Raw genomic sequence first — 57,671 nt, 5'->3', positions numbered from 1 at the left:
AGGAAGCGAAGGCATTACTTCAATTCACAAATTGGAATATTTCAGAAATTGCTTATAGTTTAGGTTTTGAATATCCAGCATATTTTACCAATTTTTTTAAAAAGCTTACAGGTCAATCACCTAAAATATTTCGAGAGTCTGTTATAAAAACTGAAAGTTCATCTGTTTAACGATGTTTGAATTTTATAAGTAATGGTTTGATTGTTATACGTGATATTTTCATCAACGCTTTATATTGAATAGACCAGTATGATTTATTCACAAAGAGGCGATAACAATGAAATATAGAGAACTCGCAAAAACAGGTGAGCAACTTTCAGCAATTGGCTTGGGTTGCATGGGAATGAGTTTTGCCTATGGCGCTAGCGATGATCAGCAAAGTATAAAGACTTTATATGAAGCACTGGAACTCGGAATTAATTTCTGGGATACAGCGGATATGTATGGCAATGGTGCAAATGAAGAACTTTTAGCAAAAGTTTTGAAATCACGGCGTGATCAGGTCTTTATCGCTACAAAATTTGGCTTTCGTTATCCTGAAAATTCAGGAAAAGTTGAAAATTCACTAAACAGTTATATTGATGGCTCTCCGGAGTGGATTCGGATTGCTGTAGAAAACAGTTTGAAGCGTTTAAACACAGATGTGATTGATTTGTATTATGCACATCGCATTGATCCACAAGTTCCGCTTGAAGATACGATTGGGGCAATGGCTGATTTAGTTCAAGCAGGGAAAGTGAAATATCTTGGCTTGAGTGAGGCTTCTGCTGAATCAATTCGTAAAGCACATGCGATTCATCCAGTTTCAGCATTGCAATATGAATATTCCGTATTAACGCGAGATGTAGAGGAAAGTATTTTGCCTTTGAGTCGTGAGTTAGGTATTTCTTTTGTGCCTTATTCCCCGTTATCACGTGGGCTGATGACCAATCATCTTGATCCAGATCAATTGGATGTTCATGATTTTAGAAAACATTTACCTCGTTATCAGGGAGAAAATCTTGCTAATAATCAAGCACTGGCGCAAGCATTTTCAGATTTTGCAGCATCTAAACAATTAACTGCTGCACAACTTGCTTTGGCGTGGGTATTGAATCGTGGTGAAAACATTATTCCAATCCCAGGAACTCGAAAAGTTGAGCGTCTGATTGAAAATGCAAAAGCGGTTGATGTGAAATTGACTCAGCAGGATTTAACTGAGATTGAACAAATTATTCATCAATATCCAAATATTGGGGCACGGTATAATCCAGAGCAACTTGCGACAGTAAATCATTAACTGGAATAGAAAAACCAGAGCCTCGGCTCTGGTTTTTCTATGGAGAAGTCAAATGTACTTATTTCTGATCAGGTAAAGCATAGGCAATAATATAATCACCGACATCTTTAGAATGGCTTGCACCACCCGCAGAGATCACGACATACTGTTTACCTGTTTTTGGTGATTTATAAATCAATGGTGCAGCAACAGCAGCAACAGGAAGTTCAGCTTTCCAGACTTCTTTACCTGTTTTAGAGTCTAAAGCACGAAGATAATAATCTTGCGTACCTGCGAAGAATACTAAACCAGAAGCTGTTGAAGTAGGACCACCTAAAGTTGGCATACCTAAAGGCATAGGCATGTGTGATTTAACACCTAAAGGTCCAAGTTGTTCAGCAGTCCCCATAGGCACTTCCCAAACCACTTTTTTAGATTTTAAATCAATCGCTGTCATGGTGCCGAAAGGTGGGCGGTTACATGGTACACCCAATGCAGATTGCATGATGTCAATTTTCACACCTGCATAAGGGCCTGCAAATTGTGGACGTACAGTACCCATAAATCCAGGCACTTCATCAGTTGAAATTTTGTATTTGCCCATGTCTTCTTTACGGACTAAAGACATACGAAGCGGCATACGCATATCGTTGACGAACATTAAACCAGTCGATTCATCAATTGAAATACCACCCCAGTTCATACCACCCAATAAACTTGGCCATTCGATATAGGGTTTTTCACCTGGTGGAGTATAAAGACCTTGATAGACTGAATCTTTATAGTCAATACGGCAGTTCAACTGGTCAAATGTAGAAATCCCCCACATGTCTTTTTCACGTAGAGTGTCATTACCAATTTGTGGCATATCTACAGAATAAGGTTGAGTTGGAGAAAGTTTTTCACCTTCGGCAGCTCCTGAAGTTGGTACTGCTTTTTCAACAACTTTAGACACAGGTTGTCCTGTACGACGGTCTAAAACAAAGATTTGTCCCATTTTTGTGGTTTGAATCAACGCCGGTACTTTTTGACCTTGCTCATTGGTCATGTCGTATAAAACAGGTTGTGACGGTAAATCATAATCCCAAACGTCATGATGCACGATTTGATAAGACCAAACAGTTTTACCCGTAGTGGCATTGACAGCAACAACAGCAGAACCAAATTTTTCTTTTGCACCGTTACGGTCACCACCCCAGTAATCTGGAGGACCATTACCTGTAGGTAAATAAACCAGATTTAAATCTTTGTCATAAGTTGGAATGGTCCACATATTCGGTGTTTCAAGGGTGAAACCTTTTCCGTTTGTAGGCTCACCAGAAAGTTCAGGATTACCGACATCCCAAGCCCAAGCGAGTTTACCTGTACGCACATCATAAGCACGGACTACACCAGAAGGTTCGCCGTGAACAATATCACGTACCCAACCACCAAGAATTGCCACATGACCTGCAATTAAAGGCGTAGAAGTAGGGTGATAACGTTTACTTTGTTCAGTTGGTCCCATGTCATGTAAAACATCGACTTGACCATTGACACCGAACTCAGGACACAAAGCACCAGTTTTGGCATTTAAAGCAATTAAACGACCATCTACAGTCGAAGTTAAAATACGTTGCGGACAAGCTTTGATACCATTCGATGCTAAATCAGTAGGAGTGAGTGAAGCATCTTTGCTTGCATCATAATAACCGACACCACGACAAGTAATATGTTCTGCAGTTTTTGCTTTAGGATCATATTTCCAGATGGCTTTACCACTATCACCATCAATTGCAGTAATAATATTGGTCGGTGTACATGAATAAAGCGTACTGCCAATTTGAATTGGTGTATTTTCATCCACACCTGCTTTTAAATCACGACCTGTGTGATACGTCCAGGCAACTTTTAAATCTTTGACATTTTCAGGGCTAATATCGGTATAAGGCGCAAAACGTGTACCATTGCCATTACGACCAAAATATTCCCAGTTATCTGAGTTTTCAGCATTTGGTTTTGCAAGGTTTGGATCCTGAACCAAATCGACTGGATTTAAAACTTTACCGTGTGGGTAAAATGCTGCAATCAGTGCAACAACACAGGCTGCAAAACCCACAAATCCAACTTGATTTGCAGCTTTCACTTTTTCAGTGGTTAATGCAGGCAGACTGTGACTTGCCCATAAACTCAAAACAAATAAAACAGTCGGAATCACCAGACGTGGAATATATTGCCAGAAATCTAAACCTTGAACTTCTGCAATCGCCCAGATCACAGTTGCAATAAATGTGATGATAGACAACCACAAACCTGCGGCTTTTTTTAACGCATATAGAATCGCAATGATGATGTACGCAACACCAGCCATAACGTAATAACGTGAACCACCTAAGCTCAATAATTTTGAACCCTGGATGATGAGATATAGGGCAATGAGTGCAGTCAATACGATAAAGAAGTATCGATAGACTTTGGACCCAGTTGCCTCTACGGGAGAGTTTTGCTCTGTGCTCATACCTTGCCTCTTGGTAAATTCGGCTTGGTTGCATAGTTCAGAAAAGAATAACGGGCATGTTATAGGAGCTGTTGAGATTTCATCAATGATTTACGTTATGTCGAGAAATGAATGAGTTCATCATTTTGAATAATGAAACTCATATTTCACGTCACATATCATTGGAAAATACATATTGTCGCAAACATAGACGAATGCTCAACAGACTCAAATCTTATCGAATTCAATAGCTATGTAACAAAGTCATCAGGAATCAATCGCTGGGTAAGCAATTGATTCAATGAAGGGGAGAGATTTTGTGTTAATTATTGTAGCATTTTATCTTAATGAGATAAAGTTTAAGGGTTAATATGGATTTTATTAATACTTAATGCTGGTTTTTATTGGGTTTTAGAGTAATTAGCTTAATGTGAGTCGTATTTTATTTGTTGTGCTTCGCCATGAAAAAGCCCAACAGAGAACTTCGTCTATGTTGAGCTAGGTGGAACAGGATTAGTAGATGGTAAGTACTAGGTAGAAAAACGAAAATTAAGTAGAAAAGAAAAATCAATCAAAAATTTTGTGAATGGCTTGGAAGGGTAAGGTCACCACATCAAAAGCCACAGCAAAAGGGAATAAGACTAATTTATCAGCAGTTTTACTGCTTACTTTAGAGTAGTCTTTCACTTCCTCAGACGTATAAATACTGATTTGATAAGGCTTACTCAGTGCTTTAAATGAATCTCGGTTGGTTGCTGCTGGGTAAACGACACCTCCAAGTTTAATATTGAAACAGAAGCGTTGTGCATTCAAACGTTTATCACTTGAGTTGGTACATTCTTCAGCACTATTTTCAATGAAAAATGCACGATCAGCCTTGGTCACATCTTCTGCAAGTTTAACGTAGGATAGCTCCAAAGCTCCTGAAAAGTTGCCATCATTTTTAGCAGAGTAAAAGTCGAGTGAACGTGTCACTTGAATATTTTTCGGATCAAGTGTTGAAATAACTTTGGCAAATTTTGCCCCGCCTTGTGTCAGTACATAACTATATTGTTGTCCAACGATCACAATACTGTCTTGTGGTAAGTTTGGCATGACTTGCGCAGGTTTGCCAAAAGCAATCACGTTGTCATTAATTAGGACGTTTTTAACAGTTTTAGTGCGGACACCATCATCTTTATCCAGTAGGGTTGCAGTTGCACAGCCTGTTAAAATCGTTGCACTACCCAATATCGTCGCAAGCAGAGAACTTTTTAGTATCTTAGTCATTTATTGTGCTCATCGGTTTATTTTCAAATTATTTATAGCAGTTCATTGTGCATGCGGTAAGTTTGAAAGATGCCAAAATTCTCTATAAAAATTGTGTTTTAGCGCATTTTTGATCAATTCATTGGCAAAATATGACCATTGGGTTGGTTTGTTTTTGTTCGATAATGAATTTAAAGGTGAATAAATGAAAATAAACGAAAATTAAATTCTCAAATTAAGTTTGAAAAATGTTCGGAAAGAATGATTATTTTTGATGATATAAAATGTAATTTGATTCATAAATATTGTGTAATGATGATATGCCACAGTAATAATGAGACCAACCAACAAACAACCAGCAAAATCAGTTCAACAAAACAAAAATATTCATTGTATTTTGAAGCCAAGATTCATATCATTGCTCGCTTGTTTGCACGATCAGCGGAACTGAACCTTGAGTAATTTTCTAACCGAGCACCTGATACATCGTGAAGATGATTTTATGGTGATTCATAAGCCAGCAGGTATACTCACAGTTCCCGGAAAAACAGAAGACCTGCAAGATTGTGTCATTAGCAGATTACTAAAAATTGAACCTAAAACATTACTGATTCACCGTTTAGACCGTGATACTTCAGGCATCCTTGTATTTGGGTTAAGTAAATGGGGACAAAAATCCATTTCTCGACAGTTCCAAGAACGTCAAACCTCTAAAACATATCAAGCAGTCGTCGCAGGAACTTTACACGGTGAAGGAACTGTTGATGTACCTGTCATTTATGATCCTGAACATCCTCCTTTACATATTGCTGCACCAGAATATAACAAACCAGCATTAACACATTGGAAAGCAGTCGAACATTTTCAAATTCAAGGACAAGCTGTCACACGCGTAGAACTTACGCCAATTACAGGACGTTCACATCAGTTACGTGTACATATGCAATATTTAGGTCATCCGATCGTCGGAGATACTTTATATGCAACAACTGAACAACAGCAGTTAATGCCACGTTTATGTTTACATGCACAGCAACTGAGCTTTTATCATCCTAAAACAGAGGAGCTTGTACAATTTGATTGTCCAGTTCCGTTTTAGTCAAATTTTTTAAATAGTAATCCCATAAGCTCAAATTATTTAATGAGCTTTATGTCAAAAAGTATTGCGTAAAGGGCGTAAACTTTGTTCAAATATTCTCCTAATTTGAGCAAACGTGTTTTAGCCTCGAACATGAGATAAAGGTGGAAAAATTGCAACAATTTGCTATAGGTCAACGTTGGTTATCAGACACAGAAACTGAATTAGGTTTAGGTGTATTGATTGATGTCGATGAACGTTCAATCAGTATTCTTTTCCCAAAAAGTGATGAAACTCGTGTCTATGCACGTAACAATGCACCTTTATCTCGTATTGTTTTCAATGTAAATGATGAAGTTCAAGATCAAGAAGGTCAAAAGTGGATTGTAGAATCATTTGATGATCGCAATGGTGTGATTCGTTATAACGTGATTCGCACACTTGAAAATGGCGAGCAAGAACGTAAAGCACTCAACGAAACCCGTATTGGTGCAACTATTCAATTGTCTAAGCCTTTAGAGCGCCTATTAGCGAGTCAAATTGATTATAAAGAATGGTATGACTTACGTATTGAAGCCTTGCAAATGCAAGCCAATATGCAAACGTCTCCATTACGTGGTCTAGTTGGCGCACGTGTAGGCTTGATTCCACACCAACTTTATATTGCACATGAAGTCGGGAAGCGTTTTGCACCACGTGTTTTACTTGCCGATGAAGTTGGTTTAGGTAAAACCATTGAAGCAGGCTTGATCATTCATCAACAATTGAAAACTGGGCGTTCTGAACGTATTTTGATTCTCGTTCCAGATTCACTGCAATATCAGTGGATGATTGAAATGCGCCGTCGTTTCAATTTGAACTTTTCTTTATTCGATTTAACACGTACTGCTTCGATCAAAGAGCATGATCCAGAACTCAATCCATTCTTGACTGAACAATGTATTATCGCATCAGTTGATTTGATGATTGACCATGATGATTTACGTGAACAAGCGCTTGAAGCTGGTTTTGATCTACTCGTGGTCGATGAAGCGCATCATTTGATGTGGAGTGAAGAAGAAGGAGGTAACGATCGTTACGACCTTGTTGAAGAACTCGCTGAAAAAACTGAAGGTGTTTTATTGCTGACTGCGACACCTGAACAACTGGGTGTAGAAAGCCATTTTGCCCGTTTACGTTTACTTGATCCGCAACGTTTTAGTTCTCTAGATCGCTTCTTGGATGAAGAAGAGCAATATCATCACACTGCAAAAATTGCAGAAGTGTTGATGTCAGATCTTCCACTTGAAGCAGAACATTTAGAAGCAGTTGAAAAATTGCTGGGTCATGCAATTGAAGATCAACCAGAACACCGCTTCCGTGCAATTCATGAATTGTTAGATCGTCATGGCACAGGTCGTATCTTGTTCCGTAATACCCGTGAAGCGATTCAAGGTTTCCCAGGACGTGATTGTCAGCCAGCACCTTTACCAGCGCCAGAAAATTGGTCGAAAGATGGTAAGTTACGTGAGCAAATGTGGCCAGAAGAAGCACAACTCGATGGCGCGTGGATGGAAACAGACCCACGTGTGATGTGGTTGATGGAGCGTTTGCGTTCAGATTTAAAACATAAGAAAGTGTTATTAATCGCACGTAGTGGCCCAGTGGTTGAAGCTTTGGAAAATGCATTGCGTATTCATGCAGGCGTGCGTACAGCTATGTTCCATGAAGGCATGAGCTTGTTGGAACGTGACCAAGCTGCGGCTTACTTTGCTGAAGATTCTTATGGTGCGCAGATTTTATTGTGTTCGGAAATCGGTTCAGAAGGTCGTAATTTCCAGTTTGCATCGGATCTTGTGTTATTCGACTTACCCGCGAACCCTGACGTACTTGAACAACGTATTGGTCGTTTAGACCGTATTGGTCAAGAAAATCGTATTCAAATTCATGTGCCTTATTTATTAGGCACAGCTCAAGAGCGTATGTTCCGTTGGTATAACGAAGCACTCAATATTTTTAGTAATATTTCTCCAACAGCGCAAACACTTCAAGAAAACTTTATTGTTGATCTGAAAGATTGTTTATTGGCAGATAAAGGTCAAGAATTTGAAGAATTGCTTGAAGCTGTCAATGTTCAACGTCAAGCTTTGGAAGCAGAATTACAAGATGGTCGTGATCGTCTACTCGAGTACAACTCATGTCGTCCAATAGTGGCACAAGAGATTGTGACTGCGCTTGAAGATTATGATGACAATACATTATTGCCAATGTTCATGAAGCGTTTTATGGCTTCAACCAATATTGATTTTGATGAACAAAGCAATGGTACAGTGATCATCAAACCAACTGATCAAATGCAAGTTCAAGGCTTGGATATTGATGAAGAAGGGATGACTGCGACCTTCTATCGTGATCAGGCTCAGATTCGTGAAGATGCACAATATTTAACACTTGAGCATCCGTTTACTGAAAGTGTGATGGAAATTATCCGTACTCAATCTTTCGGTAGTACCAATGTCGCGATTCTGAAAACCAATGCTTTAAAACAAGGTTCGATCTTATTAGAAGTATGGTTTAAAGTTGATGTGGTTGCGCCTAAAGCATTAAATCTACCTTCAAGCTTACCAACTCAGTTGATTCGTGTGCTATTGACGGAAAATGGTCAAGATATTACCGCGAAACTTGATCCTGAAATTATTAAGCCATATTTGCATCATTTAGACAGTAATAGTTGTCGTCAAGTGGTGAAAGCGCGCCGTGAAGTTGTTGAACAACGTTATGCACAAGCTTTAGATATTGCCAAAGGTGCTTTACCTCAACTGATTGAGCAAGCTAAAAATATTTATGGTAGTAAATGGCAATACGAGATTGACCGCTTAACTTACTTAAAACAGTTCAATCCAAGTATTCGTGAAGATGAAATTTCTCGTTTGCAGAAATTCCAAAAAGAAGGTTTGGGTTTGCTGGATGGTTTATCTGTTACACCTGAAGCGATTCAAGTGTTGGTGGTAGTTAAACCTTAAATGTTTCAAATTATTTAAATCCAAGAAAGCTCCTACGGGAGCTTTTTTTTATGACTTTGTATTTTAATTTTGAATATCTGTGATTTATTTTGGATCGTAGTGCTGCAATTTATACATGATATAAAATATTGCAAGATAATTTTTTATTGTTGGGGAATAAGCCGAATTACTTATTTGGAATAGTTTAAATTAAAAAATAATACAGTGTTAAACACTGTATACAAAACAGACAATTTTATGCTATTGATGATGCAATGCTTTCAGTTTGGGAAAGCAATTATTTTGCTTCGTTATCGTGTTGTTTGTGCTGCATTTGATCTGAAACTTGGATATGCATTGTGAAATGATAATGAAGAAAACTGAACAATAAAAATTTAAAAGGGATGAAATAATATGGGAAATACGGAAGTGGTTGAGTTTTACGATACGCATTTACATTATTTATTGCATTGGGAAAAACAAATTCCAGATAAAGATTATTGTGTACAACCTACGGCAAATGGCGAAGTCATCCATTACACTTGGGTGGAGGTTGGACAACAAGTACGGAGTATGGCAAGTTATTTACTGTCTTTAAACTTGCCAAGTAAAAGTTCAATCGCAATCTATGGGAAAAATAGTGCCCATTGGCTTATGGCGGATTTGGCGATCTGGATGGCAGGGCATATTTCCGTACCGTTATATCCCACTTTAAATGCTGAAGGCGCAAGCTATGTACTGGAGCACAGTGAAGCAAAGTTACTTTTCATCGGAAAGTTAGATGGGAAGGCTGATAGTTGGAATGATGTAAAAAAAATAATTCCAGAAAATTTTCCATGTATCTGTTTGCCTTTAGCTCCTGAATATGATGCACCAAAGTGGAATGATATCATTCAAAATATTCAACCTTTGGTGAATCCAACATTACCAAACAAAGATGATTTAGCAACGATTGTCTATACCTCTGGCAGTACTGGTTTACCCAAAGGTGTGATGCAAACATTTTCCACACTCTTAGCTGGTGCAAATGAGATGAGGAATACATTCGGTGTAACTTCTTCAGATCGGGCACTGTCATATTTACCGCTTGCGCATGTGGCGGAGCGGATCTTTATTCAGTCATCCTCGATGGTTTGTGGTTATACAGTGTATTTTGCCAATTCATTAGAGACATTTATTGAGGATTTAAACCGAGCCAAGCCTACAGTGTTTTTCTCGGTACCAAGATTATGGACAAAATTCTATTTAGGAATTAATGAAAAAATTCCACCGCATGTACAAAAAATTCTCTTTAAAATACCTGTGCTTGGTAAAGTGATTAAGGAAAAATTATTAGCTAAGTTAGGTTTAAATAACGTCCGTTATGCATTTACTGCATCCGCACCATTACCGATTGATATTATTTTATGGTACCGAAATTTAGGTTTGGAATTGCTCGAAATTTACGGAATGACGGAAAATTGTGGTTATTCACACGCCACTAAAGTTGGGCAGTTTGCTGAAGGTTATGTCGGGCATGCACAACCTAAAGTAGAGTGCAAAATTGATGAAAATGGTGAAATCCTTGTCAAAAGTCCAGGTACGATGTTGGGGTATTATAAAAATCCTGAAAAGACAGCAGAAGATATAACAGCTGATGGATTTTTACGTACGGGAGATATGGGGGAAATTGATGCAGTTGGGAGACTTAAAATTACAGGGCGGATTAAAGACATCTTTAAAACCTCAAAAGGGAAATACGTCATGCCTGTGCCGACAGAGCAAAAGATTGGTAATAATGAATTGGTTGAATCAGTCTGTGTAGGTGGTTCAAGTTTACCGCAACCAGTTGCTTTCATTATGTTGGCTGAAGATGTACGCAATCATTTAAAGCAAAATGGTAAACGTGATGAAGTGGAAGCAACATTAAAATCATTGAGATTGAAGATAAATGAAGCATTAGAATCACATGAGAAATTGAGTTTTATGGTTGTCATCAATGAACCTTGGACAATGGAAAATGATTTATTGACACCAACCATGAAGATTAAGCGTAATAAAATAGAAAGTCGTTATGAACCTTCTTTAGAAAAATGGGCTTCGTTAAAACAAGAAGTCGTGTGGGAATAAAAGGGCATAATTCAAAAATAAAAAAACTCTCGTTTTGAGAGTTTTTTATTTTTAACTGATCTATAGATTGTTAAATCATCTCAGCTTTTTTTAATTCCAATTTGATATAGGCGTAAAAAATTGGTGCAACGATTAATCCAGCTAAGCCAAAAATTGCTTCAAATACGAGCATCGCCAATAAGACTTCCCACGATGCTGCATGAATTTTTGTACCAATAATTTTTGCATTGATAAAATATTCAAGTTTGTGAATCAAAATTAAATAAATCAAAGCTACACCAGCAGTTGTCACAGAAATTGTAAGCCCTGTGATTACGATGATGGTATTGGAAATTAAATTCCCAACGATGGGAATTAAGCCAAAAATAAAAGTCAGTATGACAAGCGTGTTGGCAAAGGGTAATTGCACACCAAAGATTGGTAATAAAATATGTGAAAAAACAAAGAATAGCGCAGTATTAATTAATGAAATTTTAAATTGTGCAAAGACTACATTTTTAAACGCTGTAGATAAATTTTCAATCCGTTTGATCATGGCGCGTTTAAAAACAGGCTGTTCAGGTTGAGGATGTAAACGATTAAGTGATACCAAAATTCCAACAATAGAAGCGATCAGCATTGTCGCAAGATTATGAATGAAATCAGTCCCTGTGTGTTTTAGCGTACTCAGATTATCTTTGAGTAAATCCATGGATTGATCTTTCAGCTCTGGAAGCGTATAGGGAATAAAGCCTGGAATATACTGAGCGATTTCGAGTTGTAGTTTTTGCAGTGTTTGGTCAATCTGATCGCTTAAGGCACTCACTCCAGACCCTTGTACATCATGTTGCATGAAACTGACTAAACTGGTAATTCCAAGTGTAATTAACGTCACAATGATGATGCCGAGAATGACGCTAATGGTAATTCTTGCGCGCTGACCATCAATATATTTCTCTGTGATATTTCCTAAGCTATTAATAATTTCAAATATTACAAAGCCTGCAAAAAAACTGGCAAGAAGATGTAAGGGAATCAATAAAGCTAAGAAAATCGCCATCAATAGATAACTTGTCATTATGCTTTGATGGTCAGTGAGTATTTTCATATAAATTAAGCCTAAAAGTCGTGCAGCATTGTTGGGCAATGCATTTGTGTTTAGGCGCGAAGGTAGATGAAAAGTCTATCTAGGGTCTAAGCGATGAAGTTTGTAATATTTATCTTAAGTTTAAGTTAATTTGTTTGCACTAATTTTTTATAACATCATTCATATCATATAGACCGCAGGGTTGATTACTCACCCAAGTGGCTGCACGGACGGCGCCAACAGCAAAGTTCATGCGATTATTTGCGACATGTTTAATTTCAATTTGTTCATCATTACCGAAGAAGAATACACTGTGTTCACCAACGATATCCCCACCTCGAATGGCTTGTAAGCCTATACTTTGATGATGTCTTTCGCCTACAGCACCGTGACGTTGATAAATAGCAATATCAGCGAGTTGTTGCTGTCTTGCTTGTGCAATCGCATCTGCGTACATCAAAGCTGTACCTGAGGGTGCATCAATTTTATGACGATGATGGGCTTCAATAATTTCTGCTTCAAAAGCTTGAGCATATTCATTTTGGCTCAGTAGTTGAGCTGCTACACGAACTAAATCGACACTCAGATTCACCCCAATGGAATAATTTCTAGAATGTACAATGGCTATTTCTTGGGCGGCTATTTTAATTTTTTCAGTAAGTTGTTCAGATAAACCCGTAATTCCAATAATGATCGGCTTCTTAGCCTGATGACAAATATCAAGGTGCGTGGCGAGCGCTTCTGCGGTGGTAAAATCAATCACAACATCACAATTTTGAATCACTGAACTTAGATCATCGCTGATCATGACATTTAATAGGTGATGATCGGTGCTTTCTAGGTTTAAAAAATCTGCAAGACTTTTTCCAATACAAGCACTGCCTACACGTCCTGTTGCAACTGTAATATTGCGTCCCGCATGGATGCAGGCTTGAATGAGTATTCTGCCCATGCGCCCATTGACACCTAAAATACCGATTCGGATGTTTTTTTTATTTTTATTCATCATGATCCAAATGTTTAGAATGTAGTAGGGCTCAGTTATTAAACTTAGTTATTTAACTTGAGCTTCATCCAAGTGACGAGAGCCTTCCAAAATCATACGAATCATGATCATGGTTTGTTCAGCGACTTCCTTCCGTTCATTGGTCGGTAAATCAATGACTTTAGCCCCCATGTTAAATACAAGCTGGGTAATGGCTTTGGCAACCAAATCTGGATGAGCCAATTTACTATGATTGATGCGTTCAATGCGAATCAGATCATCTTGTAATTCTTGTTGGAAATAGTTTAATTGCTTATCAACCGCCAATTTATACTGGGTTGAGCCTGTATAACCTTCACGGAGTAACAGACTGAGGTTACCTTCATCCGCATCCAATTGTTCAATAAAAACTTCTACTGAACTACGGATAATACTACTTTGTCTGGCTGCTTTAATGCGTGCTTCATGCAAAATATGACGCAGAACCACACCAGAACGATCAATCAGTTCAATCGCAAGTTCATCAATATCTTTAAAATGTCGATAAAAACTATTTGGTGCAATGCCAGCTTCACGTGCAACTTCACGCAAACTGAGTGAAGCAATACTTTTTTGTGGACCAATCAAATTGAGTGCAGCTTGGAACAATTCTTCTTTGGTAATCGTTGCTTTACGACCGACTGTACGCACAGAAACTTTCTCAAGTTCTTGAATTTGATCTTGCAAGGAAGAAGAATTCTGAGTTGGCGTAGACGTTGGATTCATAAAGCATCAAATATTTAAAGTGTTTTTTTCATTATAGCCGTTGTCATTACTTAAATGAAACGTCTAGATACAATACGAGTGTATATACAAATATATATACATGTGTATAATAATTAAAATTCAGTTGAATGGTGAGCACTTATGCACGCTGTTGAAAAGCAAAAATCTCCTATAAATTCAATGTTTGACATGGTATTGGGTCACGATACTGCAAACTTTTGGCTACAAAAATTTAACCCTTTATGGTCTGTACAACAAGCTTTAGGCAAAATTGTTCAAAAATCACAGTCTGCTACAGATACAACAAGTTTGACTATTGAAACCAATCGCCATTTTAAAATCGGGCAGGCAGGTCAACATCATCCTGTAACTGTTGAAATTCATGGTCGTCGTTATGAGCGTACCTATAGTTTGACGCAACTAGATACACAACATGTGCTATTAACGGTTAAAAAAGTTGAGAATGGCGTAGTAAGCAATTGGTTGATTAATGATGCCCAAGTGGGTGACATCATCGAATTTGATCAACCTTATGGCGATATGCTTATCCCTGAAAATAAAATGCCTTTGATCCTTTTGGCGGCGGGGAGTGGAATCACGCCAATGTATAGTTTGATCAAAGCTTTAGTACAAACGAAACAACTTGATCAACAACCTGTGCATCTCATGTATTGGGTGAAAAAACATGCAGATGTTGCTTTTAAACAGCAGTTTGATCAACTCGCAACGCAATATTCAAACTTTAAATTCGATGTGTTCTATACCCAAGAAACTCAAGCTGATGCACGTTTGAATGATGAATATTTACATTTAGTACAAAACTTAACCCAAAGCACAGTCTATGTCTGTGGGCCATCAGGCTTTGTCGTAACAGCAGAAAAACTATTTGAAAATGCACAAGTGTTAAAAAGCGAAGCATTTAGCTTAACGTCGATCATTTCAGATGAAACTGGCTTTGTAAATGTGACATTAACCAAGTCAAATAAAGTGCTTGCTATACCGAAAGGGCAATCCATTCTTGCGAGCTTAGAACAGCAAAACATCAAGCCACAACATGGTTGTCGAATGGGTATTTGCAATAAATGTGCTTGCAATAAAGCCCAAGGTGCTACGAAGAATTTGGTCAATGGTCAGGAAAATGCAGAACCAAACAACCTGCTTCGTATCTGCGTGAATACAGCACAAACTGATCTAGTTATTGATATTTAAGCGAGTTTTACCATGAATATGCCAGTAAAAATTGAATATTTTAAAAATAGTAAAAACCGTGAATTAACCCAGTCTGAACTTGATGCTTTAGCACGTGAGCTTGATGCGATTAAGCAAGAAGTGTTGGATGATATCGGGGAAAAAGATGCTGAATATATTAAAAAAGTCTATGCGGCAATTCGCTACAGCAGCATTCTAGGGCGTGCGTGTTTATTTGCAGGATGGTTCCCGCCAGCATGGTTATTGGGTACAGGCTTACTCGGTTTTGCCAAAATCATGGAAAATATGGAACTTGGTCATAATGTCATGCATGGTCAATATGACTGGATGAATGATCCGCGCTTTAAAGGTACAACTTATGAGTGGGATATTGTCGGGACTTCAGACAACTGGCGTCAAACTCATAATTATAAACACCATACTTATACCAATATTAAAGGGATGGATGACGATATTGGCTATGGTTTATTACGTTTGTTCCCTGAACAGCGTTGGAAAGCTGGCTATTTATTGCAACCTTTATACGCCGTGCCATTCTGCTTATTGTTCCAATGGGGTGTAGCGATTCAAAACCTTGAAATTGGTAAATTAATCTATAAACGTAAAACTTGGGCACAGTTTAAAGAAGAATGGAAACCAACGCAGAAGAAAATTGGTAAGCAATTCTTTAAAGATTATTTGTTTTTCCCATTGATCGCAGGCCCTGCGGCATTACCTGTTTTCACAGGGAATTTGGTGGCAAATGGTATCCGTAATATTTGGACATTTAGTATCATTTTTTGTGGACATTTCACCAAAGATGTTGAGGTTTTTCCGAAAACTGTATTACAAAATGAAAGCCGTGGTCATTGGTATATGCGTCAAATTCGAGGTTCTTCGAACTTAACAGGTTCAGAAGCCTTCCATATTTTGACGGGGCATTTGAGCCATCAAATCGAGCATCATTTGTATCCTGAAATCCCTGCGCGTCGTTACCGTAAAATGGCGCCAAAAGTGCAAGCAGTCTGTGAAAAATATGGTTTGAATTATAACAATGCAAGTCTGTTCAAACAGTATGGCCAGGTGCTTGGGCGTATTGTGAAATATGCTTTTCCATTTAAAAAGTAATTAATTATTGAAATATTCAAAGCCACTTTCGAGTGGCTTTTTGTATTGCAAACAGGTGCATTTTATCGCTAATCTATGAGCTACTTGATATTGAACATAATGAGAATAAAATGATTCAACAACAATTAGAAAATATTCAAAAATGGTTAGTACAACACGCCTCAAAGATTGCAGATCAATCACTCAATCCTTCAGCAAGTATTTCAGAAATAGAACAATTTGAACAAAAGCTTTCTAAACGTTTACCTGAAGCATTTAAAGATTTGTACTCTTGGCATAATGGGATGAATGAAGCGGAAAATTTAGGTAATTTGTTCTATGGCATGGAGTTATTTTCTTTAGACCGTATTTTGCAATATAGAGCAAACCTTGCAGATCTTGCCAATGCAGGATTAAGCCTTGAACATACAGACCCGCAAATTAATCCAGATAATGCCCATAATCCTGAATGGATTATTTTTGCACATGATGGTGGTCGGACAGGTTTATATTTGGACCTCGCACCAACAAGCCAAGGGAAAGTGGGGCAAATTATTTTTGTTGATGTTGATTTTGATGTCGCTATTTTGGTTGCAGATTCAATTGAGGCATTGGTCAATGATTTTGCAAGTGACTTAATGGCAGGCTTGTATGAGTTAAATGAAGATGCGCTGGAAGACGAAAATGAGTTTTTGGAGTGCGATGGGTCTATTGATTTGGTGAATTGGCATAATAGTCAGCGTTGGGCAAGACCATTGTTTAAGTAAACATAAACTGTAGAACATTATAGATTCATGGAGGCGTATAAGATGAAATTTCCTGAAGTGTATGATTTCGAATATGTCTCTGAATTTCAACATTGGTTTGCCAGTATTGAAAATGAATGGACAGATGTTTTGATTCCAAGTGTAGATGCTGAACATTTTCCAAAACAGCATTTACAATTTTTAAAATATGCTGAACCAGTATTACCTGAGTTAATTATTTTTGGTGCAGTCTACGTCCAAAAGTTTTCTGCGTTGAATTTGGGTGAGGGGAGTTTAAATGCAATTCGCTACAATACATTCAATGATATTTCTTATATCGAATTGCAATATGTTTTTGATCAAGATCCTTATCATGTATGGAGTGCGGGTTTTGAGAAGAATCCATTACAAGGCTATTTGATTGATGTCACTACTGAGGCATTAGACTATGGATTTAGTGCAATTATTTTACATCGTGAACCACTTTAACTGAGCTTTTGGGAATGATCAAAATATCCTTAAAAGAACAAGTCATAGCCCATTCGCCCAATCAAAAACACCAGTAAAATTAAAAAGAAAATACGAATAAAACCACTGCCATATTTCATGGCTAAAGCTGTGCCTGTGATTGCCCCAAGAATATTACACACTGCTAAAACTACAGCAGCTAACCAGATGACATGACCTGACGGAATAAAGAAAAACATGGCTGCTGCATTGGTCGCAACGTTGACCAATTTTGCGGAAGCAGAAGCATTTAAAAAATCAAAAGTAAAAACCTTAACAAATAAGAACAGCAGAAAACTGCCTGTACCAGGTCCGAAGATCCCATCATAAAAGCCAATCAATGCCCCAAACAAAATCCCAAGCGCAATTTCTTTTTTCCCTGCTTGTAAAACTGTATGAATTTGTCCTAAGTCTTTTTTGGCAAAGGTGTAAATGGCAATCGTGATCAATAAAAAGAACACGATATAGCGCATTAATTCTTTGGGAATCAATGAAACAGACATTGCACCAAAGAAAGAAAAGACGAATGCAGCGAGCATTGTTGGCAGCACTAATTTCCAATTGATTGTTACTTTCTTAAAGTAAGCAAATGCGGAGGAAAGTGTACCTGCCATTGCGATCATTTTATTGGTGCCGAAAACAGTTGCTAAGCTATGTTTTGGAAAAGCATGCATCAGGGCTGGCAGTTGAATTAAACCACCACCACCTACAGCAGCATCAATTAAGCCTCCACAGAAAGCGAAAAAGCCAAGGCTGAAAAGTAGGGGGGTATAGTCCATTACAGAAGTTGTCTAAGTTATATCTAAGAGAATGATCATAGAATATATTGAAGAAAAAGTAATTAAAAAGCTCTAATCTCAAGCTGTGAGATTAGAGCTTTTATTGTTCAGTGCTTTAAAATTCAACTGATTTAAAGTCTTAGGAACTTAGATTAAACTTAAAAATCTACAGAAGTTTGTAGATAGAAAGTCCGTGGCTGACCGACATATTTACCACCTGTAGAGTCTGATGAGCGTGTGTAATATTCTTTATCAAACACATTTTTCACACCGCCAGCCAGTTTTAGACCATAGAAATCTTTACCAAAATCATAAGCTGTGCGCACAGCAAAAGTTGAATAACCAGCAATATCGCCAATACGACCATCTGCAGTTTCCTGTGTTTGGTAAACATTGGTTGAACCTGGTGCATGTTGTTTGGATTGCGCAAACATATCCGCATTGACTGACCATTTATCTATGCTATATCCAACGCCTACATTGCCCACATGACGTGAATAATAGGGAAGATCTTCACCATCAAATTTTCCTGCTTCAGAAACAGCTTTTGTGAAAGTGTAGTTGCTATAAACTTTTAAGCCTTTTAATGCATCTGCTAAGTTTTCAAAATCATAACTTAAACCGAGTTCAACGCCTTTATGACTGGTTGCCCCAAGGTTTGTCCAAATCCCTGTGCCAATATTATCAGGGCGTTCAAGTAATAGCTCTTTGTCAAAGTCTAAATAAAACACCGTAAATTCAGCATTTAAACCATTGCCTAAATATTTGGTGCCGATTTCATAGTTATTTGATTTTTCAGGATGTAAACCATCTAATGTAGCTACTGCTGTATTTACCGCTTTATTTGTCGTTGGATCTACGATAGAGCGTGTTGTCACAAGTTGGTTATATTGTTGTGGACCAAAAGAAACGGCTGCATTGGCAAAGACATTCCATTGGTCAGTGAAATTGTACTGTACAGCTAAACTCGGTAAAAATTCATCAGATTTAATTTTTGGATGAACCGTGTTGTTGGCTTTACCTGTTGCATCATAAGCAGTGAAATCGTTATGTGTTTTAATTGATTCAAAGCGCACACCAGGTGTAATTGTCCAAGCACCAATACCAAAACGGTTATCTATATATGCGGCATGTGCTTTGGTACCACCATCACTCGTTGTATTGGCAATACGCTCACCAGGGGTACCAGTTGCTGAGTTATATACGGCTGTACGTCCTGAAAACTCAGAGCTTTCCTCTTGTAAATAACGATAACCGATAGTGACTTCGTTATTCATATTTCCGAATGTATAAGCACGTGAATAACGTGGTTCGATACCAAAATACTTATAATCACGAGGTGAGTTGCTGATACGGCTCGTTCCTTTACTTGCATCGACTACGGATTCAAGATCACTGGTACGGAAAGAGTCCACGTAATAGCCGAGAACTTCAAAGTTGTTGACATCATCTTTGTGGCTATATTTAATAGATACGTCAGAACGACGACCAGCAAAATAGTTACGTGTTTGATTTGATTGGTAAGGATTTTCAGCATATTGCGCTGTTGTCAAACCTTCTGGCATTTCACCACGACCTTCGTAGTGATGTAAATTCACAGCGATCGAGTCTTGATCAGTAAATTGATAAGATGATTTCAACATCACATCGTCAATATCAATTTCATTATTGGCTTCACGGTAACCATCGCCTTTAGTACCTGAATACAGTAAAGCAAGCCCTAAACCATTATCCATCGTGCCGCCAATGAACAAATTTGGGCTGTATTTAATTTGATCAGTCCCTGTTGCAAATTCAGTGGTTAAACCAACTGAACCTGAAAGTTTTTCAGGAATTGCACGAGTGCTGAAGTTGATGATTCCTCCGACGTTTTGAGGCCCAAAACGTACAGAACCCGCACCACGAACCACATCAACAGAGTCGATATTGCCCATAGACACAGGTGCCATCGATAATTGAGGTTGACCATACGGTGCAAATGATAACGGTACGCCATCCATCAACACGGTTGAACGTGGTGATAAACGTGAAGTTAAACCTCGGACACCTAAGTTGAGCGAAACATCGCTACCACCTGTACCATTACTGTCTTGAACTTGTACCCCAGGAACTTGTTTTAAAGCATCGCGTATAGAAGTCACAGCAGATTGATCCATTTTTTTGCGATCAATAATGCTACGTGCGCCTGCATGTTCATGTACAGTTTCAGCATTGGCTTGTTCTAGCCAATTGCCTTGTGCTTTAACTACAATAGTTTGTAGAGTTTGAACTTCAGGTGTTTGATTTTCATCAGCATACGCAACATTGGCTATACAACTTAATGAAAGTGCAACAGCAACGCTGAGAGAAGAATGTTTGAAGTCTGTGAAAGCAAGATTTCGAGCATTTAAAAGTTTCATAAGGAGATCAATATGAGAAATTTTCGCTATCTTAAACTTTCACAATGTAAAAATAAATAATAATAATTATCATTTGAAAGCTATTTGACATAACCTTTTTGAATTAGTGATTTAAAAATTTTCTGGTGTATCCATAGTACGAAATTCAGAATCACTTCTTTATATTTATTCCACAGTGTTAAACCTGAAATATTGACGAATAATGCAAGGAAAAAGGCTCCAAACATATCGATTGGAAAATGTACGCCAACATAAACTCTCGACCATGCAACTAACCAAGCAACAGCAATCAGTAATTTACCGACTTGTCTGTATGCAGAAAAGTAATATGCAAACGCAATACTACTAAAAATAGTCATGTGATTACTTGGGAAAGACCCTGTCGGTTTATGTTGAATTAAAGTTTGACCGACTTCCATCACAAAAGGGCGAGGGGAATAAAAGAAATGTGAAATGAGTTGGCTAATCGTGAGTGTAAGACAGGTAAAAATAAACGCTTTCAAAATTTGCTTTTTGATTTGATTATTACCACGTAACCACATGATTGCAAAAATAAGGATCAGCAGATAAATCAGATCATTGGCGATGAAAATAGCATAATGTACCATCAATGGTGAGGCTTGATCAGGCGCATTTAATAGTTGGAATAAAGACAGATTTAAACTTTCGATAGACATAGGATATTAGGCAACTTAGATGTTCAGATGAAATACAACAATGCTCTAATGTAATCATTTTGTCATAAAAGAAAAGCATACAAGACCACAGAGTTGTGGTGGTCTTGTAATGTGTAACTATTTAATTTCTATTTGAATTGAATAGAACCATTGGCATTTACAGTGATTTTAGATTCACCTGCCGCCATATTTTGTCCACCAGCATCAGCTGCTTCAAATTTTGCCATACTCGCACGTGCAGCATATATCGGTTGCGGGAAAGCATTGCTGGTATTGATATTTAAATTGACCAATGTATATGCAGATTTATTCCATGCTTGTGTCAAAATTTGCGCACGTTGCTGAAAGTTCTTTGATGCTTCAACGATCAGATCATTTTCAACTTTTTTACGCTGTTCATCAGATACGGTGAAATTAATCGATTGTGTCTGAAAGTTACTTTGTAATTCATTGATCAATTGGCTCGCAGCTTTAAAGTCTTTGCTTTCAATTTGCACTTCAGCACGACCGCGCCATTCTTTTAATTTCTGATTGTCATTGTCATAAACTGGATAGGTGGTTTGTGAACCTGTTTCAACTTTGACTTGCGGATATTTTTTCGCAGTTGCAACGGCTTGACTCATCAATTGAGTAATTTGAGCAGACAGTTCTGCAGGTTGCTTATTTGAACGTTCAATATAAAGCACCGCATGCATTTCATCATTGGACACTTGACGAGTTGCATCGGCTTGTACGGTGACTAAATTATAATTTAAAGCTTCATTTCCTGCGGCAATGGTCATAGTGCTTAAAGTCGTTCCTAAAAGTAGAGTAGATAAAGCTAAATAGCGCATAGCACCTCCTTTAAATTATGGTGGAAAGTTATTCAAGATATGAGAGAAGAATATATTGCTTAAAAAGAATCAATTTAAAATACTAAGCAAAGTTTGAGAAAAACTAAGGCAGAATTTGTGGTGCAATTGTAAAGTTTTAGACAAGCTTTGCAACAGTGAGAATTACATTAAAACAATGATAATCAGCTGTTTATATAAAATAAGACATGTCTTTGTAAATGAAAAGTATAAATTTGAAAATAATAGATTTAATTGTCGGGTTTTCTTTGCATTGTCACATAGTATGATGATAATTCTACTATAGATGACAATGAGCGTTTTTTTCGATAAATTAACAGACGATAAGTACATAAAAGATATTTATTTTCTTGTAAAAAACTGTATGATCGCGCTCCTAGTTAGGCATATTAAAAAACACCCTAACTAGAAACTCTATAAAGCACCGAGTCAAAGGACCGCAAGTCACCCGACTTATTTCTTTCAACCCATATCAGAGATGGTAATTCGATATGAGCGTTACTTCTGTAAATCCTGCTGCCACTACTTCCACAAATGAATACTACTTGACTCGCCAAAGTCAGATGGAATCGAATGTTCGTAGTTATCCACGTAAATTACCGTTAGCGATAGCGGAAGCACATGGTTGTTGGGTTACCGATGTTGAAGGTACAAAGTACCTCGATTGTTTAGCTGGGGCAGGAACATTGGCATTAGGCCATAACCATCCTGCGGTGATTAAAAGTATTCAAGACACTCTGGCGAGTGGACTTCCTTTACATACTTTAGATTTAACAACGCCTTTAAAAGATGCTTTTACTGAAGCACTCCTTGAACAGCTTCCGGGTGGTCAAGAAGAGTATTGCTTACAGTTCTGTGGTCCATCTGGTGCAGATGGTACAGAAGCAGCAATTAAATTGGCAAAGACCTATACAGGTCGTAGCACAGTGATCAGTTTCTCTGGTGGCTATCATGGTATGACCCATGGTGCATTGGCGATGACTGGTAACTTATCTGCTAAAAATGCGGTAAATGGCTTAATGCCAGGCGTACAGTTTATGCCATATCCGCATGAATACCGTTGCCCATTGGGTGTTGGCGGTGAAGCTGGTGTTGATGCTTTGACTTATTTCTTTGAAAACTTCATTGAAGATGTTGAAAGCGGTGTAACAAAACCTGCTGCTGTGATTCTTGAAGCGATTCAAGGCGAAGGCGGTGTGGTAACTGCACCTGTAAAATGGTTGCAAAAAATCCGTGAAGTGACGGAACGTCATAACATCGTTCTTATTCTTGATGAAGTTCAAGCAGGTTTTGCCCGTTCAGGTAAAATGTTTGCCTTTGAACACGCAGGAATCGAGCCTGATGTTGTAGTGATGTCTAAAGCAGTTGGTGGTAGCTTACCGCTTGCAGTGTTGGGTATTAAACGTAAGTTCGATGCTTGGCAACCTGCGGGTCACACGGGGACTTTCCGTGGTAACCAACTTGCGATGGGTACAGGTCTTGCAACGATCAAAACCATCAAAGAACAAAACCTTGCGCAAAATGCACAAGAGCGTGGTGATTTCTTACAAGCTGAATTGAAAAAATTAGCGGTTGAATTCCCATGTATCGGTAATGTTCGTGGTCGTGGTTTGATGATCGGTATTGAGATTGTCGATGAACGCAAACAAGCGGATCACATGGGTTCATTGCCTGCGGATTCACAATTGGCTGCTGCAATTCAAACGGCTTGTTTCAACAATAAATTATTGCTTGAAAAAGGCGGTCGTAGCGGTACTGTGATTCGTTTACTTTGCCCATTGATCATCACTCAAGAAGAATGTGTTGAAGCTCTTGCACGCTTTAAGAAAGCAGTTGCAGAAGCTCTTGTTGCAGTTCGAGGCGCGTAATTCATGGTAGATTTTGCAGAACATCGTAAAGCGTTACTCTGCAATGATGCTCAATCTATTGCTGACTATGAGTCAGCAATGGGTGAGGCGACTAAAGCAGTCGCAGCATGGTTGCAAAACGATAAAATGTATACTGGTGGTAGCATTAAAGAACTTCGCCAAGCGATTTCTTTTAACCCATCAAAAGAAGGTTTAGGTTTACATCAGTCGCTTGAGCGTATGGTGGAGCTTTTCCTCAATAAAAGCTTAAAAGTACATCATCCACATTCTTTAGCGCATTTGCATTGCCCAACGATGGTGACAAGTCAAATCGCTGAAGTGTTGATTAATGCAACAAACCAATCAATGGATTCATGGGATCAAAGCCCTGCGGGTTCATTGATGGAAGTTCAACTGATTGATTGGCTTCGTCAAAAAGTCGGTTATGGCGCAGGTCAAGCAGGCGTATTCACTTCAGGTGGTACACAGTCGAACTTGATGGGTGTACTCCTTGCGCGTGATTGGTGTATTGCCAAGAACTGGAAAGACGAAAACGGTAATCCGTGGTCTGTACAGCGTGATGGCGTGCCAAATGAAGCAATGCGCAATGTTAAAGTGATTTGTTCTGAAAATGCACATTTCTCAGTGCAAAAGAACATGGCAATGATGGGCATGGGTTTCCAATCTGTCGTAACTGTTCCTGTGAATGAAAATGCACAAATGGACGTCGATGCACTGGAAAAAACCATGGCACACCTTCAAGCTGAAGGCAAAATCGTGGCATGCGTAGTTGCAACTGCGGGTACAACCGATGCAGGTGCAATTGATCCATTGAAAAAAATCCGTGAAATTACTACCAAATATGGCGCTTGGATGCATATCGACGCGGCATGGGGTGGGGCACTGATTCTGTCGAATGATTACCGTTCAATGTTGGATGGTATTGAATTGTCAGATTCGATTACGCTGGATTTCCATAAGCACTATTTCCAAAGCATTTCTTGTGGTGCGTTCTTGCTGAAAGATGAAGCGAACTATCGTTTCATGCACTACGAAGCTGAGTATTTAAACTCAGCTTATGATGAAGAGCATGGTGTACCAAACCTAGTGTCTAAATCACTACAAACAACTCGTCGTTTTGATGCGTTGAAATTGTGGATGACGATTGAAAACTTAGGTGAAGAACTTTACGGTTCTATGATTGATCATGGTGTGAAACTGACACGTGAAGTTGCAGACTATATCAATGCAACCGATGGTCTTGAAATGTTGGTTGATCCACAGTTTGCATCTGTATTGTTCCGTGTGATTCCGCAAGGTTATCCTGTTGAATTATTGGATACGTTGAACCAAAACGTGGCAGATGAATTGTTTGCCCGTGGTGAAGCGAATATTGGTGTAACTAAAGTCGGCAATGTTCAATCATTGAAAATGACCACTTTAAGTCCTGTTGCAACTTTGGAAAACGTACAGAATTTGCTTGCACTCGTGCTTGCTGAAGCTGATCGTATTAAAGATGCAATTGCGGATGGTACTTATACGCCTGCAATTGATTAATGAGAGTTTAATTTCATTAAGCAAGATTTAGACCATTAGGTTTAGATAAAAATGCCCGATCAAGTGATCGGGCATTTTTATGATTAAAATATAAAACTAAGTTTGGAATTTAGTGGTTCATCCCAAACTTAAAATTGTAAATACCGATTAAAAATGACACATCGAACTATTACGAGTTAAGTCAGGTCCCCATGTACGGTAACCTTGCGTATCGATATGAATTTGACCAGATGAGTAAAGTCCAAGTCCCATATTGAGGCTTTGTCCATATTGCGACCAGAACTGACAAAGTTTGAACTTGGTATATTCAATATAAGCATAATCTTCAGGTTGAGGATTGGCAGGTCCAATACGGAAATCAATCGCTGAATTAAACAAATGGCGTGATGAACCAGCACCACCCGCACATTGATTTAATGGTAGATCACGATAAACCGAAGTAACTGTAAAATCTGTAAGAACTTTAGATGCAATTAAATATTTAAATACTTTTAATGTTGGAAGTTGATTACGCCAAACTTCTTGGCTCGGAATCATATATTCAGATTTACCACATCGATCCCAATCACGAGCGGTTCTAAACAACTCAAAACTTGGAATAATGTTACCTGCATTATTTTGTTCAAGAAAACGTTCGTATGCACGCGCGCGTGATTGATTCTCACCATCCATTAACCATTGGCGATAGGAGTTAGGCATCGTTTTTTGTGGTATTGGACGCTCAATCGTAATTTTTTCTTCTGGAATATAAATACGTTGACCATGCGGGGTGCTAATTGTTGGACTCTTTTGAGGGGTAGATGTACATCCAGCCAAAACCATGCAGGTCATGCCGACAGCAAGTAAACCTTTCAAAATATATTTCATTCTCAATATTAGCTAAAGGGGGTAACACACTATTTTAGTCTAGTTCGTGCGAGGTAATATGGATATTTTGCAAATAAATGTACATTTTTTAGATATTAATGCAAAAAGATCAGCCTAAGCTGATCTTTCCTGTACAAAAACTTATTTTTCTAAGTATTGTAATTTGTCTGTTTTACCGTTCCATTCTTCGCGGTCTTCAGGCTGATCACCGATTTGCGTGATGTTTGGCCATTTTTGCGCAAGTTCAGCATTTAGTTCAATAAATACTTCTTGTCCTTCAGGCAATTCATCTTCAGAGAAAATAGCATTTGCTGGACATTCTGGTTCACACAAAGCACAGTCGATACATTCATCTGGGCTAATTACAAGAAAGTTAGGACCTTCATAAAAACAGTCTACTGGACATACTTCTACGCAGTCTTGATATTTACACTTGATACAATTTTCAGTGACAACAAAGGTCATGGCGTCAGCTACCTAAAAATATGGTTCTAATTAATAATGGTGTATTTTAGGCAAAAAAGCCCCCAACTAACAATTGCTTTTATTGATATTTGTTATATATAGGACTGCTATTTTTGATAAAAAGTGAATAAACTGTTTGTTTAATGATCAAATTAAAAGAAAGCCCCATAAAAGTATGAGGCTTTGCACTTATTCTCATAATGCTATGAAAATTTAGTCTAACCGTTTTTGAGCATTTGTTTTAATTGATAGAGTTGTTCTAAAGCTTGGCGAGGAGTTAGATCATCAACATCAAGTTGCTGTAACGCTTCTAATGCAGGTGATGGTTTTACTACTTCGACAATTTTCTCAACTTCAATAACGTGTTCAAATATTTCAGGTTCAGTGGATGGAGTAATTGCATTTTCTACTTCAGCAAATAAATCATTTTGAACCACAGTTTGTAACTGTTGTTGCTGTTGTTTTTCTAAAATTTTCAAACGCTTTTGTGCTTCTTTAATCACACCTGCCGGAATACCAGCAAGTTTTGCCACTTGCAAACCATGACTTTGGCTTGCAGGACCTTGTTGAACTTTATGCAGTAAAATCAAATTGCCATTCAACTCTTTTGCTGTGACATGATAGTTATCAATCGCAACTTCTTTTGAAAGCTCAGTCAATTCAAAATAGTGTGTGGCAAAAAGACATAAGCATTTAATACGTTTGGTCAAATCAAGCACGCATGCCCATGCGAGAGATAAGCCGTCATAGGTACTGGTACCACGACCAACTTCGTCCATGAGTACCAAGGATTGATTAGTCGCATGATGCAAAATCTGCGAGGTTTCAGTCATTTCCACCATAAAGGTTGATTTACCTGTAGATAAATCATCGGCAGAACCAATACGGGTAAAGATACGATCAATAGGTCCTAATTTGGCTGCTTTGGCAGGGACGAAGCTACCACAGTAGGCGAGTAAACTGATTAACGCAGTTTGACGCATGAAGGTCGATTTTCCCCCCATGTTTGGTCCCGTAATGATTGCCATACGATGATTAAAATCAAGTAAGGTGTCATTGGGGGTATAAGGTGTTTTACTCAATGATTCAACAACTGGGTGACGTCCTGCACTGATTTTAATGCCAATTTCAGGGCTATATTCAGGGCGATTCCAATTGTTTAAACGTGCTTGATGGGAAAAATTTGCCAATAAATCAATATGTGCAATAGATGCACTCATCATTTGTAAATTGGCAATATCCGCACGTAACTCATCCAATAACATTTCAAAGAGCAGTTTTTCTCGAGCAAGCGCACGTGACTCACTTGAAAGCACTTTATCTTCAAATGATTTCAGCTCAGGCGTGATATAACGTTCCGCATTCTTCAAGGTTTGACGGCGAATATAATGATCAGGTGCTTGCTCAGCTTGCGCACGTGTCAATTCAATATAGTAACCACTGACACGGTTATAGCCGATTTTTAAAGTATTAATTCCTGTAGATTCACGCTCTTTAATTTCTAAATCAATGAGGAATTGTCCTGCATGATCACGGATTTTACGCAGTTCATCCAATTCATCATCAAAGCCTTCGGCAATAACATTGCCATCACGTAATAAAACAGGTGGATGTTCAACAATCGCAGACATTAAGCGCTGATGTAGACCATTAAAGTCACCTAACTCTTCATTCAATTGCGTGATCAATTGTGATTGAGTGCTGCTTAAAATAGGCTGTAATGCATGTCTTAAAAAAGGAATCTGCGCACAAGCTTGACGAAGTTGAACTAAATCGCGAGGACGAGCACTACCTAAGGCAACACGGCTGAGTACACGTTCAATATCACCAATTTCTTTGAGAACCAAACGTACAGGTGATTCGTGATAGCCTTTAAGAAGTGCATCAATGGCATCAAGACGAGCATCTAAAATCTGCGTATCACGAAGTGGTTGCATCAACGTACGTGCAAGCAGTCGTCCGCCCATTGCAGTTTGGCAATCATTAATTAAACTAAACAGTGAAGTGCCATGCTCAAATAGTGGGTCAATAATTTCCAAGTTACGACGTGTCACGGGATCAAGTGCGATAAAGTCAGAGCTTTGTTCTAATTTGATCGAACGAATATGGGGGAGTGCTGTTTTTTGAGTTTCTTTGGCATAATGAATCAGTGCGGCAGCGGCAGCTTTGGCTAAAGGTAAATGGTCAATGCCAAAGCCAGATAAGGTGGAAACAGCAAACTGATCGCACAAGGTTTTTTGAGCATTATTTAAATTAAAATCAACATTAGGGCGTTTGGTAATTGGGCATTCGATTTGCTTTTTGATTTGTTCAATGATGTTCGGATCGACAATATCTTCGTCGACCAAAATTTCACTTGGCATTAGACGTGCCAATTCAATCGCAAGCTGTTCAGACTTAAATTCTTGTTGTTGTACTTTAAAAATACCCGCACTTAAATCAAGTAGCGCAATACCGATTTGATTTTGTTGGAAACATAGCGCGACAAGATTAGACGTTTGTGTTGCTGTGAGTAAAGCATCATCGGTTAATGTTCCTGGGGTGATGATTCGCACCACACCGCGCTCTACAGGACCTTTCCCTGTAACTTCTCCGATTTGCTCACAAATAACAACTGTTTCGCCTTTTTTAACTAAGCGTGCTAAATAGCCTTCGGCAGCATGAAAAGGTACACCAGCCATTGGAATCGGATTGCCATTGGCTTTTCCGCGATGGGTTAGGGTGATGCCTAAAAGTTTTGCTGCTTTTTTTGCATCGTCAAAGAAAAGTTCGTAGAAATCACCCATACGATAAAACATTAACGAGTGTGGATGCTGCATTTTTACTTTTAGATATTGCTGCATCATAGGAGTGTGGGAAGATATGTCAGCTATGATTTCTTGCATGTTCATCTATGCTAAATCCTTAAATTTAAACAATTAATTAAATTTTAAAACAAGTCTGACTGTCCAACCAGATCCTATTTATTCTGAATTAATCCTATCTAATCCAATAGAAAAGTATACCTTTTAGTGTAACTTGTTTTAAGGCATAATCATTTTTGAAGGGGTGTGGGATAGTTCAATTCTACTCAGGTTGAATATGGTAACAAATTCAGTTGAATGTACAAAAGAGAAAAGAAATGTTGGAAAAGATTGAAACTAAAAAAATTGCTTTATCTGCGCGTGCAATAGAAAAAATGAAAGCAGGCGATAAAGATAAAACTGATGTGGGTGAATATTCAGGTTTGAGGGTAGGCTGTGGTAAGACAGGGGTTAAAAGTTTTAAATATAGATATCGTAGCCCTATAGATAATTCGCTTAAAACGATCACTCTAGGTCATTATCCAGCACTATCTTTGGCTGAGGCTAGGGTAGAGCTGCAAAAGTTAAAATTATTGCGTGCTCAGGGCGTATGTCCAATTACGCAACGAAAAAACTCTAAAGTTGAAGAAAAGATACGACAAGTAGTTGCGGCTGATGTGCTGTCTGTCAAAAATGTTGTTGATTTATATTTAGAAAATGTAATTGAAGATAAGCATATTTTTGATGAACAGAGTAACAAAAAGAAAATAGTTAAGGGTAGTAGAGCAATCAAGGGACAAATTGAAGCTAGACGTACCTTATATGTTGATGTGGTCAGTTCTATTGGTGAAAAAGCTGCGGTAGAAATCACACGTAAAGATATAGTGAGTCTGATTAAGGGAATCATTGATCGTGGAGCCCAAGTTCAAGCAGGAAAAGTGTTATCCGAACTAACGGCTGCTTATGAATATTGTATTGGCTTAGATTACTTCCCAGATACTTTTGCAAATCCTGGCTTACTTGCAAAGTCTAGTTTGAAGCAAACTAGAATTAAATTAACTGCTAATAAGCGACAGCGTGTGCTGAGTGAGATCGAATTAAAAGCAGTTTTACAGTGGCTTCCCAAGTCTGGGTTCTCGAAACATCATAAAAGTATTTTATTGATGACACTTTGGACAGGTTGCCGAACCGGTGAAATTTGTAATGCAGAGTGGAAAGATTTTAATTTAGAAAAAGCAACTTGGCATTTACGAGCTACAAAGAATGGTAGTGAGCGATATGTTCAATTGTCAAGGCAATGTGTGGACTATTTGAAAAAGCTTGAAGAAATCGGTGGCGAGTATGTTTTTCCTTCTTATCGTACTGGAAAGCCGATTGCACAGAAAACAATTACCGAAGCCAAGTGGTTATTAAAAGAAAAGACTAGAGCCAAAAAACATTCATTTAAAGACGAGCAGCTTTGGCCTGAAGAAATGGAGGATTGGAATCCTCATGATTTGAGAAGGACAGTACGTACAGGTTTATCACGATTGGGTTGTCCAAGCGATGTCGCTGAAGCAGTTCTTGGGCATTCTAAAAAGGGCATCGAAGGAACTTATAATTTGCATGGATATGAAAATGAATGTGCAAAGTGGTTGCAACAGTGGGCGGATTTTCTCGATCAAGAAACTGTATAGAAAAGGATGGGAGTTGAAGTAATCGACTATTTAAATCGTGTGCTGCGAGATAATGATTTCTTTCCTTCGAGCAGTTAGTGTTCATTAGACGTGTTGCGTAGAGTATATATTACCATAAAGGTTATGAGGTGATACCCCTAAATGTTCTTTGACATCTGAGATACAATATCTACGTTTAGTAATCAATTGAACAATTTTATCTTAAAATTTTAGTGTATGTCGTTGTTCGCACATAAGATTCTGTCCTATGTATAAAGGATGGATGAAATTTGTCTAGGGTATTGATGGCATTCAAGTCTTATACAAAGTATAGAGTAATCTGGGGCTGTCCAAGTCAAACCACATAACCTAATTAGGTTCTTAATAAAGCCTGTAATCGTACGCAATTTATGTCATAAAGTGCCATAAAATTCAGCCTGGCGCTGGTCAAAAACGCTAAATTTTTATACTATACGGCAAACTTTATAATTACGACATTCACTTTATATTTATTAAAAACATTATGTTGAATCATATTTATGCTGCTTTAGAACAGCTAGGATTCACTACACAAAAACGTGTACTGCATATCCAGTTTGCCAATGCGTTGCTGAATCAGCAGGTCTATTTACAGCGAATAGACGGTACGCATAGCTTAAATCAAGGCTTAACCGCCAGTTTAATTTGCTTGTCGACACATGCATTTATTCCGCTAAAACAGTTTATTGGCTGTCAGGTCGCTATAGACCAAGTGACTGACACAGGCCAATTGAGCCGTATCACAGGCATCATCACCCAAGCTCAAGCTGGAGCAAGTGATGGTGCACTGACCTTATATCGCCTCACACTTGAAGACCCGACCACATTATGGAAACAACGCCGTAACAGTCGTGTGTTTATGAATAAAAATGTGGTGGATGTGGTCAACATACTGTTCCAAGAGTGGCAACAAAAAAGTCCGCTGTTTGCGGCAAGCCTGAGCCTTGATTTAGCAGGGCTGAGCCGAGAGTACGACATTCGACCTTTCATCATGCAAAGCAATGAAAGTGATTATGACTTTCTGACGCGCCTAATGAGAAGTGAAGGGATGAGTTGGTTGATTGATGAAGCACAAACCCTGCTTGCCCAAACTCACCAACCGATTCAAGCACAAAAGCTACGCTTAATTGACGATAACCAGCACTACCAAGCCCTGCCGCGACGTTTTATCCGCTTTCATCAGAGCAGTGCTGTTCAAGCCGTAGATAGCATTATCGATTGGCAGGCACAACGCCAGTTACAGCCCACAGCAGTGCATGTTCAGCGCTGGCAAGCTGATGCACTGACCCAAGATGATGGTGCAGGCAGCGTGCAAAGCAAACATCAGCAGAGCGAGCAATATGATGTTGCAAGTTTAGGGCTAGAGCAAGCATGGCATTTTTCACCCGCATGGATGCAAGACCTGAATGGGGAGGATGGTGCAACAGCATCGGGCAATCCACAACTAGAACAATTTAACCAGTAGCTATCGGACTACTACAATGCACAAGCCAAGCATTTCTGTGCACAGTCTACGGTGCGAGATGCTCATGTGGGTTACTGGTTTGAACTGCAAGATCATCCAGAAATTAATCAACACAGTGGTGCAGACAAAGAATTTCTCATTACCGAAAAAACCTTTTATAGTCAAAACAACCTACCGAAAGATTTAAACCAACAACTAGAGCAACTTCTCCAACAAAGTCATTGGCAATTCACGTCTACACTGAGCAGCATTGCAAGTGAACAGCGCCAAGGCAATCTGCTGAGCTTACAACGTCGACATATTAAAACTGTCCCCGCTTATCATCCCGAGCAGCATCGCCCTGCTGCCCACCCGCAACGTGCTCAGGTGGTTGGACCGAATGGTGAAGAAATCCATGTCGATGAATGGGGACGCATCAAAGTTCGCTTTTTATTCACAAGAAATGAAGACCATATGCATGATGGCGGCGCGGGCAGCAATGATAACGATACGGACTCTGCTTGGGTGGATGTATTAACCCCATGGGCAGGTGAAGGCTACGGGGCACGTTTCTTGCCACGAATTGGGGAAATTGTAGTCATTGACTTCTTTCAAGGAGACATAGATCGTCCTTTCGTGGTGGGACGTCTTCATGAAGCACAGCGTTCTCCTACAAAATTTGATAATGCAGGACAACTGCCTGATACCAAAAAACTGGCAGGCATAAAATCTAAAGAATATCAGGGAGAGGGCTTTAACCAGCTCCGATTTGATGACACTACAGGTCAAATTAGTGCACAGCTGCAAAGCAGTCATGCGGCAAGTCAACTTAACTTAGGTAAACTGAGTCATCCCAAAGCCACCGAAGAAAGTGAAGACCGTGGAGAAGGCTTTGAACTCCGTACTGACCAATGGGGGGCGCTAAGAGCAGGAGAAGGACTACTTCTTTCCACCTATAAACAAGATCAGGCTCAGGGCGAACATCTGGATGCACAAGTTGCTAAACAACAATTTGAAAGCAACCAGAATAATGCCAAAGCACTCAGTGAAGTTGCCAAAAACCAGCAAACCGATGAAATAGAATCGATTGAACAACTCAAAGAGTTTGCAGATCAAATCCAAGAACAGATTGCTAAATTTGAAAAGGCGCTATTACTTTTAAACTCGCCAGATGGGATTGGTTTAAGCACAAATGCAGACATTCATGTCTCGGCTGATGGACAAATTAACCAGTTTGCAGGCGATAGCATCAACTTGAGTACGCAAAAGAATTTGATTGCACACGCGCAAAACAAACTCAGTTTATTTGCTGCTCAAGGTGGCATTAAAGCTATTGCAGCGCAGAGTAAAGTCGAGATTCAGGCACAGTCAGATGCTTTAGATGTATTTGCCAAGCTGGGCATAACAATTTCTTCGACGGATGATCGCATTGAAATCAGTAGCCCAAAAGAAGTATTGATTACAGGTGGTTCATCGCAGATTGCACTGAATAATTCTGGAATTTTCCCCAAAACGGGTGGAAAGTTTGAAGTAAAGGCTGGGCAGCATGTATTTATGGGGGGAGAAAGTGCTTCCAGTACTTTACCTGCTTTACCTCAGTTGAATATGCCTGCTAAAGAGCTAGCACTCAAATACATGTATGAGGATTTAAAGCCAGTCGCTCAAGCCCCTTATAAACTTATATTTCAGGATGGTACGACGCAAGAAGGCCTTCTGGATAGTCGTGGTTATGCCAAAGTCCAGATTCCTGCTGATAAAATCCAGCCAAAGGTATATTACGGTTTTAGCAATATGGAGGCTAAACCTGATCAGCCCAAACAGGACAATACATTTAAAGATAGACAAGTAATGAGTATTGCGGAAGCAGAACAATTGATCGAACAATATAACAAACAAGAACTTGACCACTTATTAGATGAATATTTCCCTGATGAAATACAGGCCATGATAGATGGGCAAGGTGTAGAGTATGACGACCATATCAATGATTATGAGGAAAAAGCTTTAGAACAACAAAATAATTCAGATGATGCTATTGCTGATCATGCAGAAGAAATCCCATTGAATGAACAAGCAACGCCACATTTTGGTTTTGGGGGTGATTTATGAGTACAGCAGTTGCAAAGTCACCAGCTAAAACCATTAGAGTCACTAAAAAAGGCGAGCAATCGGCAGCCGACTGGATAAAAGGTGTATTAGACGGGAGTGGATCAAGCCCTGCACAAATGATTGTAGCAGTTGTGATAGGCTGTATCCCTTTTGTGGGGCAAGGGGTGGATGTCAGTAATGTCATTGTTTCAATTGTCAAAATTTCAGAAAACCCGAATAACAAAGACAACTGGTTTGATTTAGTCTTTAATTTAATTGCATTTGTTCCTGTTGCAGGAGATGGACTTAAAATCGTATTTAAGCAATTGCGTTCTGGTAAATCTATGGGGGCAATATTAGATGCAATTCCAAGTAAAACCATGCGTGGCAATGTTGAAAAATGGTTTAGGAACTTAAATTGGAACGCTTATACCAAACAGTTGCAGACCACCACTAATAAAATAATAGATCGACTCATTAATGTTTTTGATAGCTGGATGACTAGAGCGGTCTTGGGACAAGCCCGATTAAAGACACTTGTAGTGCAACTGAGAAAAATGAAAACAGTTGCGAACAGGCAAATTGAAATGGTGATGAAAGACCTGCAATTAGCCCATAAAAAAGCTTTGGCAACCCCTTATCCTAATACCACAGCGAAGGCGCCCATCCATACGCCAGGTGGTTCAAAGAAACCTAATTCTACGTCTGCTCCTCGTACACAGCAGAATGGTCAAGTTTTTAAAAATACACGTGGTAATACAGCCAATACTGGAACGACGAATACCTCAACTAAAAGACAATCTAAAAAGCGCAGTAATAAGGAATTAGGTTCGGGTGGTGAACACATCACGGATTATTACTTTGTGAAGCGGAAAAAGAGCCGTACCAAAATTAATAATAATGGTGTGCTGTATGAATATCATGATACTGGGCATGATGGTATTGACCATGCTTGGTATAGCAATAGTATTGGGCATAAGTACCGAATTACAGATAGTAAAGCGACGAATTTAGCCAGTCATCGAAAAATCATGACTCCGAAAGCAGCAATGGATGCTTTAAGCATGGGCTTGGATGTCTATGTAAAGTCTTCCAAAGAGAAAAAAACTAAAAATGCATTGGGTAAAACTGCAAGTGATGGAGCACAAATGTCACATCTTTGGATATCTAAAAAAATTAATAGTGCACAAATTATTCCAAGCCATAGTTCATTTATAACCAAAATTAAAGCATGGGAAAGAGTTAGATTTAAAGCGAGTACTGAAAAAAGAGTGGGTAAAACAGTTGCGGTACAGTGTCCTTATGATCGGAGCTTGGTGACGATTACAGGAAATTTATTTGATCATCACAGTCAATGTAAAGGGCTGGATAAACCGAAATGTACCCGTACAGTGACTGCACACGCAATTACTTTAGAATTTGTTTTGCCCAATGAAATGCTGGAGCGTTAAGAATGTCAATAATAGTCAATGATCAAGAAATAGATTGGCAAAAATGGTTAGAGTTAGAAGTTACTGACGAGAGTGATTTTAGAGATAATCATTTATTAAAACAGGACTATCATGAAAACTTTGATGAGCTTGTAAATGGGTTATATTCAGTTACTGATGGCTTTAGTGATTATAAAAATGAAAAGAAGTTTGGTGGTTATATTGCTTCGGGACGAAGACGGATAATTGATGCTTTAGATTTGATGTCTTTACAGTACTCTGCGGGTGGGGATGTTGGTTTCATTAAAGAGCTTTATCCTTACTTACTGCATTGGATGGAAGAATATGCTGAAACCAGTCATTTATATAATTTAAGTCCCGATGCTGGTGGGCGTTATGTCTGGCATATTAGTTTAGGTACAGAAGACTATTGGTATGTGGCTTTACGTCTGATTTGTTTCGGTTTATTGACGGGTTATGCTGACCAAATGTATCGGATTATGCCGATTATTGATTATGTTGAAGCCACACCTGAAGGCCAAGAGAAAGATGGTTTAATCGAGCGTCTGGTTGCTCCGTTTGTAGCAGATCGAGGTACACCACCAGATGAAGCTAGACGGCATTTACCTTATCGGAAGTTAATTAAGGTATTTAATGCTGCACCTGAGCAACGTTCCGCTTTAATGTTGCAATATTTAGAAAGTTGGTATGAGGCGAGTCGTCGAGAGCCTTATCATGATCAACATCCACAAACTGATTTGAGGTCGGGCGTTAGCTACTATGGTTATTGGTCATGGGAAGCAGCAGCGGTGACATGGTTATTAGGTATAGATGATGCTTTTTACCGTGAGCACGAGTTCTATCCAAAAGACTTAGTGGATTTTGCGCGTACACAATCAAATGTGGTTCCAAATGAGGAACAGCTGGAACGTATAAAAGTAAAAGGTGGCGAAGCTTGTATTAAAACAGGTCATTGGATTACTCCAGCTAAACCCGATACACGACTGTATTTTACGCAAGGTGCAATCTTGCCGATCCTTTCAGAAACGGATTGGGGTGAAGTGTATTGGTACTGGGATGGTAAATAGCCTAAGTGCTTTATCCCGAGATAAAGCTTTAAGTTGACAGATGTATATAAATTTTAAGATGTGTTATGAACCAGAATTTTTTACCCACTTTTATGATCAGTGACTTACATAACTTTTTAAATGATACCTTAAATGCCTGTATTGCCCAGCGGAAACAAGAACGACAATTGTTTTGTGTACGTGGTATATTAAAAAATGTTGAGCAAGCAGTTGAAAATTCAAAATGGACATCTGTTTATGATCTGATCATTCAAGATGCAACTGGAGCTATCGAGGTTGAGATTTCAAAACACCTGCTATCTAGTTTCAAAAATGGTAGTTATGTTGAAATACAAGGAGTGCCAACATTTAATTTTTTTAGAGAGCAATGCACTAAAAGATTAAAAGGGTACGCTATACGGACTATTGAAGAAGATAGTGCAATACAAGCATTCCAGTCGAAGCTGTCAACATTAGTTGTTTTAAAAAAACATAGACCTAAGAGCTATATTTTTCCCAATCAATTTGATCTTTCAGTCGCTGTGATTTACTCCTCAGCAAGTAAAGTTGATGTACAAAAAGACTTTTACAACTATCTCAGTGAATATCGTGATGAGTTCAATTTTGATGAGAAGCCCGTCAGCTTAAGCAATGTTGATGCCTTATCACAAGTAATAAACTCTTGTACTGCTTATGATATTGTTGTGATTATTCGAGGAGGGGGAAGTAGTGAAGCATTTGATATCTTTAATGATGAAAAAGTATTAAAGGCCTTTTCTAATTTGAATGGATATCGAATTGTAGGCTTGGGCCATAATTCCGATGTAACGCTTTTAGATTACTTAGCGGATCATTCTGCAATCACTCCATCAGATGCAGGAATACATTTGAAAGGGCAGTTTGATGAGTTATTTTCTAGAAATGACATCTTAGAGCAACAGAAAATTAAAATTTTTAAGCTAGAGAATGACCTTAAGGTAAAAAGCGAAGATGTGATTGCCTTGTCTGCCAATTTAAAGCAACTGGCTGATCGAACAGATATACAGACATTAATCAACGAAAATAAGAGCTTGGTTGAACTGAATCATGAACTCAAACAACAAGTAGGTAATAAACGGAAGGATGACGAAACCAACAAAAGAGGTTTCGTTATGATGTTTATTATTGCCGTTTTTGCTGTTATTGCAGGGATAGTATTAGGGAGACTAATGTGAGCATAATAGATAGCCCTCTCAACACAAGTTTTAGATTGAAGTCATTGATCTGATCGTATCATTTCGGAGATTGTACAAAAGGTCATTAAGTTCTGTGATAGTTTGCCACGAACAAGAGTATAAGATAACCTTAATAACTGTGCTGTTAAAGCAAGAAAATTGATAAATGTATGGTCGTTCGAAAGAACTTAATTGCAGTAAAAAATTAAATATGAATATATATTTCGTTCTAAACCAAATGGTTAGGTCTTTTATTTGACTAGCACCGCTTCCGCCAAATTTTGAAAAAAGCCCTTGTATTTGCAAGGGCTTTTTTCTTACCTATACTTTTGCCCCACATAAAATTTTGGATTGGAATATATCGGAATAGACGTCATTGGATAAAGATTGTGGTAAATCTAATGGGTTTCAAATAAGAATAGCTTAAAATAGACTGATAGATACAATAAAAAATAGACATTAGTGAGATCAGATTTTTTGTAGATTTCATTTGTACTAGCTCAAACTTGAGCTGACAGTTACTCATTTTTAATGTGCCTGTAGGGTTAAATTTGAATTAACACACTTATTCTAAGTATGTTCGTAAATTATTTCTGATTTCAAATTTATACTTTCTAGCAGTTTCATCATTAATTATAGGATGGTGGAAATCAATTTTGTGTTCTTGTAGCGTCTCTTTAAAGAAATCATTTAAAGCATATGCTCTGGCTAGGAGGTCATCTAATTCATTAATGCGAGCTTGTAAATTTAGTTTATCGTGTTCGGCTTGTGCACATAAGCTTTTATAATTTGCCAATTCATTTTTTAAGTTTTGAACACGGATAGTTGATTGGTCTATTTTTTTAAGGTGTTCAAATTGTAGTTCTTGGCTTTGATTTTTTCGGACTAGATATTCAATAACAATCTCCTCACGATCAAAGTGATTTTCTTCTTTAAATTTAGATAAAAAATTCGCAGTTTTATGGTCTAGGTAATATTGCTTTTTAACTTTGTTTTTGTCTTTGTCATTTTTCTTGAAAGTGCGGAATTTGGCTTTTAGTTTTTCATAACAGCTCTGAGTGACTTCAATTTGTATGCCATTACTCAATATTCCAAGACCAAAATTGCCTGACAGAAAATGAGGATACATATTGAAATTTGGTGAGTAACCTTGGTGAGTTTTTATGACAAGACCTCTTGGATTTTCCGATTCCTTTTTTATAAATTCTGCTTTAAGCAGACCATCTTCTAAACACCAATCTTTTAAATAAATTTGAGGGCGTCCCATTTTTTAGCTCCAATTGTTGTATCTGATAAGGCGATCTTAAATCATTAAATTGATGGTTAAATCGATATCTAATTATTTATGTTAATAAACATTATATATTAAATTAAAGTAATGGTTATTAATCACTAATAGTTGTTTTTATGAAAAATCCCGAAAAATTGCTAAATAGACAAGGGGAACTAAGGGCAATATCTATATTTATGCTAAGGCATATGGAAATTACTTTATCGCCGATTGATCGAATTATTTTTCTAAGATTATTGGTCTGTTATGGTGGTCGGAAAATTTCAATAGTTGACTTAAAAGCTCTAGCTGATGGAGTAAAGGTCAATTGGTTAACATTGAAAAAATCATTAGATGTATTGGTTGAAAAAGGATTATGTGAGTGGGCAGAAGAAAAAGTTATAAAGTTGAATAAAGTACTACTACCGAGACAAGTAGGTTATCGATGGAGCTGGAAACCATCTGATCAGTTGAGTATTGCTTTAGATAAAGCAAAAGAGGGTGATCAACCTGCGGTAGAGTTAAAAGAGAATAAATCGGCTAAACAAAGTATAAAAAAAATGAGGTTTAAAAAAACTGCTTCTGAGCTTGTCGCTAGTTATCCACGATATGATTTTTTGGAAATTTTATTTTGCTTAATGTTTGATGTCAAAATTAGCCATAAACAAAAAAATGCTGACGAGTTGTTGGAACTCAATTATAAGCAGTGGCTTGTTTTAGTGAACATGGTGCTGTCTAGTGACACTAATGGAATCATTTTTGATGTCGGAACGTATGAATTATCTAAATGGACTGGAATGAGCCGTAATGCATTGCAGCGAGCAATTGCTGATTTATTTGATATGGGAATTCTTCGCTCCAAACTAGATGGAACATTGAACAATAATTTACTTAATTCAGTTGCTCCTGTGTATTGCTTAAATCTTTCAGCTGCCATTTGGGGTGAAAAGCGGATATTTGGGCATTATTACTTTTTGAAATTCCCTAATGAATATACATCTGTCGTAGAACAAGCATTTAATTTCATTCAGTATCTGGCTGCACTTGATCAAGCAAACAAAGCATCACCTTCTTGCAATAATATTGTGAATGAACTTGCCAAAGTATCTGAGGAAGTTAATTATCAAATTATTCAAAGCAAACTGAGCCATGAGATTCGAGAAGAATTTAATTTTGTGACCCAATTTGAAAAGAATTTTGGTCAGTATATACAACTTATGATACCCAGTTTTCGTATGGGGAAATCATTATTGAATACGGATCAAGCGAATATTGCTCGAATTGATTTTTTACTCAATTATTCTATTCAGTTAATGATTTCCAATTTAGGCCAGGCAGAAATATGGCTAAGCTCGTCAATGCCAATGTCTTTGATAGGACGGTTTAATCAGTATTTAACTAAAATTAAATTACCTGAAGTTAATACAAATTTTAAATCTAACAAAGGAAATAGCGAGGATACCCAAATGTCTTTGAAAAAGCAGCTCATTGAAGAATCAAGAGCAAAAACCTTATTTGCCATTTGCCAAGCACTATTCCGTAGTGAAATGATGCCTTTCATTAAAGAGGTGCGCAAGTTGGAGAATTCAAAAGTTTACTTTGATCATGCAGTATTACCATTACAAAATTCGGACCTCTGTGACCGAGTTTATTTTTGTCGTTATGATGCTGAAGAGATAAAGCAGGAAAAGGAACAAGATGCTTTTCATATGCTTGAGTTTGAGCAAATATCAGTTGATCCTGTAGAGTATGCGCTTAACTGCAAAGAGTTGAATTTAAGCTTAGAGGATCAGAAGCGGTATGGGCTGTTCAATCCTAAAAATAACAATAAAAGCTAATTTCTGCCTTAACTCTCGTAAATGGATATTTGAGTAAAAATGCATGAATGCAGTGAGAGCGAAAAGTACACTATCTTATATACAGGTCAGTTTTGTTACCCTTGGTCTGCATACTAAGTCGGTAAATAATATTATTAATTAACTAATTATACATCTATTCATTCATACAGATCATAGATATCTACAATGTAGATCACATATATAATAAATAACTTGAATCCCTTAGTTATGCATCAAACATAACTAAGGAGTATTGACATGTTGCAATACGATCTCTCTCATCAAGCAGCTGTAATGACCGCAGTGAATAACTTTGTTGATTACCAATTGAATGATGGTTTTAACCAGACAGACTTCATTGTTCATCTTTGTGTATTGATTCCTGCATTTAAGGTTTTTGACCAAGAGGATGTTGAATACTGTACTTTGGTTGGGGCGTTTAAAGACGTGGTGCAATTAGTTGAAGCTTATCGAGGTGATTTAGGGATTGAAGAATATTTGATACAGTTATCACCTATAGAGATATCCAACTTACAGATTCAGTTACGAAGTCATAGGTCACAGCACTTGGCTGAGGTTCGGTTGTTTAAACAGCAAGAGGAAGAGAATCAAGACCGCTTTTTAGAATATGTGCAGAGGATTCTAAACGATCATTATAAGGTTTTGGTTGTGCGTGTGGATTTGGGATATTTAAAAGCGTCTATGTCAAATATTACGGTGCAGGATTTCTATAGCCATATTGAATCAATTCGTTATCTACTTAAAGACAAGAATGGCTGTTTTAAGCATTTATTGGGCTATGGGTTAGCATTAGAGCAGGGTACAACAAAAGGCTACCATGCGCATCTGATGCTGATCTACAACGGTTCTGAGCGTTGTCAGGACTGGTACTTAGCGAATGAGGTAATTCAAAAGTGGCAGGAGATAACTCAGGGTTTAGGTTACGGACTCAATAACAATACCCCTGAAAAGAAAAAAAAATACGCTGATCGAGGTTTATTGGGGATAGGCATGATCCATCGCAATCAGCCTGTAGAAATGCAGAATGCTTTGAATGTAGCCCGTTATCTCACTCAGCCTGAAAAGTTGATGCAGAGGATGTTGATTAAGCCATTGGGTAAAAGAACTTTCTTTAAAGGAATTTACCACGAGCATGGGCGTAAGTATAAAAACAATCATCCAATATCAGCAGAAGCAGGAATTTGGTCTGAACAAGATCTAGTTGACTTACTGGATGAGCCAATCGTCATTTAACTGTAAAAAAATATGGAGTGGGCAGTTCTATGAAAAATTTCACTTCATAGGACTCTCCATGGACATTACACAAATTGAACATCAGACTGCACCACGTTTAGAGCAAGATATACACAACTTCTTTACTCAAGTGCGATTTGGTTCACCCATCCCGCCCATGATTCATGATGAACATATTCAGAAAATCATTGAACAAACGGCTCAAGTATTACTAGAGTACTTTCGAGAGTGGAATGAGCTGATGTTTCATCATCGAGATTCAGATTGCAGTTTTTGGGTGACACAATTCAGAAACGCCTATTTTACTGTGTTGCAGCAAATCGACTCACGTCAGCATTATTTTAATCCAACTGCCAAACATACTGCAAAATGGCTGGCGGAGCATGTATTAAATAAACTGAAACAGTTATTTGCAACTACGGGTTTTCATGAGGCTTTACATCAAAGTAATGAGCAATACGAGAAGAGAGTTGATCATTTGCGTGAGCTTTATTCAGAAGTCAGCAAATTGAGTGTAGATGCGCCTGATTTAAAGTTCTATCTGAGTTATCCAGTGGGTACTGAACTGTTGCAATCAGTCGATCAAGTGATTCAATCATTTCGGGCATTTGAAAAGAAGCTAACATCCTTACCTTGGTTCCGTGCACAAGTCATATTTAGCTATTACCACTTAATTCGCGATAGTACTCGAAACTGTTACGTGATTAGATTTTACCTTACCTTTCAAAAAGTCTTTTATTCCAATGATATTGACTATTCAGTTGATCTATTAAGGCTGTGGCAGGATACCACTCATGGTATGGGGATTTTATTGCAAATTCCAGATGAAGAAACACAGCACTCAAATGGCAATCCATTCGGATTTGACCCAGATGGGCTTTTTAACTTTCCTGAGCCTAAAAACCCATTGGATGATCTTGGTGACTTGCCAAATACGGCATCGAGTGTAGGTGAGCAGATGAATAAGATTTGCATCGCAACACGTGGATTTAAAATCTTTAATGGTAAGAAATGGTGATTCTAATCCCATTAAAGTAAATCGAAATGACTGACCTCTGTATCCAATTCAATGGATACGGTGGGCTTTCGAGGAGTACATATTTTTTTACGGTGATGGACATGATATGTGCAGAACGCACGCCTTCATACCACATCGGAGTCCATCAGATGAATGCGCTAAATTCACAAACATTTCAGATCAACCAAATCCTAAACATCAAGCAATTGGTTGAAATCACAGGGTTGAGTCGTGCCACCATTTATTCACTGCTAGATCCTAAATCCAAGTATTACGATGCCAGTTTTCCTCAGCAGATCAATTTAACCAGCAATCGAGTCGGTTGGATTGCACATGAGGTCAATGCATGGATTGGTCAAAAGATCAGTCAACGTAGAATGATCACAAATTGAAATAAAATACAAAGCTATGAATGAGATTGTTGCCCCATCAGTTGTAATGCCAGTGCATAAGCAAAATCAGGAGAAATCGATTCTGCGATGAAGAAAGCTTGAGGTGGGGCAAAGTCTAAGACTTGTTTGAAATAAAGGGTTTCTTTGCCCGTTTGTTTATCAAAGAACTTAAACTCATCCTGCGAATGCGAATATTCGAGCCCATACAGTGGACCTCCAATACACTTCAATCGCTGCATGCAGAGATTCCTTTCATAACGCTAAGCACCATTATAATTAAGTGTGTTGTTCAATTCAGCATGAAATTATAGCTTCAGTTGAAGTTTAGATGATGTTGATTATTCAATAGTCATTCTGAATCAGAAGTATAGCGAAAACACTCAATTGATTGTTTTAGTAAAAATACAACGTTGACAGTTTAAATCCTGCCAATTATCCTTGGTTTGCTGACCTACATTGTCAGTTGGTTTTAGCAGACCATATACACACAAGCACATCAAAAGAGTCATTTTTTGGTGGCGAACTCGTTCGTTCCTCCTCCGTTGCGGTAGGGCGAGGGAGGGACGCCTTGTGCGTGCTGATTCTTGTGTGTCAGTCTGCTAACCCTCTCTCGTTCTGCCACCATTATTTAGCAGTAATTTGGTAGAGCTCTTTAATACACACAAGGAGTCCGCCATGCGTACTACATTTTTAAATGCTCATTCTCTTTTTTACCCCAGTACTCTCTATGGCGTTGTCGTTGTCAGATAAAACTGCATTTTAAAAAAATTTAGCAATTGGGGAACGCTCAATGAAGGCGCTTGTTCCTTTATTGGCCTGCACATCTGAATCATTTTATCACTGATCTATAGATAGATTCCTTTCTACGGAACAGTCACGTCAGAAGAAAAGGCAGAACTCCAAGAAGAACATCAAACCACCATAAGTCCAGTTTTGTGATTGCTGAGAAGTGCTTATGGACAATGAAAGAGAATGATGCACGATGACAACTAAATTAAAGTGTCTGTCTTTATGTATTTTATTGGTGGGACTGAATGCCTGTTCCAGTAAAGATCAGCCTGAAAGTGGTGATCCTGCTGTAGAAGCTCAAGCAACAGAAAGCGGTAAAGCTTTGCAGAATATCACTGAGAAACCAACCGTGATTGTGCCGAAGGCGCAGATCAGCCCTGATCAAAGTCTGCAAGAATTAGAACTTTCGGATATCCCAGAACATCAAAAAATTCGATATCCCACCAGTTGGGAAATAGAACGGATTGGAGACTCTACCTTTTATGGAAACTATGATCTGATACACCCTCAGCTCAATCTAGATCCAGATCAAATTTTCGTGATCGGTAATCAAAATCATGATCCTCAAGAAAATTATCTGTTGATTGATTTGACCAACGATGAATATTTCAAATATAGCAATAATTTGGCGATCAATCATATCCGCTATACGAAAGCCCCTCATATTGAGCCGAAGCAAGAATTTGAAAAAACACAGGACTATGAAGCACGAGTGCAACGGGAAAGGCAAAATGCGGAAAGCAAGGTTAAGGACTATGATCTGACATTACTGGAACAAGCCTTAAATCGAAGTGTTCGAGATATTAGGTTGAACTCCTCTTATGCGTCCTATACCTACGATGCAGATCATGAACAGATGACGGTTCGATATGGACAAGATATTGGGTCTAGAGTTTTTCTGGAATCAGAAGTACTGATAAAAGTTCAACCTGAATTAGCCAAACAAATCGCCGAATATTTTGGGCAACTCAAATTAGGGTATGTATTCGATTTCAAAAATAATCAGCTGAGTCTAAATGGCATCTTTTTCTATTTTAACAAACCGGGCAATCTAGATCGGCGTCGCAACAATATTATAGAGGTGATGTATGTTTCGCCTGTATTCAAACCACTAAGCTTTAAGCAAAGATCAGCAGTTGAACTGGAATGGCACTTTGTTGATAACGCAATAGAACAACTGAAAACCATGCCATTTAAAGATGTCTCACATGCGCCAGTATGGAATTTCAAATTTGGTCTTGAGAACTATCTTTCCCCAGAAACCCTCTTGCAGAAATATCCCAAGAAAGTCGTCCCTGTAGAACCTGAAAAATTCGATTATCTGGGAGATGGGTGAAAGTGACCAAACCTGCTGTTGAGTACCTCTTAAAAATAAAGAAATTTCAAATACATATTACCCAGATGTAAGGGCTTCCTCTTCTCAATGCTAATTGAGGGAAAGCATTCATATTTCTACATCTGAATACAATATTTAGGAGCAATCCAAAATGAACAACTTGATGAAAACTTTGGGCTTTACCACATTACTCTCGTTATCTGCATTGGCTTTACAAGGATGCAGTTCAGGGCTGGAACCAGATACTTTTTCGGTCGAATTGAATGAAATGGTTTATGGGACATGGAACCGTCCTGCAGTGATTACGATCCGTTCAAATACAGCAGAACCGATAGAAGTGACCAATGTCACGGTGAACAACGGACAATGTACCTATATGGGATCTGATAAAAGATTTAATTTCCCACTACATTTTCAGATGGGGCAAATAGCTCGATTGCGACTGGATAAATGTAGTTTCTCTAACGTCGTACAAGTGGATATAGAAACCACCAAAGGTAGTGTAAGTTATCAGTTCAATTAATGCTGAAGCTTGAAGTGTATCTCAGTTTCTAAGTACTGAATTAAAGATAAGCTCATCAAAAACCATGCCCTTTAAGGGCATGGTTTTTTTATGCCTGAAATTTTATGGAGTTATCTCTATGTCTCGAATTTATTGTCCGATGTGTGCCAGCGATGAGATTGAAATCGCTGAACCGCATCTATCCAATCCCAATCCTTCATTGGGTCAAACCCTGCTTAAACCGCCGATGCAGAGCCTGATGCAATATATCGTGAACTATGCCGCAATGGGTATTTCAGGTGCACGATTGATCAAAGGGCAAGGTCCGATGGTCTATGTGGTCGGTGCTGTGATAGGTGGGGCAGTCGGATGTGCTGCATGTTTTCTCAATTATGTACAAGAACAGCAACCCAATCCCATGCTGAAAGAAACCGCACAAGCCCAAATTCTGTATGAGTGTCTGGAATGTGGTCATCACTTTGCAGTTCGAGCTTAGTCGTATAAAAGCAGCACAAACAACCCTACAAACGTTAAAACTTACAAAACCCCAAATTTACATTGAATAGGAAAAAGAACTATGGCACATCAAATTGAACAAATGGCTTATGTCGGTCAAACCCCTTGGCATGGCTTAGGTAATCAACTCACTCAAAATCAACCGATTGAAGTCTGGGCACAACAGGCAGGTATGGATTGGCAGATTGAATCTTCAGATGTCAGCTATATGGCTAAAAATGAGCGTGGACAAAGCATCATCATGCCCTATGAAGAACAGCGGGTACTTTATCGTTCGGATACCCATGCACCGTTGTCTGTGGTCAGTCAGCGTTATCAGGAAGTGCAACCTAAACAGATCTTGGAGTTTTATCGTGATCTGACCGAACAATCGGGCTTTGAACTGGAAACCGCTGGGGTACTGAAAGGCGGGAAGAAATTCTGGGCATTGGCTAAAACGGGACAAAGCTCAGCCTTAAAAGGTAAAGATGTGAGCAATGGCTACATTCTCTTAGCCACTGCTTGTGATGGTACTTTAGCGACCACTGCTCAATTCACCAGTATTCGCGTGGTGTGTAATAACACCTTAGCCATTGCTTTAAATGGACAGAACAGTAGTGCAGGTGTGCTTAAAGTACCGCACAGCACTAAGTTCGATGCAGAGAAGATTAAACAGCAACTGGGTATTTCAGTGCGTACATGGGATGAACACATGTATGAAATGAAACAACTCAGTCAACGTAAAGTCACACAGACCGAAGCAGCAGCCTATTTCGATGCGGTGTTTAACAACACTAGCCTAAGCAATGTAGAACAAGACGAGGGCATTATTCAGTTCTATCGTAATGTCGCTGCACAAGCCAACCACACAGCCAAAGCTGACAACAAGACTGAACCGAATAGACGAACCATGTCTAAAGTCATGACCATGTTTAATGGACATGGTCGTGGAGCAGAGCTTAGTTCAGCCAAAGACACCGCTTATGGTTTATTGTGCTCGATCACAGAATTTGCCGATCACGAGCGTCGCGCCATGAGTCAGGATCACCGTCTCGATTCTGCATGGTTCGGTGCAGGCGCAGGGCTTAAGCAACGTGGACTTGAACAAGCATTACGCTTGATTGTTTAAGTTTAGATTCAGATTTGGGGTCTAAGATGATCCCATCAGATCAATATGATCCTGAAAATCTCCTTGAATCCAAATACCTCTTTACATTCCAGAATTTGCACTTCATCACTCCCCACAACAGAGTAGTCTAAGTTAGCCAACATGAAATGCTTATCGGGATCAGGATGTTGCAGTACTGCATTCACACGTCTGACTTTATGCTGGGTGTACATGCTGTAGTATTCCGCAACGAGCGGCTCCAACTGCTTGCCCCAATACAAAGGAGCATGGCCTTCACTTTCATCTTTGATATTTTGTTGAATTCGTCCTGTTTTGATCATCCACAGTTCAAGCATCGACATATAAGGATTCAGACCACAGGCTGCGGCACAATCACTACTTCCAATACCCTTACGTCTGACTTCTAGCCATTCATCTTGAGTCATGTGTTTGGTTTCTGCTAAGCGTTTTGGATGAGCGAGTTTAGAACGATGGATATGAATATTTGTTCTAGCTGGATTAGGTTGAATTAACACTGAGTTCATAAATAATTTCCTCTAATTATTAAATTTTAGGCATAAAAAAAGCCACATCTGGAGATGTGGCAAAACCGCTGGGGAATATGGTGCCAAGTTGTGGCGAGATGGTGTGCCTTTATATGTACTCTGTCAGGTACAACATCAATTGGCTGTGACAGGCAAAAAGGCAGCGCATATATGTGTCTTAATTTGTGGACATGAAACACGTATCTTTAAAGTCACCCGTTCAGAATCGGTGATTCAGCACATCATCAATGTCGAACGTTACTTCTGGGAATGTGTGGAAAAGGATACCCCACCTGAAGCCGATGCCAGTGAATCGGCAGCCAAAGCACTACAACTGTTGTATCCAGAGCATGTACCACTCAGTACCACAGACTTATCTGAAGATGAGCAAGCCAATCAACAGTTTGAACAATTGATTCTAGTACGTAATCAAGTTGAAAAACACCAAGAGCAATTTGATCTACTTAAACATCAACTTCAAGCCAAGATGCAAGAGGCTGAACGTGCCACCTTTAAAACAGGTTCAGTGACGTGGAAAAAGTCGAAAGATTCGATCAGCTTGGATAGCAAGGCATTACTCAAATCGCACCCTGAATATCTGAACCAGTACCCACAAAGCAAGCAGGGCACACGGCGTTTCAACATTTACTGCAATGATGATTGAAACAGATTTAGCCTAAGTGCAATTCACAAGCAGAATCTCAAGCTCTACTCAAAAATCCCATGCCTCAGCGCATGGGATTTTTTATGCCTATTTCATTTTTAACCAAGCATATCTCCACATTTAAGCAGAAGAGGAAAATACCATGATTAAAGGTTTAGCCATTACACCGCCAATTCTTGGGCGGATCAGTATCGGTAAGGTGGTGGAAAAGAATGGCAAGCGCATCCCTGAAAAGGATGACCAATTCACCATTACCAGCCAAATCCAAAATAAGGATAGTAGTTGGGTGAAACATCCACTTGATGAACAACTTCGAGCTAAAGCACCCAATCAAAAACTCCGCTCAATCCCAGTCCGTATGATCTTCAATGATCCTGAACTGAATCTGCGGGTAGAGTACAGCCTATTTGATCGACAAACAGGACGATTAATCTGTTCAGGCAATGGTGAAACTTGCCAGCGAATGACCAATCAAGGGGTAGAACAACATGCATGCCCATCCCCTGATTTATGTCCATTTGCGCAAGGTGGACTCTGTAAACCTTATGGTCGACTCTATATGAATTTAGATGAATCCGATGAACTTGGCACATTCATTTTTAGAACTACAGGTTTTAATAGTATCCGTACTTTGGCAGCACGACTCAGTTATTACCATGCTGCATCCAATGGCTTGCTGTCATGTTTGCCTCTACAGCTTACCCTTCGAGGCAAGTCCACCACTCAAAGCTATCGTACACCTGTCTACTACGTGGACCTCACTTTAAGAGAGAGTATTCATTTACAAGAGGCTTTGCATACCGCCAAAGAAATTGACCAGAAAAGTAAGCTGTGCGGATTTAACCAAAGTGCTTTAGATCAAATGGCTCGGCAGGCTTATGGCAGTGCACGATTTGAGGTGGATTCAGATGAGGGGTTGGATTTGGTGGAGGAGTTCTATGCGATGACTTCTTCTGAAGCTGATCAACGGCCTGTTGAATCGAAAGCTAAGACAAAACCTAAGCTCAATCAGGATGATGGATTTGTACAGGATATTCAGAAAGGATTGCAGGGGAGTGTGAGGGCTGTGAATTAGATGAATTTAGATAACGTAGGACTTCGTAAAATTTTATGGGACTGCCCTATGATTTGGGCAAATAACCGCTCGCATCAATGATTAGGAGTAAACATCATGAATGCGTTTACAGGTCAGACTTTTCACATGAACCAAATTATTAATTCGAAAGCGGTCATTAAATTTACGGGCCTAAGTTAGGTGATAATCTATAACGTTATTGATGAACTGTATGGGAGTTTAGGCTCCCTATTTTTTTTGTGTAAACTAGTGCTAACGAGTAATTTTGAATTAATTAGAATAAGGTATCATTCGATACCTATATTTCTAAAATATAATGATATTTACACTTTTACTTTAAAAAATAGACGCTTTACCCAGTAATCAAAACTTAGATAGCGCCCACCACCGAGTACCAATAAAGCTAACAGCATGACTAAGTAAGTTACTGCAAACTCAATACCATTATTCAATATGACAAATGATCCACTTGAAGTTAACCAGTCATAATTTCCATACATGTCTAAGATCTGGCGAGCCTTTTCTAACTTTTCAGATGAAGCAATCACCTGAGCACTAGCAAATGGCGCACTCGGATCAGCAATTGCTTGCCATCCATTGGGTAAATGTACCGTAACGATAGCAACTAACATGGTGATAATGAGTGGAATGCTGATGAAGCGAGTTAATAAACCTACTGTTAACAGAATTGAACCCATAATTTCAGTCGAAGTTGCGAGTACTGCCAGCAGTGTAGGAAATGGTAGACCTAAACCCCAATCAGTATTACCGAACCATTCGACTGTATCTTGAAAATGGATAAATTTATTTGTACCAGCCATCCAGAATATCGGGACTAAATAAAGTCTTAGTGCAAGTGCAGCAATACCATCAACATGTTTTATGACACTACAAAATTTTTGGTATTTTTCCGATAAAAGATAGATAACGTTGTTCATGATAAATTCACACCCAATGCGATTGAATAGTCATTAGTCGGGTGATAACGGTGTTTCTTACATAATTTTTAATTTGGACTGTAATAAATGTCAGTTTAAGTCGTCTAACAATATGTACCTAAGTACAAACCGAGAAATTATCTTAAAGGAATAGAAAAATGAACAAACTAAACTCAATTACATCAGTCGCAGCACTATTAGCTTTATCTGTAGTTGGTGTAACTCAAGTATCCGCAGCAACAACTACTCATGCGACAGAAACACATGCAAGTAAAGCGGCTGATGGCAAATGTGGTGAAGCTAAGTGTGGTGCAAATAAAATGCATAAACACGAAAAGACCACTGAAGCAAAATGTGGCGCTGATAAAAAAGCAGCAGATGGTAAATGTGGTGCAACCAAGAAAGCAGCAGATGCGAAATGTGGTGCTGAGAAAAAAGTTGCTGATGGCAAGTGTGGCGCTAAATAGTCAATCAGCTAGAAGATGATGTCGCTATGGATCACATAGTCGACATCATTTCCAAAATTGGAGTATCGCTATGGTTGATTTAGCTGGTGTAGGACTTGGGCTGAGAAGAGATTTTATAGATGAATTTCTTAGTGCTGAAAAAGCTCCAGATTTTATAGAGATTGCACCTGAAAATTGGATGGGTTTTGGTGGTCGGCATGCAAAACTATTAGCTCGATGCGTAGAAAAAGTACCTTTAATCTGTCATGGACTGTCTTTATCGATTGGAGGACCTCATCCGCTCAATCTTGAATTTATTCAACAGATTAAAAGTTTCTTAGCAGATTATCATGTCCCGATTTATTCTGAACATTTAAGCTATACTCATGATAGTGGCTACTTATACGACTTAATGCCGATTCCAATGACTGAGGCTGCGGTCAAATATGTGGCTGAACGCATTTTGCGTGTCCAAGATATTTTAGGAAAAAGGTTGGTGATTGAGAATGTCTCAACCTATTTAATGCCAAATGCTGAAATGAGTGAAGCCGACTTTGTCTCTGAAGTGCTTGAGCAAGCCGACTGCGAGTTATTACTTGATGTAAATAATGCCTATGTAAACAGTATAAACCACGGTAGTGATGCGTATGCTTTTATTCGAGCAATGCCCAAAGAGCGGATTCGTTATATACATATTGCTGGGCATGAACAAGTTGAACAAGATCTATTGATTGATACGCATGGCGCAGAAGTCTGTGATTCTGTTTGGCAATTATTGCAATATACGTATCAAGTCTGTGGCGTAAAGCCAACCTTACTTGAGCGGGATTTTAATATTCCATCATGGCAAGTGCTACAAGATGAAATGACGAAAATTAAAATAATGCAGCAGGAGGGCGGTCATGAAAACAGAGCAAATATCTTTCCAAGCGACGCAGCAACAGTTTTGTGATTGGATTCGTTCTCCTCAAACTGAGTTACCCAAATCACTTCCTGCGGAAAGAATGCAGATTTATCGAGATTTACTTTTTAATAATGTTTGTTCTTTTATTAACTTGGTTTATCCAGTAACTCGAGCAATGTTGCCTGAGTTACAGTGGCAAAAGCTATTAAGTGAATTCTTTCAAAAAGCGCAATGCGATTCACCATTTTATAATGATATTTCCCTACAATTTAGAGAGTATCTGACAGACTGTCAGCATCCCAGTTTACAACAATATCCTTGGTTAGCTGAGCTCTTACAGTTTGAATGGCTTGAACTCTATTTAGATACCGTTGAAATTGCAAAAACAACGGTGACTTGGCAGGATAAATGGCAATTAAATACCCAAGTCTGGGTGCTCGTTTATCAATATCCAGTCTATCAATGGTTATCAAGCATGAGCATTTCTGAAATTGAGCATATGCCGAGTGTCATCATGGTGTGGCGAAATGATCAAGATCATATCTGCATAGAAAGCTTATCCGTTTTATTTGCAGTGGTTATTGAACAACTCAATCAACAAGCGTTAGTTGAACAAGACATTAAAAATTTAATAAAAGCGACGGTCCCTGATTTTTCGAATGCCCAGATCCAAACACAGCTCGATGAACTCAAAATACAATTAACTCGATTGGAATTGTTAGATGCTCCCAATAACAATGATGAGGAAAAGGGATGAGCGCTGAGCCAGCAAATAGAGATGAGGAAATATTGCAACAACTGCAAAGCTCAGCCTTTTTAATCGACCTCAGACAACAAATGTTGAAGTTTGCCATTTTACAATTGTCCTCATTTCAACTTGCTGAAGATGCTGTTCAAGAAGCATTAACCAGTGCATACCAACATATTGGTTCTTTTACTGGTCGGGCGGCTTTTAAAACATGGGTTTTTGCGATTTTAAAAAACAAAATTATTGATTTAATTCGGCAAAAATCTCGTTTGATGACGATGAGTGAATTGTTCAATGATGAGGAAAGCGAATTAAGTATAGATGCATTATTTGATGCTTCCGGACATTGGCATAAATATGAAGCCCCTCAAGCATGGCCCAGTCCAGAAGAGATGTTGGAACAACAAGACTTCTGGATCATTTTTGATGCCTGCTTAAATCATTTACCAGCCAAATATGCACAAGTTTTTATGCTCAGAGAAATGATTGAACTGAGCTCAGATGAAATTTGTGAAAAGCTCGGAATTACTGTTACTAACTTAAATGTACTTATGTATAGAAGTCGAACAAGATTACGTGAATGCTTAGAAAATAAATGGTTATTGAAGGAGGATTGCTCATGCTAACGTGTCGCCAAGCCACCCAATTATTATCGGAAAGATTAGACAGACCACTTCTGTTTCTAGAGCAGGCTGATTTGCAAATTCATTTGTTGGCATGCCGTTCATGTCGTCGTTATGGAAAACAAGTCAAAACACTCAGTCAACTTGCCAAAGAGTTTAAAAATTTTGATGAGGGTAAGTAGGTAGCATCTGCTGTTTACGAATATAAAGCCCTCAGGTCAAGTTGATGCGAGTAATGTAAAATAACTATTAATTCGAGTTTGAGACTTTGTACCTGAATGATGATGTTGGTTTTATAAAATCTATATGTTTTTAAAGAAAAATATTTTATATCGGTTCTTTATTGGTGATTGCTTTGTACATTTACTAGTCAAATTCACGTTGTGGAGAGGTCGGTATGTATAACTTTTCAGTAAGTGATCTAGACCAAATAATTGAAAACACACTGAATGAAAATAAAAAGATCAGTAAAATGTTGATGGGATATAAGCTATTTCATGAGCTAATGAATGATCCTAAGTTTCATGCAGAAGTGAACAATTCAGCGTTAAGTGCGACGAAAAGAAAATATAAGTGTTTAAAAATCAAAATTACTACGGATGAATACAAGATTAACTTTGAGTAAAATCATCTACTTGAATAAAAACTCTTGGAGTCAAAGTACAATATTAAAATTAAGAGCACCCACTTTTCTACTGTGAAAAAATTCGATAAGATAATAATCCATTATTTTTTTGTGCTCTATATGCGCCCCCGAATACGTAAGTTCTTACATTCCTTTTATTCACCACCAAATTCAAAAGTTCTCGAAATGAAATATAACTTAAGTAGTTATAGTGATTTGGACTTACTCAAAAAAATTCAAAAATCTAGCTGTCAGAATCTTAGAGCAGCCATTTGCAGCATCCTTTATGAGCGTGGTTATACCCCCGCTGAAATCACGTTATTAACCAAAGAATAGCCTTAACGTAAAGGCCATCCATGCTGAACTGTTAAAATTACAAATATTTTACTTAGAGCTGAAGATCGTTAGTGTTGATCCCAAAAGCTTTTCTCCATGCCTGAGGGCTGGTACCATATTTCTCACGAAATTTTTTCCTAAATGACACTGTATTATTAAAACCTGAAAGCTCGGCTATCTTTTCGATAGACAAGTTTGTCGTTTCTAAGAGTTCACAACTTAATCTGATTCTTTCAGTATTTAGCCAATCGACTAAGGTCATACCTGTAGCTTTCTTAAAATGCCGTGTGAACGTCCTACGTGTCATATGTGTCCGTTCAGCTAGGCTTTCAATATTATGTTGTACAGCTAAATTCGTTCTTAAAAAATCAAGTAATAAGTTAATTTGTGCATCTTGACTCGATGCTGCTACTGGCTGTTCAATAAACTGAGCTTGCCCACCTTCACGGTGAGGTGGAATTACCATTACTCTAGAGACTTTATTCGCAATTTGTGCATTATAGATTTCACGTACCAAGTACAAACAGCAGTCTAACGCTGCGCCTGTTCCAGCAGAAGTTACGATCCTTTGGTCTTCTACATACAAAGCATCATGATCTAGCTGAACCTGTGGAAATCGCTCACTGAAATCTTGTTCAGCCATCCAGTGCGTAGCTGCTTTTTTATGGTCAAGTAAACCAGCATATGCCAATGCATAAGTTCCATAGCATAACCCTACAATTCTAATTCCAGTCTGATATGCCCAATTTAGGGCATCGATAAGTACTTGTTCAGGCTCGTGATTAAAATCATCCCACCCAGGAATAATAATAAGATCCGACTCTTTAATAAGTTCGATCCCACCATCAGGCATAATCACCATGGATTGTTCGGTTTTTACAGGCTGGCCATCTATAGAAAAAATTTTAATGTAAAATAAGGGCTTATCTTCAATTTTGATATTGAAGATAGTGTGGGGAATAGAGAAGTGAAATGGATTTATATTGGGATAGACGAACAATCCAATCACTGGTATAGCCATTAAACCTACCTCTCTAAAATAATGAATATAGCATGTTGTCCCAATAGTTTCGATGATTGTCCTTAAGGACAGTTTTTTTGATTGATGATTTCTATCATGATCCAAGTATGACTAAATGATTGGATCTGGAACATGAATCAAATTTTAAGTAGTTCTCTTATTACACTTTCTCTGGCAATGGCTTCAGCCCATTTATATGCGAATGATAATCTGGTTCAGCGAGATACCTCTAAAGTTACGCATATACAAGAAATTCGCAATGCAACGATTAAAGTAACTTATGCTGATACAACTTTTTTAATTGACCCAATGTTTGCGAAAAAGGGCTTGTATGAAGGTTTTCCTGATACTCATCGTAGCTATTTACGTAACCCATTAGTCGATTTGCCCATCAAGCCTGAAACTATTTTAGAAGGTGTAGATGCGGTAATTGTGACCCATACACATTTAGATCATTGGGATGATGCAGCACAAGCGACTATTCCAAAAAATATGCCTTTGTTTGTACAGAATAAAGAAGACCAAAAAGTCATCCAGTCACAGGGGTTTAAAGATGTTCGTGTATTAACACAAACAATGTTTGAAGGCATTAAACTCACTAGAATCGGTGGTCAACACGGTACTGATGCTATGTACCGTATTCCTAAGCTCAAAGCTGGATTAGGTGAAGCAATGGGTATGGTATTTGAAGCTAATGGCCATGAAACGGTTTATGTGGCTGGTGATACCATTTGGCGCCCTCAAGTTGATCAAGCAATTCAATCTTTTAAACCGGATGTGATTGTATTAAATACAGGTAACGCTTTGGTTAATGGCTTTAATGAATCCATTATTATGGGCAAAGAAGATACTTACCGAGCAACTCAGAAAGTGCCAAATGCCAAAGTTATTGCTGTTCACATGGATGCCATTAACCACATGTCGGTAACACGTGCTCAGCTTGCAGAATATGTAAAAGACAAAGGAATCCAAGATAAGGTTTTAATTCCTATCGATGGTGAAACGCTTTCTTTTTAAAATAACTTAAAGAAGTGGGAGCATTCCACTTCTTTAAAATCCTAAGTAGAG

Annotated in this window: 47 protein-coding genes and 4 pseudogenes (1 of these 51 running past the window's edge); 34 read left to right on the top strand and 17 right to left on the bottom strand. The window is 38.5% G+C overall.

The window, feature by feature from the left end:
• Window positions 1-170, top strand: the end of a protein-coding gene (locus EXE10_RS11820; RefSeq protein WP_068975460.1) for a helix-turn-helix domain-containing protein. The gene continues 757 nt to the left of window position 1, outside the view; the window shows 170 of its 927 coding nt (coding positions 758-927); its start codon lies beyond the left edge, outside the window; it ends in the stop codon at window positions 168-170.
• A 107-nt stretch (window positions 171-277) separates the two neighbouring features.
• A complete protein-coding gene (locus EXE10_RS11815) occupies window positions 278-1,279 on the top strand; it encodes an aldo/keto reductase (protein ID WP_130113508.1) in 1,002 nt (333 codons plus the stop codon).
• Between the two features lie 58 nt (window positions 1,280-1,337).
• On the opposite strand, the gene EXE10_RS11810 is transcribed toward EXE10_RS11815, so the two are convergent.
• Together EXE10_RS11810 and EXE10_RS11805 are read right to left on the bottom strand one after the other, a co-directional pair.
• Window positions 1,338-3,755: a membrane-bound PQQ-dependent dehydrogenase, glucose/quinate/shikimate family gene (locus EXE10_RS11810; RefSeq protein WP_130113507.1), complete on the bottom strand. Its 2,418-nt coding sequence runs from the start codon at window positions 3,753-3,755 to the stop codon at window positions 1,338-1,340.
• Between the two features lie 546 nt (window positions 3,756-4,301).
• Entirely contained in the window at window positions 4,302-5,003 is a 702-nt protein-coding gene (locus tag EXE10_RS11805) for a hypothetical protein (protein ID WP_130113506.1), read from the bottom strand.
• A 433-nt stretch (window positions 5,004-5,436) separates the two neighbouring features.
• Between EXE10_RS11805 and EXE10_RS11800 the strand changes: the two genes are divergently transcribed.
• The 3 genes from EXE10_RS11800 (at window position 5,437) to EXE10_RS11790 (ending at window position 11,150) form a co-directional block, all read left to right on the top strand.
• Entirely contained in the window at window positions 5,437-6,081 is a 645-nt protein-coding gene (locus EXE10_RS11800) for an RluA family pseudouridine synthase (RefSeq protein WP_130113505.1), read from the top strand.
• A 143-nt stretch (window positions 6,082-6,224) separates the two neighbouring features.
• A complete protein-coding gene (gene rapA, locus EXE10_RS11795; RefSeq protein ID WP_130113504.1) occupies window positions 6,225-9,062 on the top strand; it encodes an RNA polymerase-associated protein RapA in 2,838 nt (945 codons plus the stop codon).
• Between the two features lie 393 nt (window positions 9,063-9,455).
• Window positions 9,456-11,150: an AMP-binding protein gene (locus EXE10_RS11790; protein ID WP_130113503.1), complete on the top strand. Its 1,695-nt coding sequence runs from the start codon at window positions 9,456-9,458 to the stop codon at window positions 11,148-11,150.
• A gap of 70 nt (window positions 11,151-11,220) precedes the next feature.
• Here the strand turns inward: EXE10_RS11790 and EXE10_RS11785 are convergent, their stop codons facing one another.
• The 3 genes from EXE10_RS11785 to fabR all read right to left on the bottom strand — a co-directional run bounded on the left by EXE10_RS11785 (window position 11,221) and on the right by fabR (window position 13,966).
• Window positions 11,221-12,237 (bottom strand): AI-2E family transporter, encoded by a 1,017-nt coding sequence (locus tag EXE10_RS11785; protein ID WP_130113502.1) that lies wholly within the window; start codon window positions 12,235-12,237, stop codon window positions 11,221-11,223.
• A 139-nt stretch (window positions 12,238-12,376) separates the two neighbouring features.
• Entirely contained in the window at window positions 12,377-13,222 is an 846-nt protein-coding gene (gene dapB, locus EXE10_RS11780; protein WP_130113501.1) for a 4-hydroxy-tetrahydrodipicolinate reductase, read from the bottom strand.
• A gap of 48 nt (window positions 13,223-13,270) precedes the next feature.
• Window positions 13,271-13,966: an HTH-type transcriptional repressor FabR gene (fabR, locus tag EXE10_RS11775; protein WP_068975346.1), complete on the bottom strand. Its 696-nt coding sequence runs from the start codon at window positions 13,964-13,966 to the stop codon at window positions 13,271-13,273.
• 141 nt (window positions 13,967-14,107) lie between these two features.
• On the opposite strand from fabR, the gene EXE10_RS11770 reads away from it, so the two are divergent.
• From EXE10_RS11770 to EXE10_RS11755, 4 genes are all read left to right on the top strand, one after another.
• Complete coding sequence (locus EXE10_RS11770; RefSeq protein ID WP_130113500.1) at window positions 14,108-15,175, top strand: ferredoxin reductase; 1,068 nt, start codon at window positions 14,108-14,110, stop codon at window positions 15,173-15,175.
• 12 nt (window positions 15,176-15,187) lie between these two features.
• Window positions 15,188-16,282, top strand: a complete 1,095-nt coding sequence (locus tag EXE10_RS11765; RefSeq protein ID WP_087553801.1) for a fatty acid desaturase family protein — start codon at window positions 15,188-15,190, stop codon at window positions 16,280-16,282.
• Window positions 16,283-16,392: 110 nt separating this feature from the next.
• The gene (locus tag EXE10_RS11760) at window positions 16,393-17,028 is read left to right on the top strand and encodes an SMI1/KNR4 family protein (protein ID WP_130113499.1); all 636 of its coding nucleotides are present in this window, start codon (window positions 16,393-16,395) and stop codon (window positions 17,026-17,028) included.
• Between the two features lie 42 nt (window positions 17,029-17,070).
• Window positions 17,071-17,496 (top strand): hypothetical protein, encoded by a 426-nt coding sequence (locus EXE10_RS11755; RefSeq protein ID WP_130113498.1) that lies wholly within the window; start codon window positions 17,071-17,073, stop codon window positions 17,494-17,496.
• A 29-nt stretch (window positions 17,497-17,525) separates the two neighbouring features.
• On the opposite strand, the gene EXE10_RS11750 is transcribed toward EXE10_RS11755, so the two are convergent.
• The 4 genes from EXE10_RS11750 to EXE10_RS11735 all read right to left on the bottom strand — a co-directional run bounded on the left by EXE10_RS11750 (window position 17,526) and on the right by EXE10_RS11735 (window position 22,202).
• Window positions 17,526-18,293 carry a sulfite exporter TauE/SafE family protein gene (locus tag EXE10_RS11750; RefSeq protein ID WP_130113497.1) on the bottom strand — a complete coding sequence of 256 codons (768 nt, stop codon included), beginning with the start codon at window positions 18,291-18,293 and terminating at the stop codon, window positions 17,526-17,528.
• A gap of 158 nt (window positions 18,294-18,451) precedes the next feature.
• The gene (locus EXE10_RS11745) at window positions 18,452-20,692 is read right to left on the bottom strand and encodes a TonB-dependent receptor family protein (protein ID WP_130113496.1); all 2,241 of its coding nucleotides are present in this window, start codon (window positions 20,690-20,692) and stop codon (window positions 18,452-18,454) included.
• An 80-nt stretch (window positions 20,693-20,772) separates the two neighbouring features.
• Complete coding sequence (locus EXE10_RS11740; RefSeq protein WP_068975340.1) at window positions 20,773-21,369, bottom strand: phosphatase PAP2 family protein; 597 nt, start codon at window positions 21,367-21,369, stop codon at window positions 20,773-20,775.
• Window positions 21,370-21,497: 128 nt separating this feature from the next.
• Window positions 21,498-22,202 (bottom strand): SIMPL domain-containing protein, encoded by a 705-nt coding sequence (locus EXE10_RS11735; RefSeq protein WP_130113495.1) that lies wholly within the window; start codon window positions 22,200-22,202, stop codon window positions 21,498-21,500.
• A gap of 509 nt (window positions 22,203-22,711) precedes the next feature.
• Between EXE10_RS11735 and EXE10_RS11730 the strand changes: the two genes are divergently transcribed.
• Together EXE10_RS11730 and EXE10_RS11725 are read left to right on the top strand one after the other, a co-directional pair.
• Window positions 22,712-24,088, top strand: coding sequence for a diaminobutyrate--2-oxoglutarate transaminase (locus EXE10_RS11730; protein WP_068975338.1), 1,377 nt, complete (start codon window positions 22,712-22,714; stop codon window positions 24,086-24,088).
• A gap of 3 nt (window positions 24,089-24,091) precedes the next feature.
• Window positions 24,092-25,624 carry a pyridoxal phosphate-dependent decarboxylase family protein gene (locus tag EXE10_RS11725; protein ID WP_130113494.1) on the top strand — a complete coding sequence of 511 codons (1,533 nt, stop codon included), beginning with the start codon at window positions 24,092-24,094 and terminating at the stop codon, window positions 25,622-25,624.
• A 147-nt stretch (window positions 25,625-25,771) separates the two neighbouring features.
• Here EXE10_RS11725 and EXE10_RS11720 read toward each other — a convergent pair whose 3' ends face one another.
• The 3 genes from EXE10_RS11720 to mutS all read right to left on the bottom strand — a co-directional run bounded on the left by EXE10_RS11720 (window position 25,772) and on the right by mutS (window position 29,847).
• Window positions 25,772-26,491 carry a D-Ala-D-Ala carboxypeptidase family metallohydrolase gene (locus EXE10_RS11720; RefSeq protein ID WP_087553793.1) on the bottom strand — a complete coding sequence of 240 codons (720 nt, stop codon included), beginning with the start codon at window positions 26,489-26,491 and terminating at the stop codon, window positions 25,772-25,774.
• Window positions 26,492-26,632: 141 nt separating this feature from the next.
• Window positions 26,633-26,956: a ferredoxin FdxA gene (gene fdxA, locus EXE10_RS11715; RefSeq protein WP_130113493.1), complete on the bottom strand. Its 324-nt coding sequence runs from the start codon at window positions 26,954-26,956 to the stop codon at window positions 26,633-26,635.
• A gap of 218 nt (window positions 26,957-27,174) precedes the next feature.
• Entirely contained in the window at window positions 27,175-29,847 is a 2,673-nt protein-coding gene (gene mutS / locus EXE10_RS11710; protein ID WP_130113492.1) for a DNA mismatch repair protein MutS, read from the bottom strand.
• A gap of 230 nt (window positions 29,848-30,077) precedes the next feature.
• Here mutS and EXE10_RS11705 point away from each other — a divergent pair, with 230 nt between their 5' ends.
• The 5 genes and pseudogenes from EXE10_RS11705 (at window position 30,078) to EXE10_RS11680 (ending at window position 38,676) form a co-directional block, all read left to right on the top strand.
• Window positions 30,078-31,415, top strand: coding sequence for a tyrosine-type recombinase/integrase (locus tag EXE10_RS11705; RefSeq protein WP_130113491.1), 1,338 nt, complete (start codon window positions 30,078-30,080; stop codon window positions 31,413-31,415).
• Between the two features lie 502 nt (window positions 31,416-31,917).
• Window positions 31,918-34,986, top strand: a pseudogene (locus tag EXE10_RS11695) (type VI secretion system Vgr family protein).
• On the top strand, window positions 34,983-36,416 hold the full coding sequence (locus EXE10_RS11690) for a hypothetical protein (protein ID WP_130113490.1): 1,434 nt from the start codon (window positions 34,983-34,985) through the stop codon (window positions 36,414-36,416). Before EXE10_RS11695 ends, EXE10_RS11690 begins: the two are co-directional and overlap by 4 nt.
• Window positions 36,417-36,418: 2 nt before the next feature.
• Entirely contained in the window at window positions 36,419-37,483 is a 1,065-nt protein-coding gene (locus tag EXE10_RS11685; RefSeq protein ID WP_130113489.1) for a PoNe immunity protein domain-containing protein, read from the top strand.
• Window positions 37,484-37,548: 65 nt separating this feature from the next.
• On the top strand, window positions 37,549-38,676 hold the full coding sequence (locus EXE10_RS11680; protein WP_130113488.1) for an exodeoxyribonuclease VII large subunit: 1,128 nt from the start codon (window positions 37,549-37,551) through the stop codon (window positions 38,674-38,676).
• A 565-nt stretch (window positions 38,677-39,241) separates the two neighbouring features.
• On the opposite strand, the gene EXE10_RS11675 is transcribed toward EXE10_RS11680, so the two are convergent.
• On the bottom strand, window positions 39,242-39,943 hold the full coding sequence (locus EXE10_RS11675; protein WP_130113487.1) for a hypothetical protein: 702 nt from the start codon (window positions 39,941-39,943) through the stop codon (window positions 39,242-39,244).
• Between the two features lie 140 nt (window positions 39,944-40,083).
• Between EXE10_RS11675 and EXE10_RS11670 the strand changes: the two genes are divergently transcribed.
• The 4 genes from EXE10_RS11670 to EXE10_RS11655 all read left to right on the top strand — a co-directional run bounded on the left by EXE10_RS11670 (window position 40,084) and on the right by EXE10_RS11655 (window position 44,448).
• Complete coding sequence (locus EXE10_RS11670) at window positions 40,084-41,784, top strand: hypothetical protein (protein ID WP_130113486.1); 1,701 nt, start codon at window positions 40,084-40,086, stop codon at window positions 41,782-41,784.
• A 258-nt stretch (window positions 41,785-42,042) separates the two neighbouring features.
• The gene (locus EXE10_RS11665) at window positions 42,043-43,038 is read left to right on the top strand and encodes a YagK/YfjJ domain-containing protein (RefSeq protein ID WP_228256821.1); all 996 of its coding nucleotides are present in this window, start codon (window positions 42,043-42,045) and stop codon (window positions 43,036-43,038) included.
• Window positions 43,039-43,096: 58 nt separating this feature from the next.
• Entirely contained in the window at window positions 43,097-44,056 is a 960-nt protein-coding gene (locus EXE10_RS11660) for a hypothetical protein (protein WP_130113485.1), read from the top strand.
• A gap of 149 nt (window positions 44,057-44,205) precedes the next feature.
• Window positions 44,206-44,448, top strand: coding sequence for a helix-turn-helix transcriptional regulator (locus EXE10_RS11655; RefSeq protein ID WP_130113484.1), 243 nt, complete (start codon window positions 44,206-44,208; stop codon window positions 44,446-44,448).
• Between the two features lie 14 nt (window positions 44,449-44,462).
• Here the strand turns inward: EXE10_RS11655 and EXE10_RS11650 are convergent, their stop codons facing one another.
• Window positions 44,463-44,687: a hypothetical protein gene (locus EXE10_RS11650; RefSeq protein WP_130113483.1), complete on the bottom strand. Its 225-nt coding sequence runs from the start codon at window positions 44,685-44,687 to the stop codon at window positions 44,463-44,465.
• 743 nt (window positions 44,688-45,430) lie between these two features.
• On the opposite strand from EXE10_RS11650, the gene EXE10_RS11645 reads away from it, so the two are divergent.
• The 4 genes from EXE10_RS11645 to EXE10_RS11630 all read left to right on the top strand — a co-directional run bounded on the left by EXE10_RS11645 (window position 45,431) and on the right by EXE10_RS11630 (window position 48,699).
• Complete coding sequence (locus tag EXE10_RS11645) at window positions 45,431-46,573, top strand: hypothetical protein (protein ID WP_130113482.1); 1,143 nt, start codon at window positions 45,431-45,433, stop codon at window positions 46,571-46,573.
• A 151-nt stretch (window positions 46,574-46,724) separates the two neighbouring features.
• The gene (locus EXE10_RS11640) at window positions 46,725-47,096 is read left to right on the top strand and encodes a hypothetical protein (protein ID WP_130113481.1); all 372 of its coding nucleotides are present in this window, start codon (window positions 46,725-46,727) and stop codon (window positions 47,094-47,096) included.
• Between the two features lie 118 nt (window positions 47,097-47,214).
• Complete coding sequence (locus EXE10_RS11635; RefSeq protein ID WP_130113480.1) at window positions 47,215-47,571, top strand: hypothetical protein; 357 nt, start codon at window positions 47,215-47,217, stop codon at window positions 47,569-47,571.
• A gap of 81 nt (window positions 47,572-47,652) precedes the next feature.
• Window positions 47,653-48,699, top strand: a complete 1,047-nt coding sequence (locus tag EXE10_RS11630; RefSeq protein WP_130113479.1) for a DUF932 domain-containing protein — start codon at window positions 47,653-47,655, stop codon at window positions 48,697-48,699.
• An 80-nt stretch (window positions 48,700-48,779) separates the two neighbouring features.
• Here EXE10_RS11630 and EXE10_RS11625 read toward each other — a convergent pair.
• Window positions 48,780-49,223 (bottom strand): annotated as a pseudogene (locus EXE10_RS11625) (lambda-exonuclease family protein); the annotation flags it as partial.
• Window positions 49,224-49,284: 61 nt separating this feature from the next.
• On the opposite strand from EXE10_RS11625, the pseudogene EXE10_RS11620 reads away from it, so the two are divergent.
• The 3 genes and pseudogenes from EXE10_RS11620 to EXE10_RS21905 form a co-directional block, all read left to right on the top strand.
• A pseudogene (locus tag EXE10_RS11620) lies at window positions 49,285-49,887 on the top strand (YqaJ viral recombinase family protein); the annotation flags it as partial.
• A gap of 142 nt (window positions 49,888-50,029) precedes the next feature.
• Complete coding sequence (locus EXE10_RS11615; protein WP_130113478.1) at window positions 50,030-50,962, top strand: hydrolase or metal-binding protein; 933 nt, start codon at window positions 50,030-50,032, stop codon at window positions 50,960-50,962.
• Window positions 50,963-51,058: 96 nt separating this feature from the next.
• Window positions 51,059-51,139, top strand: a pseudogene (locus EXE10_RS21905) (AlpA family transcriptional regulator); the annotation flags it as partial.
• A 146-nt stretch (window positions 51,140-51,285) separates the two neighbouring features.
• Here the strand turns inward: EXE10_RS21905 and EXE10_RS11605 are convergent.
• Complete coding sequence (locus tag EXE10_RS11605; RefSeq protein WP_130113477.1) at window positions 51,286-51,900, bottom strand: DoxX family protein; 615 nt, start codon at window positions 51,898-51,900, stop codon at window positions 51,286-51,288.
• A gap of 158 nt (window positions 51,901-52,058) precedes the next feature.
• On the opposite strand from EXE10_RS11605, the gene EXE10_RS11600 reads away from it, so the two are divergent.
• The 6 genes from EXE10_RS11600 to EXE10_RS11575 all read left to right on the top strand — a co-directional run bounded on the left by EXE10_RS11600 (window position 52,059) and on the right by EXE10_RS11575 (window position 55,246).
• Complete coding sequence (locus tag EXE10_RS11600) at window positions 52,059-52,367, top strand: hypothetical protein (protein WP_130113476.1); 309 nt, start codon at window positions 52,059-52,061, stop codon at window positions 52,365-52,367.
• Window positions 52,368-52,437: 70 nt separating this feature from the next.
• Window positions 52,438-53,298, top strand: coding sequence for a DUF692 domain-containing protein (locus EXE10_RS11595; RefSeq protein ID WP_130113475.1), 861 nt, complete (start codon window positions 52,438-52,440; stop codon window positions 53,296-53,298).
• A complete protein-coding gene (locus EXE10_RS11590; protein WP_130113474.1) occupies window positions 53,249-54,007 on the top strand; it encodes a DNA-binding domain-containing protein in 759 nt (252 codons plus the stop codon). Before EXE10_RS11595 ends, EXE10_RS11590 begins: the two co-directional genes overlap by 50 nt.
• Complete coding sequence (locus tag EXE10_RS11585) at window positions 54,004-54,624, top strand: RNA polymerase factor sigma-70 (RefSeq protein WP_130113473.1); 621 nt, start codon at window positions 54,004-54,006, stop codon at window positions 54,622-54,624. The genes EXE10_RS11590 and EXE10_RS11585 overlap by 4 nt, the downstream gene beginning before the upstream one ends.
• Window positions 54,618-54,803 carry a zf-HC2 domain-containing protein gene (locus EXE10_RS11580; RefSeq protein WP_213073851.1) on the top strand — a complete coding sequence of 62 codons (186 nt, stop codon included), beginning with the start codon at window positions 54,618-54,620 and terminating at the stop codon, window positions 54,801-54,803. The genes EXE10_RS11585 and EXE10_RS11580 overlap by 7 nt, the downstream gene beginning before the upstream one ends.
• Before the next feature lie 215 nt (window positions 54,804-55,018).
• Entirely contained in the window at window positions 55,019-55,246 is a 228-nt protein-coding gene (locus EXE10_RS11575) for a hypothetical protein (RefSeq protein WP_130113471.1), read from the top strand.
• A 388-nt stretch (window positions 55,247-55,634) separates the two neighbouring features.
• On the opposite strand, the gene EXE10_RS11570 is transcribed toward EXE10_RS11575, so the two are convergent.
• Entirely contained in the window at window positions 55,635-56,603 is a 969-nt protein-coding gene (locus EXE10_RS11570; RefSeq protein WP_130113470.1) for a GlxA family transcriptional regulator, read from the bottom strand.
• A gap of 132 nt (window positions 56,604-56,735) precedes the next feature.
• Between EXE10_RS11570 and EXE10_RS11565 the strand changes: the two genes are divergently transcribed.
• Complete coding sequence (locus EXE10_RS11565) at window positions 56,736-57,620, top strand: MBL fold metallo-hydrolase (protein ID WP_130113469.1); 885 nt, start codon at window positions 56,736-56,738, stop codon at window positions 57,618-57,620.
• Window positions 57,621-57,671 lie beyond the last annotated feature (51 nt).

This window comes from Acinetobacter sp. WCHAc060033, from assembly GCF_004209125.1.
Lineage (GTDB): Bacteria > Pseudomonadota > Gammaproteobacteria > Pseudomonadales > Moraxellaceae > Acinetobacter > Acinetobacter wuhouensis.
This window is presented reverse-complemented; position numbering and strand designations above follow the sequence as displayed.

Bases quoted from the DNA above. Each gene is read 5' to 3' on its own strand.
- EXE10_RS11815 (WP_130113508.1), top strand. From the start codon at position 278: ATGAAATATAGAGAACTCGCAAAAACAGGTGAGCAACTTTCAGCAATT.
- EXE10_RS11810 (WP_130113507.1), bottom strand. From the start codon at position 3,755: ATGAGCACAGAGCAAAACTCTCCCGTAGAGGCAACTGGGTCCAAAGTC.
- EXE10_RS11805 (WP_130113506.1), bottom strand. From the start codon at position 5,003: ATGACTAAGATACTAAAAAGTTCTCTGCTTGCGACGATATTGGGTAGT.
- EXE10_RS11790 (WP_130113503.1), top strand. From the start codon at position 9,456: ATGGGAAATACGGAAGTGGTTGAGTTTTACGATACGCATTTACATTAT.
- EXE10_RS11785 (WP_130113502.1), bottom strand. From the start codon at position 12,237: ATGAAAATACTCACTGACCATCAAAGCATAATGACAAGTTATCTATTG.
- dapB (WP_130113501.1), bottom strand. From the start codon at position 13,222: ATGAATAAAAATAAAAAAAACATCCGAATCGGTATTTTAGGTGTCAAT.
- fabR (WP_068975346.1), bottom strand. From the start codon at position 13,966: ATGAATCCAACGTCTACGCCAACTCAGAATTCTTCTTCCTTGCAAGAT.
- EXE10_RS11770 (WP_130113500.1), top strand. From the start codon at position 14,108: ATGCACGCTGTTGAAAAGCAAAAATCTCCTATAAATTCAATGTTTGAC.
- EXE10_RS11765 (WP_087553801.1), top strand. From the start codon at position 15,188: ATGAATATGCCAGTAAAAATTGAATATTTTAAAAATAGTAAAAACCGT.
- EXE10_RS11760 (WP_130113499.1), top strand. From the start codon at position 16,393: ATGATTCAACAACAATTAGAAAATATTCAAAAATGGTTAGTACAACAC.
- EXE10_RS11755 (WP_130113498.1), top strand. From the start codon at position 17,071: ATGAAATTTCCTGAAGTGTATGATTTCGAATATGTCTCTGAATTTCAA.
- EXE10_RS11750 (WP_130113497.1), bottom strand. From the start codon at position 18,293: ATGGACTATACCCCCCTACTTTTCAGCCTTGGCTTTTTCGCTTTCTGT.
- EXE10_RS11745 (WP_130113496.1), bottom strand. From the start codon at position 20,692: ATGAAACTTTTAAATGCTCGAAATCTTGCTTTCACAGACTTCAAACAT.
- EXE10_RS11740 (WP_068975340.1), bottom strand. From the start codon at position 21,369: ATGTCTATCGAAAGTTTAAATCTGTCTTTATTCCAACTATTAAATGCG.
- EXE10_RS11735 (WP_130113495.1), bottom strand. From the start codon at position 22,202: ATGCGCTATTTAGCTTTATCTACTCTACTTTTAGGAACGACTTTAAGC.
- EXE10_RS11730 (WP_068975338.1), top strand. From the start codon at position 22,712: ATGAGCGTTACTTCTGTAAATCCTGCTGCCACTACTTCCACAAATGAA.
- EXE10_RS11725 (WP_130113494.1), top strand. From the start codon at position 24,092: ATGGTAGATTTTGCAGAACATCGTAAAGCGTTACTCTGCAATGATGCT.
- EXE10_RS11720 (WP_087553793.1), bottom strand. From the start codon at position 26,491: ATGAAATATATTTTGAAAGGTTTACTTGCTGTCGGCATGACCTGCATG.
- fdxA (WP_130113493.1), bottom strand. From the start codon at position 26,956: ATGACCTTTGTTGTCACTGAAAATTGTATCAAGTGTAAATATCAAGAC.
- mutS (WP_130113492.1), bottom strand. From the start codon at position 29,847: ATGAACATGCAAGAAATCATAGCTGACATATCTTCCCACACTCCTATG.
- EXE10_RS11705 (WP_130113491.1), top strand. From the start codon at position 30,078: ATGTTGGAAAAGATTGAAACTAAAAAAATTGCTTTATCTGCGCGTGCA.
- EXE10_RS11690 (WP_130113490.1), top strand. From the start codon at position 34,983: ATGAGTACAGCAGTTGCAAAGTCACCAGCTAAAACCATTAGAGTCACT.
- EXE10_RS11685 (WP_130113489.1), top strand. From the start codon at position 36,419: ATGTCAATAATAGTCAATGATCAAGAAATAGATTGGCAAAAATGGTTA.
- EXE10_RS11680 (WP_130113488.1), top strand. From the start codon at position 37,549: ATGAACCAGAATTTTTTACCCACTTTTATGATCAGTGACTTACATAAC.
- EXE10_RS11675 (WP_130113487.1), bottom strand. From the start codon at position 39,943: ATGGGACGCCCTCAAATTTATTTAAAAGATTGGTGTTTAGAAGATGGT.
- EXE10_RS11670 (WP_130113486.1), top strand. From the start codon at position 40,084: ATGAAAAATCCCGAAAAATTGCTAAATAGACAAGGGGAACTAAGGGCA.
- EXE10_RS11665 (WP_228256821.1), top strand. From the start codon at position 42,043: ATGTTGCAATACGATCTCTCTCATCAAGCAGCTGTAATGACCGCAGTG.
- EXE10_RS11660 (WP_130113485.1), top strand. From the start codon at position 43,097: ATGGACATTACACAAATTGAACATCAGACTGCACCACGTTTAGAGCAA.
- EXE10_RS11655 (WP_130113484.1), top strand. From the start codon at position 44,206: ATGAATGCGCTAAATTCACAAACATTTCAGATCAACCAAATCCTAAAC.
- EXE10_RS11650 (WP_130113483.1), bottom strand. From the start codon at position 44,687: ATGCAGCGATTGAAGTGTATTGGAGGTCCACTGTATGGGCTCGAATAT.
- EXE10_RS11645 (WP_130113482.1), top strand. From the start codon at position 45,431: ATGACAACTAAATTAAAGTGTCTGTCTTTATGTATTTTATTGGTGGGA.
- EXE10_RS11640 (WP_130113481.1), top strand. From the start codon at position 46,725: ATGAACAACTTGATGAAAACTTTGGGCTTTACCACATTACTCTCGTTA.
- EXE10_RS11635 (WP_130113480.1), top strand. From the start codon at position 47,215: ATGTCTCGAATTTATTGTCCGATGTGTGCCAGCGATGAGATTGAAATC.
- EXE10_RS11630 (WP_130113479.1), top strand. From the start codon at position 47,653: ATGGCACATCAAATTGAACAAATGGCTTATGTCGGTCAAACCCCTTGG.
- EXE10_RS11615 (WP_130113478.1), top strand. From the start codon at position 50,030: ATGATTAAAGGTTTAGCCATTACACCGCCAATTCTTGGGCGGATCAGT.
- EXE10_RS11605 (WP_130113477.1), bottom strand. From the start codon at position 51,900: ATGAACAACGTTATCTATCTTTTATCGGAAAAATACCAAAAATTTTGT.
- EXE10_RS11600 (WP_130113476.1), top strand. From the start codon at position 52,059: ATGAACAAACTAAACTCAATTACATCAGTCGCAGCACTATTAGCTTTA.
- EXE10_RS11595 (WP_130113475.1), top strand. From the start codon at position 52,438: ATGGTTGATTTAGCTGGTGTAGGACTTGGGCTGAGAAGAGATTTTATA.
- EXE10_RS11590 (WP_130113474.1), top strand. From the start codon at position 53,249: ATGAAAACAGAGCAAATATCTTTCCAAGCGACGCAGCAACAGTTTTGT.
- EXE10_RS11585 (WP_130113473.1), top strand. From the start codon at position 54,004: ATGAGCGCTGAGCCAGCAAATAGAGATGAGGAAATATTGCAACAACTG.
- EXE10_RS11580 (WP_213073851.1), top strand. From the start codon at position 54,618: ATGCTAACGTGTCGCCAAGCCACCCAATTATTATCGGAAAGATTAGAC.
- EXE10_RS11575 (WP_130113471.1), top strand. From the start codon at position 55,019: ATGTATAACTTTTCAGTAAGTGATCTAGACCAAATAATTGAAAACACA.
- EXE10_RS11570 (WP_130113470.1), bottom strand. From the start codon at position 56,603: ATGGCTATACCAGTGATTGGATTGTTCGTCTATCCCAATATAAATCCA.
- EXE10_RS11565 (WP_130113469.1), top strand. From the start codon at position 56,736: ATGAATCAAATTTTAAGTAGTTCTCTTATTACACTTTCTCTGGCAATG.